50 protein-coding genes and 1 pseudogene (1 of these 51 running past the window's edge) are annotated in these 57,671 nt (G+C 72.4%); 13 read left to right on the forward strand and 38 right to left on the reverse strand.

The window, feature by feature from the left end:
• Positions 1–153 precede the first annotated feature (153 nt).
• The 3 genes from HHX33_RS26115 to HHX33_RS26125 all read right to left on the reverse strand — a co-directional run bounded on the left by HHX33_RS26115 (position 154) and on the right by HHX33_RS26125 (position 3,962).
• Positions 154–2,067: an acetoacetate--CoA ligase gene (locus HHX33_RS26115; RefSeq protein ID WP_182876924.1), complete on the reverse strand. Its 1,914-nt coding sequence runs from the start codon at positions 2,065–2,067 to the stop codon at positions 154–156.
• A gap of 63 nt (positions 2,068–2,130) precedes the next feature.
• Entirely contained in the window at positions 2,131–3,018 is an 888-nt protein-coding gene (locus HHX33_RS26120) for a serine hydrolase (RefSeq protein ID WP_310741537.1), read from the reverse strand.
• A complete protein-coding gene (locus HHX33_RS26125) occupies positions 3,015–3,962 on the reverse strand; it encodes a LysR family transcriptional regulator (protein WP_182876925.1) in 948 nt (315 codons plus the stop codon). The genes HHX33_RS26120 and HHX33_RS26125 overlap by 4 nt, the downstream gene beginning before the upstream one ends.
• Before the next feature lie 108 nt (positions 3,963–4,070).
• Here HHX33_RS26125 and HHX33_RS26130 point away from each other — a divergent pair, with 108 nt between their 5' ends.
• The gene (locus HHX33_RS26130) at positions 4,071–5,636 is read left to right on the forward strand and encodes a penicillin-binding transpeptidase domain-containing protein (RefSeq protein ID WP_182876926.1); all 1,566 of its coding nucleotides are present in this window, start codon (positions 4,071–4,073) and stop codon (positions 5,634–5,636) included.
• Between the two features lie 99 nt (positions 5,637–5,735).
• Here HHX33_RS26130 and HHX33_RS26135 read toward each other — a convergent pair whose 3' ends face one another.
• From HHX33_RS26135 to HHX33_RS26190, 12 genes are all read right to left on the reverse strand, one after another.
• Positions 5,736–8,654, reverse strand: coding sequence for a DUF11 domain-containing protein (locus tag HHX33_RS26135; RefSeq protein ID WP_182876927.1), 2,919 nt, complete (start codon positions 8,652–8,654; stop codon positions 5,736–5,738).
• A 145-nt stretch (positions 8,655–8,799) separates the two neighbouring features.
• Complete coding sequence (locus HHX33_RS26140; protein ID WP_310741538.1) at positions 8,800–9,570, reverse strand: HAD family hydrolase; 771 nt, start codon at positions 9,568–9,570, stop codon at positions 8,800–8,802.
• Between the two features lie 167 nt (positions 9,571–9,737).
• Entirely contained in the window at positions 9,738–10,370 is a 633-nt protein-coding gene (locus HHX33_RS26145; RefSeq protein WP_111699368.1) for an HAD family hydrolase, read from the reverse strand.
• 50 nt (positions 10,371–10,420) lie between these two features.
• Complete coding sequence (locus HHX33_RS26150) at positions 10,421–10,930, reverse strand: DUF6912 family protein (protein WP_182876928.1); 510 nt, start codon at positions 10,928–10,930, stop codon at positions 10,421–10,423.
• A 61-nt stretch (positions 10,931–10,991) separates the two neighbouring features.
• Positions 10,992–11,675 carry an HAD family hydrolase gene (locus HHX33_RS26155; RefSeq protein ID WP_182876929.1) on the reverse strand — a complete coding sequence of 228 codons (684 nt, stop codon included), beginning with the start codon at positions 11,673–11,675 and terminating at the stop codon, positions 10,992–10,994.
• 149 nt (positions 11,676–11,824) lie between these two features.
• Entirely contained in the window at positions 11,825–13,186 is a 1,362-nt protein-coding gene (locus HHX33_RS26160; RefSeq protein ID WP_310741539.1) for a glycoside hydrolase family 3 protein, read from the reverse strand.
• A gap of 97 nt (positions 13,187–13,283) precedes the next feature.
• The gene (gene ptsP / locus HHX33_RS26165) at positions 13,284–15,167 is read right to left on the reverse strand and encodes a phosphoenolpyruvate--protein phosphotransferase (protein ID WP_182876930.1); all 1,884 of its coding nucleotides are present in this window, start codon (positions 15,165–15,167) and stop codon (positions 13,284–13,286) included.
• Between the two features lie 16 nt (positions 15,168–15,183).
• On the reverse strand, positions 15,184–15,441 hold the full coding sequence (locus HHX33_RS26170; protein WP_117410359.1) for an HPr family phosphocarrier protein: 258 nt from the start codon (positions 15,439–15,441) through the stop codon (positions 15,184–15,186).
• Positions 15,442–15,467: 26 nt separating this feature from the next.
• The gene (locus HHX33_RS26175; RefSeq protein ID WP_182876931.1) at positions 15,468–16,103 is read right to left on the reverse strand and encodes an HAD family hydrolase; all 636 of its coding nucleotides are present in this window, start codon (positions 16,101–16,103) and stop codon (positions 15,468–15,470) included.
• Between the two features lie 7 nt (positions 16,104–16,110).
• A complete protein-coding gene (locus HHX33_RS26180; RefSeq protein ID WP_117410361.1) occupies positions 16,111–16,557 on the reverse strand; it encodes a PTS sugar transporter subunit IIA in 447 nt (148 codons plus the stop codon).
• Positions 16,558–16,660: 103 nt separating this feature from the next.
• Positions 16,661–16,897: a glucose PTS transporter subunit EIIB gene (locus tag HHX33_RS26185; protein WP_036329147.1), complete on the reverse strand. Its 237-nt coding sequence runs from the start codon at positions 16,895–16,897 to the stop codon at positions 16,661–16,663.
• Between the two features lie 33 nt (positions 16,898–16,930).
• Complete coding sequence (locus tag HHX33_RS26190; protein ID WP_182876932.1) at positions 16,931–17,965, reverse strand: SIS domain-containing protein; 1,035 nt, start codon at positions 17,963–17,965, stop codon at positions 16,931–16,933.
• A 153-nt stretch (positions 17,966–18,118) separates the two neighbouring features.
• Between HHX33_RS26190 and HHX33_RS26195 the strand changes: the two genes are divergently transcribed.
• The 3 genes from HHX33_RS26195 (at position 18,119) to HHX33_RS26205 (ending at position 21,114) form a co-directional block, all read left to right on the forward strand.
• Positions 18,119–18,859 (forward strand): GntR family transcriptional regulator, encoded by a 741-nt coding sequence (locus HHX33_RS26195; RefSeq protein ID WP_117410363.1) that lies wholly within the window; start codon positions 18,119–18,121, stop codon positions 18,857–18,859.
• Between the two features lie 186 nt (positions 18,860–19,045).
• Positions 19,046–20,380 carry a PTS transporter subunit EIIC gene (locus tag HHX33_RS26200; protein WP_182876933.1) on the forward strand — a complete coding sequence of 445 codons (1,335 nt, stop codon included), beginning with the start codon at positions 19,046–19,048 and terminating at the stop codon, positions 20,378–20,380.
• A 263-nt stretch (positions 20,381–20,643) separates the two neighbouring features.
• Positions 20,644–21,114 (forward strand): Rv3235 family protein, encoded by a 471-nt coding sequence (locus HHX33_RS26205; RefSeq protein WP_182876934.1) that lies wholly within the window; start codon positions 20,644–20,646, stop codon positions 21,112–21,114.
• An 86-nt stretch (positions 21,115–21,200) separates the two neighbouring features.
• On the opposite strand, the gene secA is transcribed toward HHX33_RS26205, so the two are convergent.
• Positions 21,201–24,002 (reverse strand): preprotein translocase subunit SecA, encoded by a 2,802-nt coding sequence (gene secA / locus HHX33_RS26210; RefSeq protein WP_182876935.1) that lies wholly within the window; start codon positions 24,000–24,002, stop codon positions 21,201–21,203.
• A 220-nt stretch (positions 24,003–24,222) separates the two neighbouring features.
• Here secA and HHX33_RS26215 point away from each other — a divergent pair, with 220 nt between their 5' ends.
• Both HHX33_RS26215 and HHX33_RS26220 read left to right on the forward strand, forming a co-directional pair.
• The gene (locus HHX33_RS26215) at positions 24,223–24,495 is read left to right on the forward strand and encodes an HGxxPAAW family protein (protein WP_117410367.1); all 273 of its coding nucleotides are present in this window, start codon (positions 24,223–24,225) and stop codon (positions 24,493–24,495) included.
• A 94-nt stretch (positions 24,496–24,589) separates the two neighbouring features.
• The gene (locus HHX33_RS26220; RefSeq protein WP_182876936.1) at positions 24,590–25,804 is read left to right on the forward strand and encodes a winged helix-turn-helix domain-containing protein; all 1,215 of its coding nucleotides are present in this window, start codon (positions 24,590–24,592) and stop codon (positions 25,802–25,804) included.
• A gap of 54 nt (positions 25,805–25,858) precedes the next feature.
• On the opposite strand, the gene HHX33_RS26225 is transcribed toward HHX33_RS26220, so the two are convergent.
• The 11 genes and pseudogenes from HHX33_RS26225 to mtrA form a co-directional block, all read right to left on the reverse strand.
• Positions 25,859–28,000 (reverse strand): peptidase domain-containing ABC transporter, encoded by a 2,142-nt coding sequence (locus HHX33_RS26225; RefSeq protein ID WP_182876937.1) that lies wholly within the window; start codon positions 27,998–28,000, stop codon positions 25,859–25,861.
• A gap of 75 nt (positions 28,001–28,075) precedes the next feature.
• On the reverse strand, positions 28,076–29,164 hold the full coding sequence (locus HHX33_RS26230) for a TIGR04500 family putative peptide maturation system protein (RefSeq protein WP_182876938.1): 1,089 nt from the start codon (positions 29,162–29,164) through the stop codon (positions 28,076–28,078).
• On the reverse strand, positions 29,154–30,176 hold the full coding sequence (locus tag HHX33_RS26235; RefSeq protein WP_182876939.1) for an MvdC/MvdD family ATP grasp protein: 1,023 nt from the start codon (positions 30,174–30,176) through the stop codon (positions 29,154–29,156). The genes HHX33_RS26230 and HHX33_RS26235 overlap by 11 nt, the downstream gene beginning before the upstream one ends.
• Positions 30,177–30,263: 87 nt before the next feature.
• Entirely contained in the window at positions 30,264–30,401 is a 138-nt protein-coding gene (locus tag HHX33_RS26240) for a hypothetical protein (protein ID WP_165900753.1), read from the reverse strand.
• A gap of 277 nt (positions 30,402–30,678) precedes the next feature.
• Positions 30,679–30,795, reverse strand: a pseudogene (locus HHX33_RS26245) (glutamine amidotransferase); the annotation flags it as partial.
• A 138-nt stretch (positions 30,796–30,933) separates the two neighbouring features.
• On the reverse strand, positions 30,934–31,638 hold the full coding sequence (locus tag HHX33_RS26250) for a response regulator (RefSeq protein ID WP_111701573.1): 705 nt from the start codon (positions 31,636–31,638) through the stop codon (positions 30,934–30,936).
• 189 nt (positions 31,639–31,827) lie between these two features.
• A complete protein-coding gene (gene hpf / locus HHX33_RS26255) occupies positions 31,828–32,514 on the reverse strand; it encodes a ribosome hibernation-promoting factor, HPF/YfiA family (protein ID WP_111701574.1) in 687 nt (228 codons plus the stop codon).
• 526 nt (positions 32,515–33,040) lie between these two features.
• The gene (locus tag HHX33_RS26260; protein WP_182876940.1) at positions 33,041–33,910 is read right to left on the reverse strand and encodes a ComF family protein; all 870 of its coding nucleotides are present in this window, start codon (positions 33,908–33,910) and stop codon (positions 33,041–33,043) included.
• A gap of 46 nt (positions 33,911–33,956) precedes the next feature.
• The gene (locus HHX33_RS26265) at positions 33,957–35,729 is read right to left on the reverse strand and encodes an LpqB family beta-propeller domain-containing protein (protein WP_182876941.1); all 1,773 of its coding nucleotides are present in this window, start codon (positions 35,727–35,729) and stop codon (positions 33,957–33,959) included.
• Positions 35,719–37,470: an MtrAB system histidine kinase MtrB gene (gene mtrB, locus HHX33_RS26270; RefSeq protein ID WP_117410295.1), complete on the reverse strand. Its 1,752-nt coding sequence runs from the start codon at positions 37,468–37,470 to the stop codon at positions 35,719–35,721. Before mtrB ends, HHX33_RS26265 begins: the two co-directional genes overlap by 11 nt.
• A 15-nt stretch (positions 37,471–37,485) precedes the next feature.
• Positions 37,486–38,163: an MtrAB system response regulator MtrA gene (mtrA, locus tag HHX33_RS26275; protein WP_117410294.1), complete on the reverse strand. Its 678-nt coding sequence runs from the start codon at positions 38,161–38,163 to the stop codon at positions 37,486–37,488.
• A gap of 371 nt (positions 38,164–38,534) precedes the next feature.
• On the opposite strand from mtrA, the gene HHX33_RS26280 reads away from it, so the two are divergent.
• The 5 genes from HHX33_RS26280 (at position 38,535) to HHX33_RS26300 (ending at position 44,424) form a co-directional block, all read left to right on the forward strand.
• On the forward strand, positions 38,535–40,046 hold the full coding sequence (locus HHX33_RS26280; protein ID WP_259402870.1) for a glycerophosphoryl diester phosphodiesterase membrane domain-containing protein: 1,512 nt from the start codon (positions 38,535–38,537) through the stop codon (positions 40,044–40,046).
• Positions 40,043–40,699, forward strand: coding sequence for a DUF4129 domain-containing protein (locus HHX33_RS26285; protein ID WP_310740352.1), 657 nt, complete (start codon positions 40,043–40,045; stop codon positions 40,697–40,699). The genes HHX33_RS26280 and HHX33_RS26285 overlap by 4 nt, the downstream gene beginning before the upstream one ends.
• Positions 40,696–41,883: a DUF4350 domain-containing protein gene (locus HHX33_RS26290; protein ID WP_182876942.1), complete on the forward strand. Its 1,188-nt coding sequence runs from the start codon at positions 40,696–40,698 to the stop codon at positions 41,881–41,883. The genes HHX33_RS26285 and HHX33_RS26290 overlap by 4 nt, the downstream gene beginning before the upstream one ends.
• 101 nt (positions 41,884–41,984) lie before the next feature.
• The gene (locus HHX33_RS26295; protein ID WP_182879961.1) at positions 41,985–42,947 is read left to right on the forward strand and encodes an AAA family ATPase; all 963 of its coding nucleotides are present in this window, start codon (positions 41,985–41,987) and stop codon (positions 42,945–42,947) included.
• A 7-nt stretch (positions 42,948–42,954) separates the two neighbouring features.
• Positions 42,955–44,424, forward strand: a complete 1,470-nt coding sequence (locus HHX33_RS26300) for a DUF58 domain-containing protein (protein WP_182876943.1) — start codon at positions 42,955–42,957, stop codon at positions 44,422–44,424.
• Positions 44,425–44,428: 4 nt separating this feature from the next.
• On the opposite strand, the gene HHX33_RS26305 is transcribed toward HHX33_RS26300, so the two are convergent.
• Complete coding sequence (locus tag HHX33_RS26305) at positions 44,429–45,421, reverse strand: stage II sporulation protein M (protein ID WP_111701793.1); 993 nt, start codon at positions 45,419–45,421, stop codon at positions 44,429–44,431.
• 41 nt (positions 45,422–45,462) lie between these two features.
• Between HHX33_RS26305 and HHX33_RS26310 the strand changes: the two genes are divergently transcribed.
• Positions 45,463–46,386, forward strand: a complete 924-nt coding sequence (locus HHX33_RS26310; RefSeq protein ID WP_182876944.1) for an RDD family protein — start codon at positions 45,463–45,465, stop codon at positions 46,384–46,386.
• 41 nt (positions 46,387–46,427) lie between these two features.
• On the opposite strand, the gene HHX33_RS26315 is transcribed toward HHX33_RS26310, so the two are convergent.
• The 4 genes from HHX33_RS26315 to ahcY form a co-directional block, all read right to left on the reverse strand.
• Positions 46,428–47,783 (reverse strand): pentapeptide repeat-containing protein, encoded by a 1,356-nt coding sequence (locus tag HHX33_RS26315; RefSeq protein WP_182876945.1) that lies wholly within the window; start codon positions 47,781–47,783, stop codon positions 46,428–46,430.
• 120 nt (positions 47,784–47,903) lie between these two features.
• Entirely contained in the window at positions 47,904–49,202 is a 1,299-nt protein-coding gene (locus HHX33_RS26320; RefSeq protein ID WP_182876946.1) for a TIGR04013 family B12-binding domain/radical SAM domain-containing protein, read from the reverse strand.
• 89 nt (positions 49,203–49,291) lie between these two features.
• Positions 49,292–50,521: an adenosylhomocysteinase gene (locus HHX33_RS26325; protein ID WP_182877003.1), complete on the reverse strand. Its 1,230-nt coding sequence runs from the start codon at positions 50,519–50,521 to the stop codon at positions 49,292–49,294.
• Positions 50,522–50,645: 124 nt separating this feature from the next.
• Positions 50,646–52,073 (reverse strand): adenosylhomocysteinase, encoded by a 1,428-nt coding sequence (gene ahcY, locus HHX33_RS26330; protein WP_182876947.1) that lies wholly within the window; start codon positions 52,071–52,073, stop codon positions 50,646–50,648.
• Positions 52,074–52,245: 172 nt separating this feature from the next.
• On the opposite strand from ahcY, the gene HHX33_RS26335 reads away from it, so the two are divergent.
• A complete protein-coding gene (locus HHX33_RS26335) occupies positions 52,246–52,578 on the forward strand; it encodes a MerR family transcriptional regulator (RefSeq protein WP_111701805.1) in 333 nt (110 codons plus the stop codon).
• Between the two features lie 45 nt (positions 52,579–52,623).
• On the opposite strand, the gene HHX33_RS26340 is transcribed toward HHX33_RS26335, so the two are convergent.
• From HHX33_RS26340 to HHX33_RS26365, 6 genes are all read right to left on the reverse strand, one after another.
• Positions 52,624–54,477, reverse strand: a complete 1,854-nt coding sequence (locus HHX33_RS26340; RefSeq protein WP_182876948.1) for a DUF6114 domain-containing protein — start codon at positions 54,475–54,477, stop codon at positions 52,624–52,626.
• Between the two features lie 34 nt (positions 54,478–54,511).
• Positions 54,512–55,108 carry a DUF6230 family protein gene (locus HHX33_RS26345; protein ID WP_182876949.1) on the reverse strand — a complete coding sequence of 199 codons (597 nt, stop codon included), beginning with the start codon at positions 55,106–55,108 and terminating at the stop codon, positions 54,512–54,514.
• Positions 55,109–55,241: 133 nt separating this feature from the next.
• Positions 55,242–56,183: a cation diffusion facilitator family transporter gene (locus HHX33_RS26350; RefSeq protein ID WP_182876950.1), complete on the reverse strand. Its 942-nt coding sequence runs from the start codon at positions 56,181–56,183 to the stop codon at positions 55,242–55,244.
• Positions 56,184–56,226: 43 nt separating this feature from the next.
• Complete coding sequence (locus tag HHX33_RS26355; protein ID WP_182876951.1) at positions 56,227–57,372, reverse strand: SIS domain-containing protein; 1,146 nt, start codon at positions 57,370–57,372, stop codon at positions 56,227–56,229.
• Entirely contained in the window at positions 57,369–57,542 is a 174-nt protein-coding gene (locus HHX33_RS26360) for a Trm112 family protein (protein WP_111701776.1), read from the reverse strand. Before HHX33_RS26360 ends, HHX33_RS26355 begins: the two co-directional genes overlap by 4 nt.
• A gap of 4 nt (positions 57,543–57,546) precedes the next feature.
• Positions 57,547–57,671 carry the 3' end of a phosphomannomutase/phosphoglucomutase gene (locus HHX33_RS26365; RefSeq protein WP_182876952.1) on the reverse strand. 1,231 nt of this gene lie beyond the right edge of the window, so 125 of the gene's 1,356 nt are visible here — the last part of the coding sequence; its start codon lies off the right edge, out of view; its stop codon occupies positions 57,547–57,549.

Raw genomic sequence — 57,671 nt, forward strand, 5'->3', positions numbered from 1 at the left:
CCCATTGGGCGTCGGTCAGATCGGAGGGGTAGCGACGCTCGCGGGGCACACAGTCATGATCGCGATCCGACGGTGGTCACAGCGGCGAGATGCGCAGACCGTTATCGACCCTTCTCAAACACGCTCTAAGAAGTGCACTTATACAGAGGGCCCTCACCGTTCGGGCGCGAAGTGGGAGAGGACCTCGGGGTTGGCCATGGCGTCGCGGTTGGCCGCCCGGTCGACGGGCGTGCCGAGCAGGATCTTCCGTACGGGGACCTCCAGCTTCTTGCCCGACAGCGTGCGGGGGATGCCGGGGACCTCGTGGATCTCGTCGGGCACGTGCCGGGGGGACAGTTCGGTGCGCAGGGCCGTACGCAGCCGGGAGATCAGGTCGTCGGACAGTGCGGTGCCGTCGGCGAGCGTGACGAAGAGCAGCAGCCTGCCCTCCTGGCCGAGTTGCCCGGTGTCGATGACCAGGCTGTCGGCGATCTCCTCGAACCGCTCGACGACCCGGTAGAACTCGCTGGTGCCCATGCGCACCCCGCCGCGGTTCAGGGTGGAGTCGGACCGGCCGTAGATGACGCAGCCGCCGTCGGGGAGGATCTTGATCCAGTCGCCGTGCCGCCAGACGCCCGGATAGTCGGCGAAGTACGACTCCCGGTACCGGTCGCCGGAGGGGTCGTTCCAGAACATGACCGGCATGGACGGCATGGGCCGGGTGATGACGAGTTCGCCCACCTCACCGACGATCGAGGCCCCGGAGGGGTCGAACGACTCGACGGACGCGCCGAGGCAGCGGCACGGGATGACGCCGGCCCGGATCGGCAGCAGTGGCACCGGGCCGACGAACCCGGTGCACACGTCGGTGCCGCCGGAGAACGAGCCGAGTTGCACGCCGGGCCCGACCTCGGAGTAGACCCAGGCGAACCCCTCCGGCGGCAGCGGCGAGCCGGTCGAGCCGATGCCGCGCAGCCGGTCGAGGCCCTCCGGCTTCAGCCCGGCCTTCATGGACGCGACGATGTACGGCGCGCCGGTGCCGAAGTAGGTCACGCCCTCCTCGGCGGCGAGCCGCCACAGGGCCTCGGTGCCGGGATGGGCCGCGCTGCCGTCGTACAGCAGGACGGTGGCGCCGGCCAGCAGGCCGCCGATGAGGTAGTTCCACATCATCCAGCCGGTGGTGGTGTACCAGAAGAACACGTCCCCCTCGCCGAGGTCCTGGTGGAAGGACAGCGACTTGAGGTGCTCCAGGACGATTCCGCCGTGGCCGTGGACGATCGGCTTGGGCAGGCCGGTGGTGCCCGAGGAGTAGAGCACCCACAGCGGATGACCGAACGGCACCCGCTCGAACTCCAGCGGCGCGAACTCGGCGCGCAGGTCGTCCCAGCTCGGCGCGCCGTCGGGCGCCTCCGCGCCGAGCCGCGGGATCCAGACGGTCGCCCGCAGCGTCGGCAGCTTCCCGGCGATCTCGCGCACCACCTCCGACCGGTCGTACGCCTTGCCGCCGTAGCGGTAACCGTCCACCGCGATCAGCACCTTCGGCTCGATCTGCGCGAAGCGGTCGGTCACGCTGGGCGCGCCGAAGTCCGGCGAGCAGGAGGACCAGATCGCCCCGAGCGAGGCGGTGGCGAGGAAGGCGATGAGCGCCTCGGGGATGTTCGGGACGTAGGCCGCGACCCGGTCACCGAGCCCGACGCCGAGCCGCACCAGCCCCGCCCGGACCCGGGCGACCTCCTCGCGGATCTCGCCCAGCGAGTACTGCCAGCGGCTGCCCGACTCGTCGCGGAAGACCACCGCCGTACGGCCGGGGTGGCCGCGCAGCGCGTTCTCGGCGTAGTTGAGGGCCGAGCCGGCGAACCATTCGGCGTCCGGCATCGTTCCACGGATGACGGGCCCGTCGCCACGCGTGCCGATCACGCCGAAGTAGTCCCAGATGGACGTCCAGAAGTCGGCCGGAGACTCGACCGACCACTTCCACACGTCCTCGTACGTACCGGTGTGGCCCAGCCGTTCCATGTACCGGGTGATCCGGGCGGCACGCACGACGTCGGGCGTGGGTTCCCAGAGCAGAGCGCCTTCCTCGACCATGCCCCCCATCTTCGCCATGCCCGGGCCAGGTGTCACCCTCGCGGCCCACACAGAACACCCCTGTCATATGTGGGTTCTGAGCTGGTCGATCGCGATGCGGGCGGCGGCCCCGATCGCGGCGTCGGCCCGCGGCTGGTTCTGCGCCGTGCTGAGCGACCGGGTGAAGACCGCCACGGCGTAGCGCCCGCCGTCGGGATACTCGACCACCCCGACCTCGTTGCGGAGCGTGGGCAGCGTGCCCGTCTTGCCGCTCACCGCGACGTCGTCGAACGGGAAGCCCGAGGCCAGCCGGTGCGGCCACACCTGCAGGGCCATGAGGCGGCGGACCGCCGCGCACGAGGCCGCGCCCGCCGCCTCGTCCCGCCAGATCATGGCCAGCAGCCGGGTCATCTCGCGTGGCGTGCTCCGGTTGCTCCGCTCCGGATGGAGCGCGCGCAGCCGTGCCACCACCTCGGGGTCGGCGCACGCCTGCATCAGGGCGGCCTGGTCCGCCACACCCGCGTCCTCCCACAGGCTGGTCAGCATGTCGCGGCAGTCGTGCACCACCCGCGTCTCCGTGAGCCCGAGACCGTCGAGCAGCGTGTTGACCGCCTCCCGGCCCACCCGGGCCAGCAGCACGTCGGCCGCGGCGTTGTCGCTCACCGTCATCATCAGGTACGCCAGGTCGCGCAGCGACAGCGTGGCGTCGTCGAGCATCGCCGCCAGCCCGGTGCCCCCGCGCGTACGGCCCTCCGCCGGCACGCGGACGAGCCCGGCGAGGTCGAGCAGCCCGCGCTCGGCCTGGCGGTGCAGTTCCACCAGCAGGGGCAATTTGAAGACCGACGCGAGCACCACCGGCTCGCCGGCCCGCAGGCCCACCTCGCGCCCGCCGTCGACGTCGACGACGTGCAGCCATCCGGTGACGCCGGCGTTGCGGAAGACGCGCTCCAGCGGATCCACGCCGGGGCTCACGCGAGGAACCCGGTCGCCGGGCGCGGCGCCACACGGGGCGTGGGCGGCGCTCCCTCGTCCACCATGCCCGCGCTCTCCTTCAGCACCCGTACGGCCACGGCCGTGAAGTCTCGCACGTACGGCCCCGGCTCGGCCCGCCAGGCCGGGAGGCAGCGCCAGGCCAGCGGCGTGCCCGCGAGTGGCCGCCACACCACCCCCGGCGTCTCCGCAGGGGCGCCGAACGCGACGGCCGTGCCGGACAGGACCAGGCCGAGGGCGAACTCCGCGCGTTCGGTGCAGGTGATCGCGGTGGGGACGAATCCGCCGCGGCGGCAGGAGGCCAGCGTGTCGTCGTACAGGCCGGGCTCGGCGTCCCGGGGGAACAGCACCAGCTCCCGCCCGGCCAGGTCACCGAGGTGCACGGTCGCCCAGGCGGTGAGCTCGTCGTCCTCGGCCAGCAGGACGCCCGGATGACGGACGAGCACGGGCCCGTAGGCGAGCCCGTCCGCGGCGACCGGATGCCGCAGCAGCCCGACGTCGAGCCTGCCCTCCAGCAACGCGGTGACCTGCGCGGCCGTGCCCATCTCGGCGGGCGACAGCCGTACGTCGGGGCGTCGGTCGCGGAACCCCGCGATGAGCGCGGCGAGCACGGGTGCGCCCAGGTCGGCGGGCACGCCCGCACGCACGACCGCCGCGTCGCCGCGCGCCAGGTCGGCCATGAGGTCGCGCATCCGCTCCACCCTGGCGACGATCTCACGGGCCTCGGGCACCAGCAGCCGGCCCGCCTCGGTCAGCGCGACCCGGCGGCTCGACCGCTCGAACAGGCGCATGCCCAGCTCCTCCTCCAGACGCCTGATGCGCTGGCTCAGCGGCGGCTGGGCCATGCCCAGCCGCGCGGCCGCGTTCCCGAAGTGCAGCTCTTCCGTCACGACGAGGAAGTAGCCGAGATGCCGGACAAGGTCCACGAGCTGGGAGCATATCCAAATCGCACATGAAGCGCGTTCATATCCATATTGGACATACTCCCTGCCGGTCTGCTGCCCTTGACGCGCACTCGACTCGAAGGGGGACGCATGAGAGAGCGAAGGCGGTGGCCGTACGTCACGGCGGGGGTGCTCGTTCCGGTGGTGGCCGCGGGGGCGACCATCTGGGCGCTGCGGACGAAGGGCTCACCCGAGGAGACCGCGCGGGACTTCCTCGCGGCCTGGTCACGCTCGGACTACACGGCGATGCGCGCACTCACCGCCGGCCCGCCGGCCTCTTTCGAGAGCACCTACCGCCGCTTCCACGACGACCTGAAGCTGACCGGGCAGCGATTCCAGGTGAGGGACGTCCAGGAGGAGACCGTGCGGTTCCGGGCCCAGCTCACCGGCCCGCTGCCCATCGCGTACGACGGCAGGCTGCGGCTGGTCGAGAGCGACCGCGCCTGGAAGGTGGCCTGGACCCCGGCGGCCGTCCACCCGCGGCTGACCGGCGGCGTGCGGGCCAGGCTCACCACGGTGCCCGCCGAGCGCGCCCCGACGACCGCCGCGGACGGCACCCGCATCGACACGCCGGACGCTCCGGGCTCCGTGCAGCAGCTCGTGGAGGCACTCCGCGCGCGGTACGGCTCCCGTCTGGACGGCACCGCGTCCGCGCGGGCCGACCTCGTCGACACGCGGACGGGCTCGAAGGTCGTCACCCTCGCCGAAGGCGGGGCGAAGCCCGGCGAGCCGCTGCGGACCACGCTCGACCTGCGGGTGCACCGGGCGGGGGCGCGGGCCCTGGACGGCGTGGACAAACCCGCCTCGCTCGTCGCGCTGCGCCCGTCCACGGGCGAGGTCCTGGCGGTGGTGAACAAGCCGGGCGGCTACAACCGCGCCCTGCTCGGCGCGTATCCGCCCGGCTCCACCTTCAAGGTGGTGACGGCCTCGGCCCTGGTCGCCGGTGGCGTCACGCCCGGCCAGACCGTCGAGTGCCCCGCCGAGAAGACGATCGGCGGCTTCCCGTTCCACAACGCCGAGCACCACGACTACGGCACGCTGCGCTTCGTCGACGCCTTCGCGCATTCGTGCAACACCACGTTCGGCGCCATGGCGGTGGACCGCCTCGGCGCGGACCGCCTGACCAAGGTGGCCGCCGACTTCGGGTTCGGCGCAACCATCAAGATCGGTGTGCCCGCCGTGGACGCCGCCTTCCCCGCGCCGCGCGACGAGACCGACCTCGCGTCCGCCGCCATCGGCCAGGGGCGCGTCCTGGCCAGCCCGCTGAACATGGCCGCGGTCGCGGGCGCCGTCGCCGCGGGCACCTGGCGCCAGCCCCGGCTGGTCCCGGCATCGCTCGTCCCGGACGCCACTCCTCCCCGCCGGCTGGAGCCGGCGGTCGTGTCCGCGCTGCGGAGGCTGATGCCCGCCGTGGTCAGCGAGGGCACGGCGAGCGGTGTCTCCTTCCCGCCGGGCGCCGCGGGCAAGACCGGCACGGCCGAGTACGGCTCGGGCGAGGCGGGGTCGGGCGAGGCTGGGTCGAGCGAAGAGCCGCCCACCCACTCGTGGTTCATCGGCTACAGGGGTGACCTGGCCTTCGCGGTGGTGGTCGAGGGCGGCGGCACCGGCGCGGAGGTCGCCGCCCCGGTCGCCGCCCGCTTCCTCAGGGCGCTCTGAGCGACGACCGTACGCTCGTCGACCTTCTCCGCAGCGGCCGAAAGGCCGGTTCCGATCGTCGGAACCGGCCTCTCGGCCCGGCAGGCGAGCCGGGGTGGTTCAGTACACCTCGCTCCTGTTGTTGTTGATCTCGTCCAGGATCCGGATCGCATCGCCGTAGCGGTCCCCGTTGCCCGCTACGGGAAGGGCGAGCGTTCCGGCGGCGAAGAGAGCCGCGTCACGGACGGTGTGGACGCCGTTCCGGAGGGCCGCCGCCGAGGAGACCGTCGTGTCGGCGTCGACGCGCCGGGTGGCCAGGTTGAAGTAACCGGCGAGAAGCTGGGTGCGCAGGATGTTCACCTGCGGGCCGCCCGCCGTCAGGACGGCCGTGACCTCGGCCGGCGACAGGGCGCCGTCTGCGGTCGAGCCGTCCGCCCTCTCGAAACGCTGGTCGGTCGCCTGGATGCGGGCGAGGATCTCATCCGTCCACTGCTGCGAATGGTTCTTCCAGTACCCCTGGCTCAGCGGGTCGCGCGTCGCGGGCACCTGGGTGATCCTCGTCGTGGCCGACGCGGTCACGGGCGCGTACGTGCAGCCGTTGGCGTTGGTGAACGTCACCCGGGCCGTGTTCGTGACCGTGCTTCCCGGCGCGGCGAGCAGGCTCGGCCGGGCCGTGTACTCGATAGTCCTGCGGCCCGAGGCGCCGGCGACGCCGCCGACGTGCCACACGAGGGTGCGGGTGCCGTCCCCGTTGAGGGTCACCTCAGGCGCGGGCCCGGCTCCCTTGTCCAGCGCCCTGCTGTAGTACACCCCGGCGGGGAGGACGTCGGTGACGACCACGTCGTCCGCGCCGCCGCTGCCCGTGTTCTCGTACGTGATCCGGTAGGTGATCGCCTCGCCCGCGTTGACCGACGGGGTGGCGGTCTTCGACACGGCGAGCACCGGCGCGTGCACGGTGGTCGTGACCGTGCCGGAGCCGGAGAAGGCGTTGCCGAGCATGTCCTTGGCCGTGGCGGAGGCCCTGTTCGTCAGGACCGTGCCGTCCTCGGCGGTGCACGGCACCTCCACGCTCACGTGGCGTGTCGCACCGGCTCCGACGGGGAGCAGGCCGATGTCGAAGACGGCGCGCGTACCGTCGGGTCGGACGTCGGTGAGTTCGGTGGAGAGCGCCGGGCCGCGACCCGTGTTGGCGACCTTCGCGTCGTAGCCGACGGTGTCACCGGGGTTGGCGCCTGCCGGGCCGGTGGTGTCCACGGCCGGTTCCGGCCGGACCAGCGGGGCGAGGAACGCGCGGTTGTCGCGGACGGCGTCGGGGTCGGGCTCGCCCTCGGTGGGCCTGCCGGCCGTCGGGAAACCGTCGATGGTCCGGAACCCGTAGAAGATCCTGTTCCAGTCCTCGGAGCCGTTCAGCGTTCCCAGGATGGCCGCCTCGCCGGGGTCCTGGGTGCCGTTGCCGTTCGCGTCGTTGAAGTCGCCGTTGATGTTCGCGGACACGTTGGCGGTCGGCAGCGGCGGCCCGCACGTCGCGCCGGACAGTCCGCCGCCGTCCCAGTCGTTGCCGCCCGCGCCGGCGACGCCGATTCCCGCGCACTCGTCCAGGCCGGGCGGCAGCACCTCGTTGAGCGGCGAAAGGGCGACGCGGGAGTAGTCGCAGCCTCCCGGGACCACTCCGGGGAACGCCGGGACGCTGCAGTCCTGGAAGGTGTAGTTCATGAGGCTCAGGTAGTTGGGCTTGTTGTTGACGCTGTCGCCGCCACCGTGCTGCAGGCCGAGGGTGTGGCCGAACTCGTGCATGAGCGTGCCCGCCTGCTCGTTCTGCGTGCCGACCGAACGGCCGCCGGCGTCGGTCCCCCAGCAGGCGCCGCCCCCCGCGTTCGTGCCGCCCAGGGCGACGATGAAGTTCACGCCGGGGATGCCCTTCGCCCAGCCGCTCGTGCAGTCGTTGGCCGCGGACCGGTAGTTGGTCTGGTGGACGAACAGCGCGTAGCGGAAGAGGAGGTCGCGGGCCTTGTTCATGTTCTTCAGGGTGAAGAAGTTCGTCGCCGGCCTGCCGGCGGCTCCGTCCCAGTCGACCACCGTGTTGCCGGCCTCCGCGATCCGGTCGCCGCCGCCTCCGTAGTTGCCGAAGGTCCCCACCGGTGCCGCCGCCCCTGCACGCGGCACTGTGGTGGCGGTTCCCGGGGCCTGGCGGAACATGTTGCCGACGTCGACGTGCAGTTGGAGCCCCTTGGTGCCGTCGGCGTTGTCCACGGGAGCGTCGGCGAACGCCTGGACGACCGATTGGACCGCCCCCTGAGCCGGGCAGTGGTCGTGGTCGGCGGCGGCCAGGCAGTCGACCTCCAGGAACAGGTCCTTCCGCAGCGGGTCGGCGCCCATGCCGGGGAGATCGACGTCCACGGTGCCGTCGCCGTCCGCGTTGTAGCCGTTGCGCTCCCATCCGTCGAGCAGGAAGTCGCCGTCGGAGTCGCCGCTGGTCGACTCGGTGCTGACGTCGAAGCACACCTTGACGCGGGGTTCGTCGTCGTCTCCGCCGTCCCCCGTCGAACACGACTGGGGCCAGTTGACCTGGTCCTCCTGGCCGGTGTGGTCGATCCACTTGCCGTTGTAGTAACTGACCCTGAAGTCGAGGTTGTTGTCGTCGTCGCGCGGGCTCGCGTCGCCGAGGTCGTCGCCGGAGCTGTCGTCCCTGTCCCAGATCTGGATGGTGACCGGCACGTTCACCACGCTGTCGGGAACCTGCGTCGACACCACCCAGAACGGGTCGATGCTCCCGTTGTTGTCGATGATGGGGGTAGACGGGTCGTCGTCGCTGCTACCCGGTGGCTGTTTTACGCCGTTTATCCACACTTTGGCGTAGAAATCGGCGTGGCCTTCCAGCGCGGCCTCCAGCCCCTCCTCGTCACAGTCGTCCACGCACTCCACATGGGTGATGGTGACGGAGAAGGGGCGCGTACCGGCGGCTCGGGCGGTTCCACCGGCAAGGTTCATCGCGAGCATCCCGAGGAGGAGCACCGCGACGGCTGAGATTCGACTGATCATCGCGAATCCTTGCGTAGGAGATTTGCGCTCAGGATCGATCGCGTGATCAGGCCTGCCAAGAGTATCCGTATACTCACCTAACTCCGCGGATCACCCACATTCCGCCGAGACAGGGTCGTGTCGGGGCACCGCACAGGTCGACGTCTCAGCGGCCCGTACGGCCGGCCGGGGAGGTCAGGCGGGCGACGGCCGCGACGACCTCGGAGGAGTTGGCGAGGTCGGGCAGCACGATGTCGGCGCCCGCCTCGTGCAGCTCGGCCGGGGTGGACCGGCCCGAGGCCACGGCGATCATCGCCGCGCCGCCGATCCGCGCCGCCTGGACGTCGCGGGCGGAGTCGCCGACGAGCACGGTGTTGCCCGCGGTGAAGGCGGCGCCGTGCCGCTCCCTGGCCCGCCCCTGGGCGACCTGCAGCAGGGTGGCCTTCGGATAGACCTCCTCGCCGTACCCGCCCACCTCGAAGTCGATCCACTTGTCCAGGCCGAAGGCCTTGAGCTTGTGGACGGCGTTGCTCTTGACGGTCCCGGTGAGCACCGACTGCACGACGCCGTCGAGACGGGAGACGGCCTTGAGCGCGTCCCGCGCCCCGGGCATCGCACGCCCCTCCCTGGTCAGCCGGTCGCGCCGTTCGGCGAAGCAGACGGCCAGCGCGTCGAGGAACCTCGGCAGGTGGTGGTCCTCGACGGCGATGCCGTTGACGGCGAGGGTCTCGAAGACGATCTCGGAGTCGGGGCGGCCCGCCGCCGGCGCGAGTTTCACCAGCGGCCGTCCCGTCACCATCCGGAAGGCGGCCGCGTAGGCGTCGCGGGTCACGATGGCGACGTCGACGAGCGTGAGGTCGACGTTCCAGAGAACGAGGCGGTTGATCGCGGCCTCCGTGGGGGGTGCGTCGGGGATCGTGCCCAGCGTACGGCCCACGGGCGGGGCAGACGATGCCGCAGGCCGTCACCGGCATACCGAATGTGCGATCCGGCGCCCGCGGGCACGCGACCCGGACCGGCACGACGCGAGGCGGGCCGGGCTTCGATGGCTCCTCGACGTGGAGGAAGGCCAGGCCCGCCGGGACGCGTGAGCCCGGGCGGCCGTCAGACGAAGTCGAGGGCGTCGGCCAGCGAGTCCACCACCGGGACGCCGACGCCCTCCAGGTCGGACCGCCGCGTCATGCCGCCCGTGTAGAGGACCGCGCGGGCGCCGACGTGCAGTGCGGCGTGGGCGTCGTCCACGCTGTCGCCGATGACGACGACCTTCGCCGAGTCGATGCCCAGCGCGCGCAGGTGCTCGACCATGTGCTCGGCCTTGTGGCCCCCGGACGCCGAGCGCAGCCCGTCGACCCGCCGGAAGTGACCGTCGATGCCGAACTCGCCGACCTTCCGGACCAGCCGCTCGTGGCCCCACATGGACAGCAGCGACTGCGTGCGGCCCGACTCGTCCCAGGCGCGCAGGCTCGACAGCGCGCCCTCGGCGAGATTGCAGACCTCCATCAGCCGGTGGTAGTGCTCGTGGAAACCCGTGTCGAGCAGCTCCCACTCGCCCTCGCGCAGCGGCCGGCCGAGCATCCGCTCGTACGCCACCCAGATCGGGCGGGTGTAGACCTCGCGGAAGCCCTCCACGTCGTACGGCCCGAGGCCGTACGACTGGAAGAGCTCGTTGGTCGCGCCGATGACGGCGTCGACGTCGTGGAAGAGCGTCCCGTTCCAGTCCCAAACAATGTGTGTCATCTCGTCTCAAGCTTAGACGGCGCCTGTGACGAAATCGTGAACGCCGCCGGTCAGCTCAGCAGATCGGGGATCTCCTGTGTGGCGTACCAGAGCAGTTCGTGGTCCTCCACGCCGTCCACGACGAACCGCGCGTCGTCGTCCCCGCCGTCGGCGGCGGGCAGCACCGCGATCGCCGCCTCGACGTCCGGCACGGCGGCCGGGTCGTCCACGTGCACCGCGGCGAGCAGCTTCAGCGGAACCGGCTCGACCACCCGGACGCGGGCGCGCTCCTCCAGGCCGCCCCCGGCCTTCACGGTCTCGTCCGGCACCTCGGCCGCGAGGACCACCCGCCGTGCGGCGCCCTCTCCGTCACCGGTCGCCGGGCCGGCGGCCAGCAGGCGCAGCGAGGCACGGGCGGCCTCGGTGAGCGCGACGTACTCCAGTTCCTCGGTGTCCCCCGAGGCGTACCACTCGATCAACGCGGGGGTGACCGCGAAACCGGTCAGCGGAGCCGGACCCAGCTCACCGGCGGCGACGACGCGCGCCAGCGCGGGCAGCGTGGACGGCAGATACACGCGCATGCGTTCCTCGACTCGATATCGGTGCGGCCGGGACACCCCCGGCCCGTCCCTGCGGCTGAATCTACAGACCGGGCGGCTGCTCCGCGGAGCGTGCCGCGCGCAGCGGCACGCCGAACAGGCGCTCCATCTCGGCGATGGTCGCCGTGGGATCGGTGTGGTGGACGCCGACCAGCCCGAGGGCCTGCGCCGCCGTGATGTTCGCCTCGATGTCGTCGACGAACACGCACTGCCCCGCCTCCAGCGCGAGCAGGCCGAGCGCGTGGTGGAAGATGCGCTCCTCCGGCTTGCGCATGCCGACCTCGCCGGAGATGACGACCGCGTCGAAGATGGCCTCCCAGCCCTCGCGCGTGTAGTGGTCGCCCCACGAGTTCGACACCAGGCAGGTGCTCAGCCCCGCGACGCGGGCCAGGCGCAGCATCTCGTTCATCTCCTCGACGGGCCGGAACCCGGCGAACATCCGGGTCAGCAGGCCGTCGGCCTCGGGCGGGCCGCCGTCGAGGGTGACCAGGCGGGCGGCCAGCTCGCGCTCGAACTCGAAGATGGGGATCTCGCCGCGCTCCAGCGCGTGGATCGGGTTCTCGCCGCCTGACTGGACACCGGCCTGGTAGGCCTGGGTGACCAGCGCGCGCATGACCTCCCGGTAGTGCCGGGGGTCGATCCGGTCGGCCTCGATCCACTCCACGATGGACTCGGTCAGGCTCGTCGTCAGAACCCCGCCCCAGTCGATCAGCACACCCTTGAGCACCGCGCCTCCCAGCCGACGTGCCTCTCAAATATAGGTCTCCCCCGGCGACCGCCCCGCCCAAGCCCTCGCGGAACCAGGCGGGCAGGGGATCAGGCGGGCAGGGCTCGCGCGGGCAGGGCTCAGGCGGGCAGGGCTGAGGCGGGCAGGGCTCAGCGGGACTGGGCGAAGACGCGCGCGGCGACCTTGAGGTGCTCGGGGGACCGCAACGCGCCGGGGTCGGTGCGGATCGGCCCGAAGAGGCCGCGCCTCTCCTTCAGCCGCAGGATCCGCAGCACCGACTCGTCGATCCTGCTTTCTGAGATCCGACCCGACCTGACCGCCTTGAGGATGGCGTCGTACGCCTTCGGGAGGTTCGGCGGCATGAGGAGCATGTCGGCCCCGGCGAGGACCGCCCGCACGACCACCTCGCTGTCGCCGTACTTCTTGCGCACCCCGGCCATGTCCAGCGCGTCCGTGCTGATCACGCCGCCGAAGCCGAGTTCGTCGCGGAGCAGGCCGGTGAGGATGCGGTGCGACAGCGTCGCCGGGTCGCCCGAGGGGTCCAGCTGCGGCATCACCACGTGCGCCGACATGACGACGTCCACGCCGTGGGCGATGGCCGTGCGGAACGGCGGCGCGTCCAGCGTCCGCCACTTGGACATCGAGTGCTTGATGACCGGGAGGCCGGTGTGGCTGTCGACGGAGGTGTCGCCGTGGCCGGGGAAGTGCTTGGCGACGGAGGCCACCTTCGCCGCGTGGAAGCCGTCGACGGCGGCGCCGACCATCGGCGCCACCTTCTTCGGGTCCGAGCCGTAGGCGCGCGGCCCGATGACCGGGTTGCGGGGGTTGACGTTGACGTCGGCGACCGGGGCGAAGTCGAGGGAGATGCCGAGGGCGCGGAGTTCCTCACCGGTGACCCGGGCGACGTCCCGCGCGTTGGCGGTCTGGCCGGTCGCGCCGATCTGCGCCGCGCCGGGAAGCTTGGTGACCAGGGCGCGGAGCCGGGAGACGATGCCGTTCTCCTGGTCCACGCCGATCATGAGCGGCGCGCCGCCGTCCTCGCGGGCCGCCTCGCGCAGGCCGGTCGTGAGCGCCGCCACCTGCCCGGCCCCCGACACGTTGCCCGCCCAGTCGAACAGGATCACCCCGCCGGGCCGGAACTTCTCCACGACCTCCGCCGGCGTCGCCACGCCGTACCGCGCCTGGTTCTCCTTGCTCGGCCCTCCGGCCTTCGCGCCCCAGACCACGACGGTGAACAACTGCGCGACCTTGTCCCGCAGGTTCATCGAGGCGAGCGTCCGCTCGGCCAACCCCTTCGACGCCCCCTCCGCCGACGCCTCCGACGACGACGCAGCCGACGACGACTCGGCCGGGGTGGCGGCGGTAGAGGAGGCGGAGGATGCCGCCGCGGACGCGGACACCGGCGTGGCCGCGCCCCGCGAGGCCTGCGCGCCCGCGGCGCCGGTTCCGGACGAGCATCCGGCCACGAGGAGGGCGGCGAGCATGACCCCGCCTTGTCTGAGTCCTGGCACGCCTTTTACCGTAACCGCACCTCCGGCCTGCTCACCCACCGGCTCGCGGACTGGCATGGGCGGCGGGACGAGGCGCCCGCCGCCCACGCCGTACGGATCAGAGCCCGAGGTCCTCCAGGCCGGGCAGCGCCGCACGCGCGGCGGCCTTGGCGTCCCGCGCGGAGGTGGCGGACCGGGCCGCGGCGGCGGCGGAACGGCACTCGCCGAGTGTGTGCCGGGCCAGTGCCGCACGCACCCACGGGAGCGCGGGAGCGCCCATCGACAGCGACGTCACCCCCATGCCGACGAGCACGCAGGCGAGCACCGGATCGGCCGCCGCCTCGCCGCAGACCCCGCACCCCTTGCCCGCCTCGGTGGCGGCCGAGGCGGCCATGGCGATCAGGTCGAGCACCGCCGGATGCCACGGGTCCTGCAGCCCGGCGACGGCGCTGACCTGGCGGTCGGCCGCGAGCGCGTACTGCGTGAGGTCGTTGGTGCCGATCGAGAAGAAGTCGGCGGCCCGGATGAGGTCCGCCGCGCGCAGCGCCGCCGACGGCACCTCGATCATGATTCCCGCGCTGTCCAGCCCCGCCGTACGGCAGGCCTCGGCGAACCACTCGGCCTCCTCGGCCGTGGCCACCATCGGCGCCATGACCTGGACCTTGGCGGACGTGCCCGCCGCGGCGGCGGCCAGCGCGCCGAGCTGAGCGGCCATGATCTCGGGGTAGCGGCGGAACATGCGCAGGCCGCGTTCCCCGAGCGCCGGGTTCGGCTCCTCCTCCGGCGGCGGCAGGAACGCGAGCGGCTTGTCGGCCCCGGAGTCGAGCGTGCGCACCACCACCCGGCCGCGGGGGAACGCCTCGAACACCGCGCGGTAGGCCTCCTCCTGCTCGTTCGCGGACGGCGCCGACGCGCGGTCGAGGAAGAGGAACTCGGTGCGGTAGAGACCGACGCCCTCGGCGCCGTGTTCGAGAGCGCCGGGCAGGTCGCGCGGGCCGCCGATGTTGGCGAGCAGCGGCACGGGGTGGCCGTCGGCGGTCGCGCCGGGGCCGTCGGCCGCCGACAGCGCCGCGCGCCGCGCCTCGACGGCCCGGCGGGCCGCCGCGACCCGGTCCGGGCCGGGGGCGAGCAGCACCTCACCCGAGCCGCCGTCCACCAGCACGGGGGTGCCGGGGGCGATCGCGGTGGCGCCCGCGCAGCCGACGACGGCGGGCACGCCCATCGCGCGGGCGAGGATCGCGGTGTGGCTGGTCGGCCCGCCCTGCTCGGTGACGAACGCGGCGACCACGTCCTTCGACAGCAGCGCGGTGTCGGCCGGGGCGAGGTCCCTGGCGACGAGCACGAACGGCTCGGCGGCGCTCGCCGGCACGCCGGGCATGGGCAGGCCGGTGAGCACGGCGATGGTCCGGTCGCGGATGTCGTCGAGGTCGGTCACCCGCTCGGCGAGGTAGCCTCCGGCCGCGGCGAGCAGGTCGCGGTATTTGCCGAAGGCGTCGAAGACGGCGCGCGGGGCGGCCACGCCCCGGTCGATCAGCGCGCCCACCTCCGCCGCCAGGCTGGGATCGCGGGCCATCAGCGCCTGCGCGCCGAGCACCTCCTGGGCCTCCCCGCCCGCCCTGGCGCCGCGCGCCTCGAGGTCGGCGGCCACCTCCTCGACCGCCCGCTCGGCGCGGGCCCGCTCGGCTGCGGCGTCGCCGCCGTGGCGCGACTCCTTGTCCGGCTCGGGGATCTCCCCCGCCAGCACGTGGGCCGGGCCGTATCCGGCGCCGGGGCTGACCGCCGTGCCGGTGAGCGACCCCGGGCCGGTAGGCGACCGCGGGGCGGTCGCCCTGTCACCCGCTTCTGAGCCGGGCGCCGTAAGGCCCGTCTTCCCGCCCCCCGTGAGGGCCCCGGGACCGGTCGCCCTGTCGCCCGCTCCCGAGCCGGTCGCCCTGTCGCCCGCTCCCGTGAGCGGCTCCGGGCCCGTCGCCTCGCCGCCCGACGGCGTCCGCCGTGTGCTCACCGCGCGTCCGCCGGCGTCAGGGGGCCGCGGCGATCTGGGCGAGTTCGTCGAGCAGCGCGTCGGCCCCCTCGCCCTCCGCGCTGATGACGATCGACTCCCCCTGCCGCACGTCGAGCGCCAGCACCGACAGGATGCTCTTCGCGCTCACCGGCGCGCCGCCCGCCTTGGCGATGGTGACGTCGAACGACGCCTTCGCCGCGGTCTGCACGAACGTCGCCGCCGGGCGGGCGTGCAGCCCGACCTCCGACGTGACACTGACTCTGCGCTCGGCCACGTTTTCTCCTCACTCCGCGCGGTGGTCTAGACCGCGGGTGGTTCCGTCAAAGGCCAGTCAATACCCGACATGTCAGGGATTACCAGATCAGCATGCGACAGTTCATCCGGGTGATGCGTGGTGGCCACCGCTACGCAGGTCATACCCGCCGCCTGGGCCGCCTCGATGCCCGCGAGCGAGTCCTCGAACACCACGCACGCGGCGGGGTCCACCCCGAGAAGGTCCGCGGCCAGGAGATAGCCGGACGGATCGGGCTTGCCCACGGTCACGTCCTCAGCGGACACGATGGTCCGGACCACCTCCAGGACCCCGATCTCGGTCAGCCTTTCCACCGCCCAGTCCCGATCCGCCGAGGTCACCAGCGCGAGCGGCGACCCGTGCCCGGCGACCCGCAGGACCAGGTCGGCCGCGCCCGGCACGGGCACGATGCCGGGCAGGTCCGGATGGCCGTAGTAGGAGGAGATCTCGTCCATCAGCGCCCGCGCGTCCATGTCGGGGAACACCTCGGGGATGACGTCGGAGCCGCGGCGGCCCATGAAGCGCCGCAGCAGCGTCTCGTCGTGGGCGATCCCGTGGCTGTCCAGGAGCATCCGCCACAGGGCCCGGCTGCGTATCTCCGTGTTGATCAAAGTGCCGTCGAGATCGAAGAGCGCGGCCTTCACGACGGCCTCACGCCCACTCGAACAGCGTGTCGCCCGCGTTCACGCTGCCCTCGGCGATCCCGCCGACCGCGTCCCGCACCGCGTCGAGCGCCACCACCGGGCAGACCGGTGACCGGCCGCCCGCCTCCACGACCGCGGGGTCCCAGGCCACCACCGGCTGACCGGCCCGTACGCGGTCGCCCTCGGCGGCGAGCAGGCGGAAGCCCTCCCCCTTGAGCTGGACGGTGTCGATGCCGAGATGCACCAGCACGCCCCTGCCGTCGTCGCCCACGACGACGTACGCGTGGGGGTGCAGTTTCACGATCGTGCCGTCGATCGGGGCCAGGGCCTCGACGGGCTCCCTGCGGGGGTCGATCGCGGTGCCGGGGCCGACCATCGCCTGGGAGAACACCGGATCGGGCACGGCGGACAGCCCGATGGCCGCCCCCGCGACAGGGGCGAGAACAGTCGTCAATGAAGCGCCCTTCCCTGAGGTTCCGGGCAGGCGTCACGCAGGGGCCGCCGGAGACCCGTGAGGGACGGGCGAGGGACCGGCGGGCCCGTCGTGACCTGCCGGTTCAGCCGATGATGTCCTCGATGTCGCTGGCGATGGTGTCGGCCTCGGGCCCCACCACGACCTGGACGACGTTGCCCGCGGCCATCACTCCGTGGGCGCCGGCCGCCTTGAGCGCGGCCTGGTTCACCTTCGACGCGTCGTGCACCTCGGTGCGCAGCCGCGTGATGCACGGCTCCACCTCGATGATGTTGTCGGCGCCACCGAGCCCGGCGATGATCGCCTCGGCGTCTGCAGCCATGGGGGTCCTCCTGGTATTCGGTCGGTCCGTCGTTCAGTCGGTCTGGGTGACCTTCTTCAGACCGCGGGGGGAATCAGGGTCGATACCGAGCCTGCGCGCGAGCGCCTCGGTGAGCAACTGCCCCGGGACGATGAGTCCCAACGGCGCCACCCACTCGGGCAGGTCCGGACCGTTCAGCGCGGCGGTCGAGGCCGCGGCGAGCCACTCGCCGCCCCCGACGCCGTACGCGGCGGCGCCCGCGCCGGTGACCCGCTCGGCCAGCGCGACGGTGCCCGCGAGTGTGGGGCCCTGTCCGGACGCGACCAGGATCGCCGGGGTGTCGGCGTCCACGACCGCGATCGGGCCGTGCAGCAGGTCGGCGTACGAGAGGCCCATCGCGTGCAGGTAGCACGCCTCCTTGAGCTTGAGCGCGAGCTCCAGGGCGGTCGAGAACGCCAGGCCGCGGCCGGAGACGACGACGCCGGGCTTGTCGGCCAGGCCCTCGACCACGGCGTCCAGGTCGCCGGGGTCGGAGACGAGCTTCTCCACGGCGTCCGGCACCCGGCGCAGGTCGTCGGGGTCGACGTCGGCGCCGAGGCCGATGGCGAGCACGGCCAGCGCGGCGAGCTGGGTCGTATAGGTCTTCGTGGCCGGGACGGCCTTCTCCTCGCCGGCGAGCGTGCACAGCGCGAGGTCGGCCGCCTGCGCCAGCGGCGAGTCCTCGCCGCCGTTGGTGACGGCGACGGTCCGCGCGCCGCAGTCCTTCGCCCACTGGAGGGTCTCGACGATCTCCTCCGTACGGCCGGACTGGGACAGGCCCACGGCCAGCACGCCGTCGAGGTCGAGTCTGCGGCGGTAGGTGGTGGCGATCGAGGGGGCGCCCAGCGCGGCCATCCGGCCCGTCCGCGCCTCGATCAGGTAGCGGCCGTACACCGCTGCGTTGTCCGAGGTGCCGCGGGCGACGAAGAGCAGGTGCCGGGTGCCGCGGGCGACGGCCTCGACCTCGCCGGTCCGCGGGAGCAGGGCGTCCAGCGTCGCCCGGATCGCCGCGGGCTGCTCGGCGATCTCACCGCGCATTCTGGTCGTCATCAGTGATCATCCCCCGCTTGGCGAGATTTGTCTGTTATGGATCCGTCGCCGGCCCATACATTGACACATATTTCCCGGCTGTGGTCTAGTCCGGACTAGACCAGTAAGAACCTTAACTTATCCACACGATCCGGAGCGAGAGGGGAGGGATCAGTGGCCCAGATCGATCCGGACAGCCCGGTGCCGAAGTATTTCCAGCTACGGGAGATCCTGCTCGACCTCATCGAGAACAACGAGCTGCCGATCGGCGCGGCGATCCCCTCCGAACGCGACCTGAGCCAGCGCTTCGACCTGTCTCGTATGACGGTACGGCAGGCCGTCGACCACCTGGTGTCCGAGGGGCGGCTGCACCGTGTGCCGGGCAAGGGCACGTTCGTGGCGCGGCCGAAGATCGAGCTGGCCCTCCAGCTCACCTCCTTCACCGACGACATGCGGGCGCGCGGCATGGAGCCGGGCTCCCGCGACCTGGACCGGCGGGTGGTCCGGGCCAGTGCCCACCTCGCGCGGCAGCTCGGCATCCAGCCGGGCGACGCCGTCCACTTCATCGAGCGGCTGCGTACGGCGGACGGGGAACCGCTGAGCATCGAACGGGCTCACATCCCGGTCAAGCTCGCGCCCGGCCTCGATGAGTTCGACCTGACCGGACGATCCCTGTACGCCCTGCTCGAGTCGCGCTACGCGCTCGTGATGGACGCCGGGGAGCTGACCATCGACGGCGGCGTCGCCGATCCGAGCGACGCCGACCTGCTCAAACTGCCCCGGGGCGGGGCCGTGCTGCTGCTGCAGCGCCGGTCCTTCGCCGGCGGGGTCTGCGCCGAACTCGGCGTCTCGACCTACCGGGCCGACCGCTATCAACTCCGGACGCTCCTCGGAGCCCCGGCCAGACGCCTCTAGTGCCGTGACCGCCAAGATTTGCCCGAAAGGAGCGGGGTCCAGAGTGGTGCATCGCAAGGCGGAGGAGGAGCTCGTAGCGGAGCTACGAGCGACGACGACAACGCAGCGAGGTGCCGCTCTGGGCGACGCGACGGGCAAAGATTGGCGGGAGGGGCACCAGCAACCCCCATCCTGGAGGAACAGCCCATGAGTTCCACCTCCGCCGACGCGGGCCTGCCGGCCGCACCCTCGGGCCAGAACGCGGTGATGACCGCACTCTCCCGCATCGGCCGCTCCCTGATGCTTCCGATCGCGGCGCTGCCCGCCGCGGCGCTCCTCCTCCGGATCGGCCAGGACGACCTGCTCGGCCGTACGGACAACGCGACCCTGGACAAGATCGCACAGGTCATCGGCGGCGCGGGCGGCGCCCTCTTCGACGCGCTGCCGCTGCTGTTCGCGGTGGGTGTCGCGGTCGGCTTCGCCCGGCGGGCCGACGGCTCGACGGCCCTGGCGGCCGTGGTCGGCTACCTCGTCTGGGACCGGGTCACCCACTTGATGTTCTTCGACGCCGCCGCGGACGCGGCGGTGCACAAGAAGGTGGCGCAGTCCGTCCTGGGGGCGGACGGCAAGCCTGCCGAGGCGCTCAACCTGGCGTCGGCCAACCCGACCGGAGTGCTCGGCGGCATCCTCATGGGCCTCGTCGCGGCCGTCCTGTGGCAGCGGTACTACCGCACGAAGCTGCCCGCCTACCTGGCCTTCTTCGGCGGGCGGCGCTTCGTGCCGATCCTCACGGCGCTGGCCGGGCTCGTCCTCGGCGTCGTCTTCGGCCTGATCTGGCCGCCGATCGGTGAGGGACTGACCAACTTCGGCGACTGGCTGGCGACCCACTCCACGCTCGGCGCGGGCATCTACGGGATCGTGAACCGGGGCCTCATCCCCTTCGGCCTGCACCACTTCGTCAACTCGATCGTCTGGTTCGCCGTGCCGGAGTGCACCGTCGGGGCCACCCACGCCGCGGGCGACCTGAACTGCTACTTCGCCGGGCAGGACGGCGCCGGTGCGTTCATGGCGGGCTTCTTCCCGGTCATGATGTTCGGCCTGCCGGCCGCCGCCATCGCGATGTGGCGGGCCGCCCCGCCGCACCGCCGCGCCACCGTCGGCGGCATCATGATCTCCTCGGCGCTGATCTCCTTCGTCACCGGCATCACCGAGCCGATCGAGTTCGCCTTCATCTTCGTGGCGCCGGTGCTGTTCGCGGTGCACGCGCTGCTCACCGGCGTCTCGATGGCCCTGGTCGCGTTCCTGGACGGACGCCTCGGCTTCGGGTTCTCCGCCGGTGCCATCGACGCGGGCCTGAACGCGACGAAGGACAACACGCACAACTTCTGGCTGATCATGCTGATCGGCGTCGTCTACTTCGTCCTCTACTACGTGATCTTCAGCTTCCTCATCAAGAAGCTGAACATCCTGACGCCCGGCCGGGAACCCGAGCCCGATGTGGACTCCGGGGAGAGCGCCGAGACGGCGCGCGCCCGCGCCTGACGCGTCACGTCCCCCTCGCGGGGAAGCAGGGGCGCCCGGTGATCCCGGGCGCCCCTGTCGCGTTCTCCACGGATTCCGGATGACCTCAATGTTCTTCGTCATGTTCCGGTAACAGGGGATGTTCCCCCAGCTCGGCCGGATCTTCCCGGACGAACGGCGGCACACGACCGCGATTCTCGGCAAAGTTGGCGACCCCGGTATCAGGCGGGATGACCGAAATCTCTATTAGGCGTCAGAACCCGGCGCGCGAGAGCGGAGTCCCGATGCCCAAGCCCGTCCCCCTGCCACGGCTCGCGTCCGTCCCCTCGGCCGATCCTCCGTACGACGAGCGGGACGACGGCCCGGTCACCTACGGCGCGCTCGCCCTCGCCCCGGCGACCCTCCCGGCGCCGCCCGTGTCCTACCCGTACGGGCGGCCGGGGGGCTCCCTCACCGACGAGCGCCGCCTGCGCGGGCTCGGCCAGGCGCTGGCGGAGATCCTGGCGGGCCGGAGGCCGCCGGAGACGGTGGCCGGCCGGCTCACCGAGCGGGCCTACCGCGAGCTGGTCCGGGCGGGAAAGATGATCGACACCGAGCGGCCGCCGCTGACCGGTCTCCCGCACGTGCAACGGCCTCTGGAGGGGGTCATCGAGATGTGCCTGCTGGTCAACTGCGGGCCGCGCAGCCGCGTGCTCGCCGTGCGGCTGGAGCGGCGGGGCATGCAGTGGCTGGTGACCGACTTCGAGACCGCCTGACCCCCCTGCCCCCGACGCCCGGTCATGAGAGGACCCCGCCGGACATGTCCGGCGGGGTCCTCCTCAGCTCAGGTCGCACCCGGCGGTCAGGCCTGCTGGTTGCGCGGGTCGCCGTGGCAGCGCTTGAACTTCTTGCCCGAGCCGCAGGGGCAGGGCGCGTTCCGCTCGACGTCGCCGTACGCGGCGCGCTGCTCGGGGGTCGACTTGACCCGGCTGACCTCCACGTCGCCGCTCTCGCCGGGCGCGGTGTAGACCATCTCGGTCGGCCGCGACGGCTGCCGCAGCGCCCTGGCGATGATCGACCCGGTCTCCGACAGCGCCGTGTCCTCCTCGGCGTTCTCCTCCACGATCGGGTTGGCCTGCACCTCGACCTCGAGGTTGAACAGGTAGCCGACCGACTCCTCCTTGATGCCGTCGAGCATCGCGGAGAACATCTCGAAGCCCTCGCGCTGGTACTCGATCAGCGGGTCCTTCTGGGCATAGGCACGCATGCCGATGCCCTCCTGGAGGTAGTCCATCTCGTAGAGGTGCTCGCGCCACTTGCGGTCGAGCACCGAGAGGATGACCCGGCGCTCCAGCTCGCGCATCGCCTCGGGGCCGAGCTGCTCCTCGCGGCGGTCGTACGCCTGGAGCGCGTCTTCCTTGATCTTGTCGGCGATGAACTTGGCGTCGAGGTCCTCCTTGCCGCCGCCGGCCTCCTCGACGAGCTGCTCGACCGTCACGGAGACGGGGTAGAGCTGCCCGAAGGCCTTCCACAGCTTGTCGAGGTCCCACTCCTCGGCGAAGCCCTCGCCGGTGGCGCCCTTGACGTAGTCGTCGACCACGTCGACGACGAAGGTCCGGACCTGCTCGTGCAGGTCGGCGCCTTCCAGCACCCGCCGCCGCTCGGCGTAGATGACCGTGCGCTGGCGGTTCATCACCTCGTCGTACTTCAGGACGTTCTTGCGGATCTCGAAGTTCTGCTGCTCGACCTGGTGCTGGGCCGACGCGATGGCCTTGGACACCATGCCCGACTCGATCGGCACGTCGTCCGGGATGTTCAGCCGCGTCATGATCATCTCGACCCGGGCGGCGTTGAACAGGCGCATCAGGTCGTCTTCGAGCGACAGGTAGAAGCGCGACTCACCGGGGTCGCCCTGACGGCCGGAACGGCCGCGGAGCTGGTTGTCGATGCGCCGCGACTCGTGCCGCTCGGTGCCCAGCACGTAGAGCCCGCCGGATTCGACGACCTGCTCGTGCTCGGCCTTGACGGCCTCCTTGGCCTTCTCCAGCGCCTCGGGCCAGGCCTTCTCGTACTCGTCCGGCGTCTCGGACGGCGACAGGCCGCGCTGCTGAAGCTCCAGGTCGGCGCGGAACTCGGGGTTGCCGCCGAGCATGATGTCGGTGCCTCGACCGGCCATGTTGGTGGCCACGGTGACCGCGCCCTTGCGGCCCGCCTCCGCGACGATGGCGGCCTCACGGGCGTGGTTCTTGGCGTTCAGCACCTCGTGCGGCACACCCTGGCGCTTGAGCATGCGCGACAGCTTCTCGGACTTCTCGACGCTCGTGGTGCCGACGAGAACCGGCTGGCCCTGCTCGTAGCGCGCCTTGATGTCGTCGACGCACGCCTGGAACTTGGCGTCCTCGGTCTTGTAGACGACGTCGGCCTGGTCCTGACGGATCATCGGCCGGTTGGTCGGGATGGGGACGACGCCCAGCTTGTACGTCTGGTGGAACTCGTTCGCCTCGGTCGCGGCCGTACCGGTCATGCCCGCGAGCTTCTCGTACAGGCGGAAGTAGTTCTGGAGGGTGATCGTGGCGAGAGTCTGGTTCTCGTCCTTGATCTTCACGCCTTCCTTGGCCTCGATGGCCTGGTGCATGCCCTCGTTGTAGCGGCGGCCGTGCAGCACGCGCCCGGTGAACTCGTCGACGATCAGGACCTCACCGTCGACGACGATGTAGTCCTTGTCCTTCTTGAACAGTTCCTTCGCCTTGAGCGCGTTGTTCAGGAACTGCACGAGGTGGGTGTGCTCGGGCTTGTAGAGGTTGTCGATGCCGAGCCAGTCCTCGACCCGCTCCACGCCCGCTTCCAGGATGCCGACCGTGCGCTTCTTCTCGTCGACGACGTAGTCGCCGGTGCTCTCCTCGCCGTCCTTGCCCTCGGTGCCGCGGCGGAGCCTCGGCACGATCTTGGCGAACTCCTGGTACCACTTGCCCGACTGCTCACCGGGGCCGGAGATGATGAGCGGGGTGCGGGCCTCGTCGATCAGGATCGAGTCGACCTCGTCGACGATGGCGTAGTTGTGGCCGCGCTGGACGCACTCCTCCATCGACCACGCCATGTTGTCACGGAGGTAGTCGAAGCCGAACTCGTTGTTCGTGCCGTACGTGATGTCGGCGTTGTACTGCCTGCGGCGCTCGTCCGGCGCCATGTTGGCCAGGATGACGCCGACCTCCAGGCCCAGGAAGCGGTGCACGCGGCCCATCGTCTCGGCGTCGCGCTTGGCCAGGTAGTCGTTGACCGTGACGACGTGGACGCCCTTGCCGGAGATCGCGTTGAGGTAGGCGGGGAGCGTACAGGTGAGCGTCTTGCCCTCACCGGTGCGCATCTCGGAGATGTTGCCCATGTGCAGGTTGGCGCCGCCCATGAGCTGCACGTCGAAGTGGCGCTGCCCGAGGACCCGGCGGGCGGCCTCGCGTACGGTCGCGAAGGCCTCCGGCATCAGGTCGTCGAGGGACTCGCCGTCGGCGTGCCGCTGCTTGTACTCGGCGGTCAGCGCGCGGAGCTCGGCGTCGGACAGGCTCTTGAAGTCCTCTTCGATGGAGTTGACCTGCTCGGCGATGCGCTTGAGCTTCCGCAGAGTCTTGCCTTCGCCGGCGCGAAGGATCTTGTCGAGAATGGCTGGCACTTTTAGTAAAGCTCCTCGCAGGTCTCACCCCGGTCGATCACCGGGGTGTGAGGACGAGACATACTTCCCCGCTAACCATCGTAGGCGGTTCCATCACCAGACACAGCCACCCTCAAACGACGGAGCGCCGCGCAACAATCCCCTATCTCATAAGGAGAAAACCGCCCAGAGGGTTCCCCCGATGTCCCGACCGCCCGGCCCATCAGGTAGAAAACGGGGTATGGCACAGAGCGGACACCAGGGCAGCCACGCGGGAAGCGCCAAATCATGGCTCGCCGTCAGCATCATCCTCATCGGCTTCACGATCGGGGGCGTGGCGCTGACCCTCGGCCCGAACTGGCTCTTCGTGTGGATCGGCGCGGGCGTCTGCGCCGTGGGCGGGCTGCTCGCCCTCGCGTTCGACATCTTCTCGGACGTGATCGTGGACGCGCCCCGGGAGATCAACGTGCAGGAGCACCACTCCCCGTTCGAGCACCGGTCCATCGGCTCCTGAAGCCGGCGATGAGGCCGCTGAAGCTTTCAGCGGCCCGCCCGGCCCCGAACCGCCGTAGGCGTTTTGTCGGTCACCGCGTCTACCATCTCCTCCTGTGACCGACCTGACCGCCGACGAGGCCCGCAGGATCATCCTCCGGGCCCAGGGCTTCCTCGGCGCCGCCGCGCGCGCCGGGGGGGTTCCCGCCATGCTGCGGCGCGTCGGCGCCGTCCAGCTCGACACCATCTCCGTCCTCGCCCGCTCCCACGAGCTCGTCGCGTACGCGAGGCTCGGCGCGGTCGGCCGGGACGCGGTCGAGCGCGCCTACTGGGACGCCCCCGCCCGTGCCTTCGAGTACTGGTGCCACGCCGCCTGCGTCCTGCCCATCGAGCAGTGGCCGCTGTACGACTTCCGCCGCCGCGCGTTCCGGGAGCGGCGGTTCCGGTGGCACGAGGTGCCGCCCGTGGTGGACAAGGTGCTGGAGCAGGTGCGCTCCGACGGCCCGCTGACCACCGCCGACATCGGCGGCGCCAAGAATGGTGGCCCCTGGTGGGACTGGTCGGACACCAAGATCGCCATTGAGTGGCTGCTCGACATCGGCGAGGTCGTCTGCACCCGCCGTGTGGGCTGGCGGCGGGTCTACGAGCTCGCCGAGCGCGCGGTCCCGGCGGAGCTGCTCGGCCGGGACCTGTCCGACGCCGAGTGCGTGACCCGGCTGACCGGCATCGCCGGGCGCGCGCTGGGCGTGGCCACCCGGGCCGACCTCGCTGACTTCACCCGCGTCAGGGGCGCGCACGCCGCCCTGCTCGACGAGGCCCTGCTCAGCGGGGCGGCCGGTCTCGTGCCCGTACGGGTGTCGGGATGGCCCGCCCGGCGCGGCGCGGGCGCGGGCGGGCCCAACGCCTGGGCCGACCCCGCGGCGCTTGACGGCGAGCCGCGCGGGCGGCACCGCACGACGCCGCTGTCGCCGTTCGACTCGCTGATCTGGGAGCGGGCGCGGGCCGAGCGCGTCTTCGGCCTCAACCACCGGCTGGAGGCCTACGTGCCGAGGGACAAGCGGGTCCACGGCTACTTCGCCATGCCCGTGCTCGCGGGCGGCCGGATCATCGGCCGGGTCGACCCGGCCCGCGAGGGCACCACCCTGGTCGCCCGCCAGGTCGGCTTCGAGCCGGGCGCACGGGCTCGCGACGCGGAGGCGATGAGCGACGCCCTGTGGGAGGCCGCGAGCTGGGTCGGCTGCACCGGCGTGCGGGTGGAGCGCGTCGGCACGCCCGAACTTGAGGCCCCGCTGCGCGCCGCCGTGGCCCGCGGATCCCAGGGGCGCCGATGATCGGCTGAACCACGGCACGTCAGCATGGCCGACGGGCAGCCGGACGGCCACCCGTCAACCGGGGTTGAGAACCGGCGCGGGGCCGGACGTCTGGTGCTGATGCCGCACCAGGTGGGCGTAGTGGCCGCCGTGGACCATCAGCTGGCGGTGGGTGCCGGCCTCGACGATCTGACCTCGGTGCAGCACGACGATCAGATCGGCGTCCTGGATCGTGGACAGCCGGTGGGCGATGACGATCTGGGTCTGGCCGAGCTTGAGCAGGTTGCGGCGGATGCGCTCCTCGGTGACCGCGTCCAGCGCGGCGGTGGGCTCGTCCAGCAGCAGGATGCGGGGGCGGTGGACCAGGGCGCGGGCCAGCGCCAGGCGCTGGCGCTGGCCGCCGGACAGGCGCGTGCCGCCCTCGCCGACGTGGGTGTCGTAACCCTGCGGGAGGCGCACGATCTCGTCGTGGAGTTCGGCCAGGCGGGCGGCGTGCTCGATCGCCTGGTGGTTCAGGTCGGTGAAGCCCGCGATGTTGGCGGCGATGGTGCCGGCGAACAGATGCGGCTGCTGGGTGACCACGCCCACCTGCCCGCGCAGCCACTGCCGGTCGAGCTCCTGCACGGGGATGTCGTCGAAGCGGATCTGCCCGGAGACCGGCTCAACCAGGCCGATGAGGGCGCGGCCGAGGGTGGTCTTGCCGGATCCCGACGCGCCGACGATGGCGACCCTCGCCCCGGGCGGGATGCGCAGGGAGAGGTCCCGGAGCACCGGCGTACGGGCGTCGTAGCCGACGTTGATCTTGGTGACGGTGACGCCACCGCGCAGCCCGCCGTCCGGGCGGACGCCGCCGGTGCGCTCCGGCGGTGTGCCCATGAGGTCGGCGATGCGGCCCAGGTGCGCGGCGGCCAGCTGCAGCTGGTAGACGATGCCCAGGAGCGACGCGAGGGGGGTGGTCGCGGCGACGGCGAGGGAGACCAGCGCGAGCCGGTCGCCCAGCGTCCCGCCGGTCGAGGCGAACACGGTCACCAGTAGACCCAGGTGGAGTGCGGTCTGGAGGGCGGTGGTGGCGGTCTGGACCGTGGCCACGTGCCGGTCCCGGGCCGCCCCCGTGGTCAGCTCCTCCTCGTGGTGGACGCGCCAGCGGGCCATGGCCGCCGCCTCTCCGCCCGATGCCTTGACCGCCTCGATGCCGGCCAGGCTGTCGACCATGGTGGCCTGGGTGGCGGCGGTGGTGTGCAGGGCGGCGAAGGCCAGGTGCATGCCGCGGCGGGCGGTGGCCAGCACCACACCCGCCTGCAGCGCCGCCGCCACCAGCGTCACCAGCCCGAGCCCGGGCGCGGCGACGACGAGCAGGGTCAGGTAAGACACTGCGGTGGCCAGGTCGAACAGGAAGGCCAGTGACTGTTCGGTGAGCAGATCGCGCAGCATGGCCACGCCGCTGAGCCGGTTCAGCAGGTCGCCGCTGGAGCGGCGCTGGAAGAAGCGATAGGGCAGCGCCAGAGTGTGGCCGACGAGCGCGCGCATCCCTTCGGCCGCGACCGAGGTCTGCAACCGGATCAGCGTCCGGGCGCGGATCCAGGACGTCAGCCCGAACACGAGCACGACGCACAGCGCGGCGGCCGCCAGCGTCGTGACGTCCATCGCCACCGGCCGGTCCACCACTAGTTTGGTGAACAGCGGCACCGCCAGCCCGAAGAGTTGCGCCGCCAGCGAGGCCAGAACCACCGCGGCGATCAGCCGCCGGTTGGCGAGCGCGGGTGCCAGCAGCGGGCGCAGCACGCGCCAGGGCCGGTGCCGGGCGGGGGGCGCGAGCCCGGAGGGGGCGTCGGCCAGCAGGACCTTGCCGGAGTATCCGGCCAGGAACTGCCGCTGCGACAGCCGTCGCCGGCCCCGCGCCGGATCGACCACGGTGGCGCCGCGCGGGCCGACGTGCTCGACGACGACGAAGTGGTTGTTCTCCCACATGGCGATGAACGGCGCGGGCAGCGCGCGCACGGTGTCGATCGGGGCGCGGCAGGCCCGCAGCCGCAATCCGAAGCGGGCTCCCGCCTGGATCATCTCCCGCAGGCTGACCCCGTCGACGCCCTCGGCCAGGTGCTCGCGCACTTCCGCCAGGCCGGTGCGGCGGCCCAGCGCGCTGAGCACCATGGCCAGGCACGCGGCGCCGCAGTCGCTGCGGGCCAGTTGCATCCGCAACGGCACGCGGCGTCTCACCGCCGCACCTCCCCGATCTGGGGCGCCAGCAGGAACCGTCTGATTTCCCTCACCGTCGCATCCGCCCGATCACGCTCAGAGCCAGAACCACCGGATCTCCGCCGTGCGCCGCCGCTCGTCCAGCCACGCCTGGAATGCCGCGTCCCGCGCCGCTTCCAGCACCTCCGGCGCGTCGGGGTCGGGCGCGACGACCTCGTGGACCACCCCGGCCAGGTAAGCGCCTTCATAGGGGACCGGCCCGATCGCCGTCTTCTGGGGCACCGTCCGCAACGGCTCGGGCAGCCGTGGGGTGAGTGCCGTCGTGGCGAGCAGCTGCGGCGTGTTCCCGGACGGCCCGGCCGGGAGTTCGAGGGCGGCCAGGCACCGGGCCGCGAAATCCTCCACCGGGCCCTCAAGCAGGGCGCTCAGGTCATCGGCGTGGCGGCCCGTCACCCACACCGCGCGCCGCACCGTGAAGTCCTCCGGGTGCTCGGCCAGATGGCGGCGGGCCGGCTCGCCGGCGAAACGATCCCGGACACGGGCGACGAGTGCCTGCGTACGGGCGTGGGTCTGGAACATCTCCGGCGACATGCCCGCCTCGGCCAGCCACTCCAGCGTCTGCGCCCGGCCGGTGAGCCCCCGGCGCCGGCGGAACTCGTCGGCGGCCGCCTGGATCTCGGCCGTGGTCGGCTGCTGCAGGGCGCCCTCCAGCTCGTTGAGCACGATGCGGTGGTCCACCAGCCGCTCGTGGAGCTGCCGGTCGCGCACACCCAGGGCGCGGATCGCGGACAGCGCCCCCGCGATCGACAGCCCGGCCCCGTCCACGCTGAGGATGTTGGCCGCCGCCCAGTGGGTGGAGTGGTCCACCAGCCACGGGATGCCGTCGTCCACCTCGGCCGACAGCGCGACGGTGCCGCCCTCCGGGTGGTCGAGGAGCAGGTCGTAACCGGCCCGGGTCGCCCCCGGCGGCTCGTCGACGGCCAGCTGAGCGCGCAGATGCGGCCGCGCGGCGGCCCAGTCGAGCACGCGCCGCCGTGCCTCGCCCACCGCGTCCCGCGCGACCGGCAACCCCCGCAGGAGCGCGACCGCCTCGGCGAGGTCGTCGGCGAAGGAGGCGGGGGCGGTGGGGGCGGCGGAGGGGTTGGTGGCGTTTGCCGGGCCCGATGTGCTCCGGTCAGTGGGCATCGGTGAGTCCTTCGGGTCGGGACGAGGAGCGGCCTCCCGGCTGGAGCCCGACGCCGGCGGCGAGCCAGTCGGCGATGGCGTCGCTGATGGGCATGCCGGTGCGGAGCTCGACGAAGGCCCATTGGCCGTTGACGTTGAGCTCGAGGAAGACGTACCGGCCGTCCGGGGTGACGATGAAGTCCAGCGCGCCGAAGCTCAGACCCAGCCCGGCCACCAGACGGACACAGCGGTCGGCGACGTCCCGCGGCAGGTCGTAGGCCGCGTAGCCCACGTTGGTGTCGTGGTAGTGCCGCCAGTCCACGGCGGTCGACCGTGAGGCCTGGGAGTCGATGCGGGCGGCGAACACCCGCTCGCCGACCACCGTGACCCGCAGCTCGTACGCCTTGGGCACGTTCGGCTGCAGCATCGCCGGGCCGTGCCGGAGCCGGTGCCGCCCGGTCAGCCGCCGCCGGGGCACCGTCGCGGTGAACAGGTGACCGGCCTCCCCGTCCAGCTCGAACGGGTGGAATCCGAGCGTCTTGGTGATCAGCCGCCCGCCGGCCCGGTTCCACAGCGGCACCAGGGCCTCCGGGTCGTTGGTCACCACCGTGTCGGCCACGGTCAACCCGAGCTCGGCGGCCCGGTAAAGATGCAGCAGCTTGTTGTCGACGGCCGCGGCGTGCTGCGGCGGCGCGGGCATCCACCGGGCCCCGACCATGAGGTCGTACGCGCCGGTTACGGCGATCCTGGCGGTGTGCTCGGCGAAGGCGCGCTGCGACGGCTCCGGCACCTCGGTCGCGGACGGCGGGTCGGGGCGCCGATCCCACACCGCGCTCACCTTCGACAGGTCGTAGGTCTCGCCCCGATAGGTCAGCACCTGGTGCCAGCGGCCGTCGAGACAGCTGGTGGTGAGGGTGGAGCCTCCGGGGTAGTCGGCCTCGTCCCACCACAGCAGCGGTACGCCCCGCTCCCGCAACTTGGGCAGCACGACGTGCACCGAGTCGTCGCGGTGGCTGCTGATGATCAATAACACGGTCGTACGGTCCTTCGCTGTCGCAACAGCGGGGAGCCGGCTGAAGGGCTCCCCGCTGTTCACCAGGCCGCGGTCATCGCGGTCGGATCACGTCTTCCAGCAGTCGCCCTTCTGGCTGGCGGTGCACACATAGGTGCTCCAGTCCGGCTCCATGCCTGCGATCAGCTCCAGCTCCTCGCCGTCGAGCTGGGAGACGCCGGCGGGGAGATCCTCGATGTTCAGCATGTCTTCACCCCCCTTCTGGTTTCGCGGGGCCGTGATCGACGGCCCTGTGAGGGGATGGTGGTGATCACGACTTGTGATCCACTGCAAGGGGGGCTGGAAGTGACTGCGGACCCAGGTCGGCGGCCCGCGTCAGCCCGCAGCGGGGGGTGGCAGGGGTGGCGGCACCGCCCGGCTGGGCGCATTCGTGCCAGGGTGAGTTCGTGCCAGGACGAGCCGGTCAGCCCGGCAACCACCCGTAACCGGCGTCGAAGGCTGAGGCGTCGGTCCTCGCCCGCGCCCGCTGGATCGCGGCGTGCAGACCGCCGTCGCGGCGCAGCCGCTCGGCCCCGAGGTTCTGCGGCCTGTCCTCGCCGCCGATCAGGTAGACGTCGCCCTGCTGCGGCACGAAGTCCGAGACCGCGAGACACCGCGGCCGTCCGCGCCGCGCGTCTACGCCGCGGGGCTACGCCGCGTCTAAGCCGTGGCCTGCCGCGACGACGGCGGCACGATCGCGATCACGGCGCCCGGCACTCGGCCCCTTCGGAGGGCTCGCTCAGGTGATCTCCAGCAGGCGCTCGCGTACGGCGTAGACCACGGCCTCCATGCGCGAGTGGAGCTGGAGCTTCTCCAGGATGTTGCGCACGTGGTTCTTCACGGTGTTCTCGGAGATGAACAGGTCCTTGGCGATCTCGCGGTTGTTCATGCCCTTCGCCACGAGGCGGAGGACCTCCATCTCGCGCTCGGTCAGGCGGGGGACGGGAAGCTGCGGGGGCCGCTCGGCCTCCTTGCGGCTCATGTTCGCGAACTCGGTGATCAGCTTGGCCGCCATGGCCGGGTTGATGAGCGACTGCCCCTCGTGCACCCCGCGCACCGCGTCGGGCACCTCGTCGATCTGGACGTCCTTGAGCAGATAGCCGGTCGCACCCGCCTTGATCGCTTCGAAGAGGTCCTCCTCCTCGTCGCTGACCGTCAGCATGATGATCCGGGTGCTCGGCACCGATTCCTTGATCTTCCGGGTCGCTCCGATGCCGTCCAGCTTCGGCATCCGGACGTCCATCAGCGCCACGTCCGGCATCAGCCGGTCGGCGAGCTCCACCGCCTCCTGGCCGTCGCTCGCCTCGCCCACCACCTCGATGTCCGCCTCCGCGGCCAGCGCGAGCTCCAGGCTGCGGCGGATCAGTGCGTGATCGTCGACGATCAGGACACGGATCGGCTCGCTTCTACCGGCTGCTCGAGCCGCCTCGTCGGGTCGGGACACGGAACCTCCTTGCGGGGGCCAAGGACGCTGGATCGCCATCATTACACGGGTTCCGGAGTGTTAGGGATCTTCGTCGCGCCGGCCCGGCCCTCGACAGGGGATCGCACGGCGCCCCGGCCCGCGTCCGTCCGGGCCGGGGCACCGCGGCCCCGCCGGCCGGAGCGGCCGGGGACCGCGCGACGACCTGTGTCAGGGCTCGACGAGCCTGAGGAGCCCGTAGTCGTAGCCGCGCCGCCGGTAGACGACGCTGGGCAGGCCCCCCTCCTTGTCACGGAAGAGGTAGAAGTCGTGACCCACCAGCTCCATTTCCAGGAGCGCCTGGTCGATCGTCATGGGGTCGGCCTTGTGGAACTTCTCGCGTACGATCAGCGGTCCGTCGCCGTCCATCTCGATGGGCACGATGGGCCCAGAATCCTCGACCCGCTCCGGCTCCGGCTCCCACTCGGCGACCGCCTGGACCGCCTGGACCTCCGCGACCGGCCCGGGCTCCTCCCGGGTGGTGCGGACCACCCCCTGCGCGTCCTCCATCACCGCCGTGAGCTCGGCCGTCGAGGGCGGGCAGTTCTTCCCGTGGTGGATCTTGCGGCGGTCGGCGAGCCGCCTCAGCCGCTCTTCGAGCTTGCCGATGGCGATGTCCAGCGCCGAGAAGCGGTCGTCCGCACACGCCTCGGCGCGGATGACGGGGCCACGTGAGTGGATGGTGAGCTCCACCCGTTCGCGTTGCCCGCTCTGCCGGTGGTTGGACTCCTTGGAGACCTCCACATCGGCCTGGATGAGCTTGTTGTCCAGTCGTTGGATTCTGGCCAGCTTGGACGTCACATGATCACGGAAACGGTCACTCACTGTGGTGTGCCGTCCCTTGACGATGATTTCCACGCAAAGCCTCCCTTCGCACATCGACTGCGGTGCACGGCTTACGGAGCACCCGTCCGGCCGACCTGGTCTTCGTCCCCACATCCGCCTGCTGAGGGGTTCGCGGCTCAGTCGCCACTACTGCCCTTCTCCTCTTGCGGGGGACATCTGGACCCCCGGGAGGGCAGGACTTACCTCTAAGCCGCACCGTGATCGGTCGACCAAGAGTCGCCTTACGTGGGCCGTTTCGCCTGCGGCTGGCATCGGCTTGCCAGGCCGGACCCCACGAGGGAGTCGGCCCGGCGCAACCACGGACCCGGACGGGTGCCATGTCTGAACGCTAGTCGCTGCCGACAGGAATGTCAGCCAAGAGGAGAGCCGGACGATCACTTTGCGTGATCCGGGTTGCCGTCTCACCCTTGTAAAACTCGCGGTCATATTCCTGGAATCCCCGCCGATCCGGGGTCCACACCTCTCTGGAGCAGGTGGGTCGCCGAATCCGCCGTCTCGTCCACCTACGCGGCGGCGAGGAGCGATCCTGCCTCAGGATTTACCATCCGTGATTATCGCGAATGTGGTGCTTCCGGCGTGTCGCGACGTACGGGACGCGCCTGGGGGTGGCCGCGATCGTCACCGCCGCGGACGGCGTGACGCCCGCCGCGCGCAGCGCCCGCGCCGCCTCCGCCAGCGTCGCCCCGGTCGTGACGACGTCGTCCACCAGGACGACCCGGAACCCCACAGCAGGCCCTGTGCCGCTGTGAGGCGGCCTCAGCGCCCCCAGGGCGCGATGCCCGACCTCGAAGGCTCCGGAGAGGTTGGCGGCCCGCTCCAGCGAGCCCAGGCCCGCCTGGTCGGCCACCCGTCTGCGCTGCCGCAGCAGCGGCGCGAGCACGGCGGCGCGGCCCAGCCCGCGCAGCTCGCGGACGGCGGCCGTCGCGACGGCGCGCACCGGGTCGTGACCCCGGCGGCGGACGGCGGCCCGGGCGCTCGGCACCGGCACCAGCCACGTCACGGCCGCCGCCCCCTCACCTGCCCGATCCCCGCCTGCCCCGTCCCCGCCCCGGCCACCACCGGACAGACCCGCGCCGGACAGACCCGCGCCTGCCGGGTGCGCCGCGCGCTCCCCCTCCGCCTCGGCTTCGGTCTGCCAGGCGGCGACGCAGGTCGCCACGCAGGCGGCCAGGGCCGGCACGAGAGCCGTACGGCCGCGTTCCTTGCAGGCGAGGATCATCCGGCGGGCCGCGCCCTCGTAGGCGGTGGCCGACCAGCAGTCCGGCAGCCCGGGAGGCGCCGGGTCCGGCGGCCGCGGAGCCGGCTCCCCGAGCAGCTTCACCAGGCAGGAAGGGCAGGCCACCGCGCCCCACACGCCGCATCCGGCGCAGCGGGGCGGGAGGATCAGATCGAGCAGCGCCGGCACCACGCGCCCAGCATCCCGCCCGCCACCGACATTCCGGCGGACGGGCCGGTCAGCCGAGGGGATAGACGGGAGTGGTGGCGCCGTCCTTGGCGAGCTGGTTCCAGGCCTGCTTGTCGGTGCTGTAACTGATCACCTGGCCCTCGTCGGCTCCGGCGATGACGTGGTCGGGGGCGGCGGCGATCGAGTCGATCTTCGAATCCAGCTTGATCGGCCCGGCGTCCGGGTCCGTCCTGCCCTCCATCACCGACCACGGCGTCAGCTCCTGGCCGCTCTTGACCTTGGACAGCACGAGCAGATCGGTGGCGTCCCGCCAGGCGATGTCCTCGATCTGCTGGTCGTCGCGGGAGTCGATGAGCGTCCGCACGTCGTCGATCCGCACCTGCTCGCCGAGACGGAGAATCGTGCCGATCCGCACGGAGGTGCCGAGCCCGTCGTCGAGGATGGCGGCGACCCTGGCCCCGTCGCGGGAGACCCGCAGCTTGATGATGCGCCCGTACGACAGTTCCTCGGAGATCTCCACCCTGCGGGGCTGGCCGGCGACCGCCGTCCAGACCCGGCTCTCGTGCGCGCTCACCTTCTCGGCCGACCAGACGGCGCCGTACCGGTCCCAGGAGGGCGGGCTCATGTTCTTGCCGGCGATCCACCGCTGCCACGCGCTGCCCGCGGTCATCGGCGCGACGTAGACGCCGTCACCGTTGACCAGGGCCGCCACCAGGACCGGATACTGGGTCAGGACGGCCGGCTCGGTGAACTTCCCGGGCTGCTCGCCCGCCGCGCCCGGCACGGGGGTGCCGGCGCCCTTCTCCTTGTACTGCAGCAGCCTGCCGCCCTGCATGTAGTAGGCCTGCGGCGAACCGGTCAGCACGTTCGGGTCGTAGGCGTCGTAGTCGGCGGGCCGGAACCGGACGCCGGAACCGCCGCCGTTGACGCGGATCTCCACCGTGCGGCCGGTGACCAGGTCGCCGAGCGTCCAGACGAGCTGCGCCTTCAGCGCGTCGAGGCGGTCGGACGGCACCGCGTCCACCTGCGAGGTGAAGTCGACCACGACGGTGTCGCCCTCGACGGAGATCCGGTTGAGATCGGTGCCGGCGGGGAAGGCGCTGCGCACCGCGCTCGCGATCGACGAGGTCGGTCCGGCGAGCAGCCGGCGGACCCGTGTCTCTGGCACCCCTCTGCTGGGCTCGATGGGCACCCACACCCGGTCGGCCACCAGCCCCGTCGCCGGGGTGGCCGGGGGGTAGTAGAGGTCCACCCGCCGGTAGGCCCGCCGCACGTCGTCGCTCGACAGCAGGCGGGCGTCCGGCGGGATGTCGATCCGCCACTCGGCGCCCACCTTGACCAGGGTGAAGGGCTCGACCAGAGCGCCGGTCGCGGGGGTGTACCTGCCCTCGGAGTCGATCGTGGCGACCTTCGTCCCCTTCAGCGTCACCGTCGTCCGGGTGGCGTGTTCGAGGTCCTGCGTACGGTCCGGCTCGATCTTGCCCTCGTAGACGCGGGTCTGCCGCCTCGGGTTCCAGCGCTGGGACGCGCCCGGGGTGAGGTACTGCTTGGCGACCCGCAACTCGGCGTCGTCGAAGGAGGCCATGGCGGCCTGGAAGCCCTTGACGATGTCGTCGGGCGGCGCGCCCGGCTTCGGCGGCTCCGCGATGATCCGCACGTACGGCTCGCTGAGCGTGTCCTTGCTCTTGTCCTCCTGGGCGACCCGGGGGCCTCCGCTCGTCGGCACGGTGGCGCAGGCCGTCCCGCCGCCGGCCAGCACGAGAACCACGCCCGCGAACGCCGCGAGGCGGCGGGTCACCGCGGCGCGCCGCTCAGTCCGCATCGAAACCGCCCGCCTCGGCGCTCTCCCGTACGCGGGGCCCGGCCTCGGAGATCGCCCCGACGGCGGGGGTGAGGACCGGCGTGGCGTGGCTGCGCCAGGTGCGCCGCATCTCCACCTCCGGCGGGACCAGCGGGAGCGGCGATCCGCGCAGCGGCGTCCCCGCGACGCGCGGCAGCGACAGGCGGAACTGGCTGCCCTCACCGGCCGCGCCCCACGCCTGGAGCCAGCCGCCGTGCAGCATCGCGTCCTCCCGCGAGATCGCCAGCCCGAGGCCCGTGCCGCCGATGGTGCGGGCACGTGAGGGATCGGCCCGCCAGAAGCGGTCGAAGACCAGGTTCTCCTCGCCCGGCTTCAGGCCGACCCCGTGGTCGCGTACGGCCACGGCCACGGCGTCGCGGTCGGCTCCGAGGGTGACGACGACGTCCCGGCCCTCGCCGTGCTCGATGGCGTTGAACAGCAGGTTGCGCAGGATGCGCTCGACCCTGCGGCTGTCCACCTCGGCCATGCACGGCTCGTTGGGCAGGCGCAGCTCGAACCGGGTGGCCTGCCGTTCGGCCAGCGTCTCGGAGTCGCCCACCGCGCGCAGCACCACGTCGCGCATGTCGACGGGGTCCAGGTCGAGGGTCGCGGCCCCCGCGTCGTAGCGGCTGATCTCCAGCAGGTCGGCGAGCATGGACTCGAACCGTTCGAGCTGGTTCTGCATCAGCTCGGCCGCCCGCGCCGACGAGGGGTCGAAGTCCTCGCGGCCCTCGTACAGCAGATCGGCGGCCATGCGGACGGTCGTCAGCGGCGTGCGCAGCTCGTGCGAGACGTCGGAGACGAACTGGCGCTGCACCTGGGAGAGCTCCTCCAGCTGGTGGATCTTGAGCGCCAGGTTGGAGGCCATCTCGTTGAACGAGGTGGCCAGCCGGGCGAGGTCGTCCTCACCGCGCACCTTGAGCCGCTCCTCCAGGCGGCCGGCCGCCAGCCGTTCCGCCGCCTGGCGCGCGAGCCGTACGGGGATGACCACCTGGCGGGTGACGAGCGAGGCGACGCCCGCGAGCAGCAGCACGAGCGCGGCGCCCGCGCCGATCAGCATCCGCTGGACCGCCTGGAGCGTCTTCTCCTCGTCGCCCAGCGGGAAGACGTGGTAGATCTCGTAGCTCCCGTTGACCATGGCGCCGACCACCAGCGCGGGCCCGGGCTGCTTCGCGCCGATGTAGCGCACCGTCACGGTCTGGTGCCACAGAGGGTGGTCCTCGTCGCTGTTCCTGACGTCCGCCCTGAGGGAGGCGGGGATGCTCGACGGGTCGATCTGGCTGGAGACCCTGCCCTGCCCGACCATGCTCGTGTTGTAGATCACGACGTCGTAGCGACCGCCGGAGCGGTCCGCCAGCGCCTGGGCCGCCGTGTCGACGGGATCGCCCACCGGGCCGGGCGCCGAACCGTCCTGCCCGCCGTCGCCGATGTCGGAGAGCCGGCTCAGGTAACCGCTCGCGGTGGCGTTGTTGGCCTGCGACTCCGCGACCGCGGACACCTCGCTGGCGTTGTGCACCGACGCGTAGATCGACTGCATCAGGAACACGCCGAGGACGACCACGACGGCCATCGACAGCACCAGCGTGCTGGTGACGACGCGGAGCTGGAGCGAGCGCCGCCAGACGCCCCGCAGCCGGCCCGCGAGACGGCGCGCGCGTCTGCGGACCCCACGGGCGATCTGGCCAGGGGTCCGGCGGCGGGACTTTCTCGCGGGTACCGGCATGGTCGGAGCGGGCGCCTACGCGGGGCCGGCCTTGTAACCCACCCCGCGCACCGTGACGACGATCTCCGGGCGCTCCGGGTCCTTCTCGATCTTCGCGCGGAGGCGCTGGACGTGCACGTTCACCAGGCGGGTGTCGGCGGCGTGCCGGTAGCCCCAGACCTGCTCCAGCAGCACCTCGCGGGTGAAGACCTGACGGGGCTTGCGCGCCAGCGCGACCAGCAGGTCGAACTCCAGCGGCGTGAGGTTGATGGTCTCCTCGCCACGCTTGACCGAGTGACCGGCCACGTCGATCGTGATGTCGCCGATCTGGAGGATCTCGGGGGTGGGCTCGTCGGTGCGGCGCAGGCGGGCGCGCACCCGGGCGACGAGTTCCTTGGGCTTGAACGGCTTGACGATGTAGTCGTCGGCGCCGGACTCCAGGCCGAGGACCACGTCGATGGTGTCGCTCTTGGCCGTCAGCATGACGATGGGGACCCCGGACTCGGCGCGGATGCGGCGGCAGACGTCGATGCCGTCGGCGCCGGGGAGCATCAGGTCGAGCAGGACGAGGTCCGGCCGGGTGTCCCGGAAGGCGTCGAGTGCCTTGTCGCCGTCGGACACGAACGACGGTTCGAAACCCTCCCCGCGCAAGACGATGCCGAGCATCTCGGCGAGAGCGGCGTCGTCGTCGACGACCAGCACGCGACCTTTCATGGCCCCTCATTCGTACGCGTTTGGGAGATTTGGGCGTTTGTCACAGGTACCCCCGCAGGCTACCGGTGGCCGCCACTCGGGTGTTACACGACCATGACAGAGGTTGGAGTTTAGGCGGGATGGAGTTTAGGCGCAGTACACCAAGCGCGCGATTATCTGACCAGATGCGGTCACACCGGGGGGAATCCCGTGGTGCGGTCACGTTCCAAGTGTGCTCCCGCACCCCGGTTTCGGCCATCCCCTGCCGGGGCTCGCTTCCGCCCGCGAGGGGACGCCGGTGCACCACCTGCCCGTCTCCGCCGGGCAACCCGGCGGTCGCGGCACTTGGTGATCGCGCGGCACACGCACGTACATCATGCCAGGATTGGGACATGACAGACGGCCCCGGCTCCTCCCCCGACGTGCCCTCCGGCTGGGCGGCCGAGCAACCTCCGCCGTACGGCGGAGCCGCCGGGACCGGCGGGACGGGCGAGTCCTGGGCCGCCCCCGGCGGCCGGGAAGGCCCGGCCGGCCCGCAACCCGGCCCGCAACCCGGCCCGTACGGCCAGCCCATGTCCCATGAGCAGTATGGCCAGCCCGGCTCTTCCGGCCCGTACGGCCAGCCCGGACAGTATGGTCAGCCCGGCTACGGCCAGTACGGACCGTACGGTCAGGGCCCGCAGGCGGGCGGGCCGCACTACGGGTCCGGTCCCTACGGCCAGGGCCCCTACGGCCAGGGCCCCTATGCGCAAGGTCCATATGCGCAAGGTCCATATGGACACCGGCCGCCCGACGCGCCGCGGCCGGGGATCATCCCGCTGCGCCCGCTGACGCTCGGCGACATCTTCGACGGCACGATCAAGCTGATCCGCTCGAACCCGAAGGCCACGCTCGGCCTGTCGGCGATCGTCGCGGCCGTCACCGCGATCCCCGGCGCGCTCGGCCAGGCGGTCGGCCTCGGCATGTTCGGGACGGCGCTGGACGGCTACGGCTCCGGCTCCTACGAGACGGCCGCCTCGCCCGCGCTCCCGGTCGTCGGCCTGGCCGCGCAGTACATCGGCGCGATCATCACCTATGTCATGACGTTCCTGGGCACCACGATCCTCACGGGCATCCTCACCCGGGTGCTCGGCCGCGCCGTCTTCGGCGGCCGGATCACGGTGGGCGAGGCGTGGCAGCTCGCGCGGTCGCGGGTGCTCGCCCTGCTGGGGCTGGCGCTGCTACAGGCTCTCATCCTCATGGCGCCGGTGCTCGTACTCGCCGCACTGCTCGTGGCTTTGGGGCTGGGCGACGCGACGGCGGGCGCCTTCGTGGCCGTCAGCCTGCTGTTCGTCCTGGCCTACATCCCGTACGCCGCCTTCTTCTACACCCGCTTCTCGCTGGCTGCCCCCGCGGTCGTGCTGGAGGGCCGCGGGGTCACCGACGCGATGGCCCGATCGTGGCGGCTGGTGAGGGGCGGCAGCTGGCGGGTGTTCGGCATCCTGGTGCTCACGGCCGTGCTCGTGGGCATCGCCTCCAGCGTGCTGGGAGTCCCGTTCACGATCGGCGGTTCCCTGCTCGGGATGTTCGGCGGCGGCACGGTCGCCGCCACGGTGCTCACCACGATCCTCCTGGCCGCGGGCAGCGTCGTCGCCTCCATGATCACCTATCCCTTCCAGGCGGGCGTGGCGGGGCTCCTCTACGCGGACAGGCGGATGCGGGCCGAGGCGTTCGACCTCGTGCTGCAGACGGCGGCCGCGCAGAACCAGTCGCAGGGCTGGGTCCACACCGGCGTCGACGACCTGTGGCACCCGAGTCACGCGGCCGCGACGGGACCGGCTCCCGGCCCCGGCTCTCCGCCTTACGGGACCCCGCCCGGAGCCTCGCCCTACTACGGAACCCCGCCGTACGGACCCCAGGCGTGACGGCGGTACTGCTCGCGCCGCTCGCGTCGTCGCTCGCCTCCTTCTCGTCGCCCGTCGACATCGGCCGCGACCAGGCCGCGGACGAGGCGGCACGCGAGCTGTCGAGGGCGGGCTACCAGCACGAGCCGCTGTTCGACCGGTTGCGGCGGGAGTTCTCCCAGTTCATCGGTGACCTGATGAGCGGCGACGGCACGGGCACGGGCGGCGCGCTGTCGCTCGTCGTGATCGTCGTCGTCCTGGTCGTCCTCGCCGTGCTGCTCCTGTGGGCCCTGCGCCGCTTCTCCGGCTCCGCGAGGACGGAGCCGGGAGCCGTGTTCGGGCGGAGCGAGCGGACGGCCGCCGAGCACAGGTCGGAGGCCGAACGCCTGGCGGCGGCGGAGGACTGGGCCGGGGCCATCCGGGAGCGGTTACGCGCCGTCGCCCGCGACCTGGAGGAACGCGCCGTCGTCGCCCCCCTGCCGGGCCGTACGGCGATGGAGCTCGCCGAGGCCGCCGGGCAGGCGCTGCCGTCCCACGCGGCGGACCTGCGGGCGGCGGCACGCCTGTTCGACGACGTCACGTACGGCGAGGCAGACGGCACCCGTGAGGGGTACCTGACGCTCGCCGCCCTGGACGAACGCCTGCGCTCGGCCCGCACGGGCGTGACGGCATGACCGCGCCCACAACCGGGACCACGACCGGGGCGCGGCGGGGCCGGGGGCGGGAGGCGGCCTGGATCTCGCTGGTGGTGCTGCTCGTGCTGGGCGCGGCGGCTCTGCCCGCGTTGCTCGCGCCTGACCGGCCCCCCGGGCGGCTCCTGGACCCGGCCGACACCTCGCTCGGCGGGAGCGCCGCCCTCGCCCGGCTGCTGGAGGCGCACGGGGTGGAGGTCGTCCGGGTGGAGACGCCGGGCGCGGCGGTGGCCGCCGCGGGGCCGGAAACCCTGCTGCTGGTCACCGAGGCGAGCATGCTCGGCGACCACGACGACGCCGTCCGGCTGGCCGAGGCGCCCGGCGACCGGCTCATCGCCGGGCACGCGTCCTACCTCGACGTGCTCGCCGCGGGCCTGCACAGGAAGGGCGTCGAGCGCACCCGCTCCCGGCCGCCCCGGTGCGCGCTGCGGGAGGCCGTGCGGGCCGGCGACGTCTACACCGGCGGACTCTCCTTCTCCGGCCCGTCCGGGTCCACGGGCTGCTATCCGGCGGGCGACGGCCACACGCTGGTCCGTTACACCGAGGACGGCCACACCGTGACCGCGCTGGGCGACGCGTCGTTCCTGACCAACCTGCGGCTCGCGGACGACGGCAACGCGGCGCTCGCGCTGAACCTGGCCGGCGCGCGGCCGAAGCTCGTCTGGCTCACCTGGCCCGACGATCCCGCCGACGCCGCCGACGGCGGAGACGGCGCCACAGGGGCGGACGGCGAACCGGCCAGGTCGCTCGGCGATCTCATCCCAGGCGGCGTCAACTGGGCGGTCTTCCAGCTCGTCGTCGCGGTGGCCGTGACCGCCCTGTGGCGGGGGCGCCGCCTCGGCCCGGTCGTGACCGAGCGCCTCCCCGTGGTCGTACGGGCCTCGGAGACCGTGGAGGGGCGGGGCCTGCTCTACCGGTCGCGCCGGGCCAGGGACCGCGCCGCCCTCGCCCTGCGGGCCGCCACCGCCGACCGGCTCGCTCCTCTCCTGGGCGTGCCGCGTACGGCGACGGCCGAGGAGGTCGCCGACGCCGCGGCGGCGCGTACCGGGCAGGACCCGGGACCGGTACGGGCGCTGCTGTGCGGCCCCGAACCGGCCGACGACGCCGCGCTGGTGGCCCTCGCCGCCCATCTGGACACACTGGAAAGGCAGGTTCGAGACTCGTGACCACCCCCGGACCGGGCGCCGCCCCCTCGGCGTCGTCCCCCGTACCCCCGGCCACCTCGCCGCCGCCCCTGTCAGCCCCGTCGGCCCCGTCGCTTCCGCCGCTGCCGACACCTCCCGGGGCCGACGCCGCGCGGGAGGCGCTGGCGGCGCTGCGCGCGGAGGTCGGCAAGGCGGTCGTGGGCCAGGACCCGGTCGTCACCGGCCTGGTCATCGCGCTGCTCTGCCGGGGTCACGTGCTGCTCGAAGGCGTGCCCGGAGTGGCCAAGACCCTGCTCGTCCGCACGCTGTCGGCCACGCTCTCGCTCGACTTCAAGCGCGTGCAGTTCACCCCCGACCTGATGCCGGGCGACGTGACGGGATCACTGGTCTACGACGCGCGGACGGCGGAGTTCGAGTTCCGCGAGGGGCCGATCTTCACCAACCTCCTGCTCGCCGACGAGATCAACCGTACGCCGCCGAAGACCCAGGCCGCCCTGCTGGAGGCGATGGAGGAACGGCAGGTGAGCGTCGAGGGAGCGGCCCGCGCGCTGCCCGATCCGTTCATCGTCGTGGCGACGCAGAACCCCGTCGAGTACGAGGGCACCTACCAGCTTCCCGAGGCGCAGCTCGACCGGTTCCTGCTCAAGCTCACCGTGCCGCTGCCGCCGCGCGAGCAGGAGATCGCCGTCCTCGAACGGCACGCGCTCGGCTTCGATCCGCGCGACCTGTCGGAGCTCAGGGCGGTGGCGTCCGCGGCCGACCTCGCGGCGGGACGGCGGGCGGTCGCCCAGGTCCACGTGGGCCCGGAGGTGCTCGGCTACATCGTGGACCTCGCCCGGGCCACCCGGCAGTCGCCCTCGCTCCAGCTCGGCGTCTCGCCGCGCGGGGCCACCGCGCTGCTCGCCGCCGCGCGGGCCTGGGCCTGGCTGTCGGGCCGGTCGTACGTGACCCCCGACGACGTGAAGGCCCTCGCGCGGCCCGCCCTGCGGCACCGCGTGGGGCTGCGCCCGGAGGCCGAACTGGAGGGCGCCACCCCGGACGGCATCCTGGAGGGCATCCTGTCGGCCGTACCGGTGCCCCGGTGAGGGCCGCGTGGCGCTGACCGGGCGCGCGGGACTGCTCGCCGCCCTCGCCGCGATCGTGGTGCTCCTCGCCCCCGAGCCCGGCCTGGTCGTGCTGGCCGCCGCGCTGGTGCTGGCCGCGCTCGTGACGGCCGACCTGCTGCTCGCGGGCGGCGTGCGCGGGCTGCGGTTCCACCGGGACGGCGACCGGCGCGTACGGCTCGGCCAGTCGCTCGTGATCGGGCTGGTCGTGGACAACCCCGGCCCGCGCCGGCTGCGGGGCGTGCTGCGCGACGCCTGGCAGCCCTCGGCCGGGGCCACCCCGCGGCGGCAGGCGCTCGACGTGCCGCCCGGCGAGCGCCGGCGGCTGGTCACGACGCTCACGCCCGTACGCAGGGGTGACCGGGAGGCGGTGGCCGTGACGGTGCGCTCGGTCGGGCCCCTGGGTCTGGCGGCGCGGCAGCGGACGTTCGAGGCGCCGTGGACCGTGCGGGTGCTGCCGCCGTTCCTCAGCCGCAGGCATCTGCCGGCGCGGCTGGCCCGCCTGCGGGAGCTGGACGGACGGCACCCCGCGCTGGTGCGCGGCCAGGGCACCGAGTTCGACTCGTTGCGCGAGTACGTGGTCGGCGACGACGTCCGCTCCATCGACTGGCGGGCGAGCGCCCGGCGCAGCGACGTCGTCGTGCGCACCTGGCGGCCGGAACGCGACCGCCGCGTGCTGATCGTGCTCGACACCGGCCGCACCTCGGCCGGCCGGATCGGGACGGCGCCACCGGGCTTCGGGCCGGGCTTCGCGCCGGAATCCGGGGCGCCAGGCTCGGGGGCGGACGCGCGGCCGGGCCCGGGACGAGGTCCGGAAGCCGGTTCGGGGCCCGGTCCGGCACGAGGTCCGGGGGCCGGTTCGGGTGCCGGTTCGGGGGCAGGTTCGGGGGCCGCCGGATGGCCGCGGCTGGACTGGTCGATGGACGCCGCGCTGCTCCTCGCCGCCCTCGCCGCGCGGGCCGGCGACCGGGTGGACTTCCTCGCCTACGACCGGGCCGTACGGGCGCAGGTGTCCGGCGCGTCACGCACCGAACTGCTGTCGTCGATGGTGAACGCGATGGCGCCGATCGAGGCGGAGCTGGTCGAGTCCGACGCGGCCGGGATGGCGGCGGCCGTGCTGTCCCGGGCCCGGCGCCGCTGCCTGGTGGTGCTGCTGACCGACCTGAACACGGCGGCCATGGAAGAAGGGCTGCTGCCCGTGCTGCCACGGTTGTCGGCGCGTCACCTGGTCCTGGTCGCCGCGGTGGCCGATCCGCGGGTGGCCGAGATGGCGGCGGGCCGGGGCACCGCCGAGGCGGTGTACGACGCCGCGGCGGCGGAGCGGCTGCGCGGCGAGCGGCGCGAGGTCACGGCGACGCTGCGCCGCCAGGGTGTGGAGGTCGTCGACGCACTGCCCGAGGACATCGCCCCCGCGCTCGCCGACGCCTACCTCGCGCTCAAGGCCGCCGGCCGGCTGTGACCCGTCAGGCCGTGGGGGCCAGGTCGGGGGCGCGTTCGATGTCCCCCGTCTCGTTCCGGCGCTCCGCCCGGCGGCCGAAGACGACGACGTACGTGAGGAACAGCGCCTCCGCGAGCGCGCCGATGGCGATGCGCGCCCAGGTCGGCAGGCCCGAAGGGGTGACCCCCGCCTCGATGAGCCCGGAGACGAACAGCACCACGACCAGGCCGAGCGCGACGCTCATCACGGCCCTGCCCTGCTCGGCCAGCGCCTCCGCCCGCCGCCTCGGGCCGGGGTCGACGACCGTCCAGCCGAGCCGCATGCCCGCTCCCGCCGCCAGGAACACCGCGGTGAGTTCCAGCATGCCGTGCGGCAGGATCAGCCCCCAGAACACGTCGGCCCTGTCGTGGGCGTGCATCAGGCCGCCGAGCACCCCGACGTTGGCCGAGTTCTGCCACAGGATCCACGGGATGGGCAGGCCGAGCAGGATCGCCGACACCACCACCTGCATGGACAGCCAGGCGTTGTTGAGCCACACGTGGCCGGCGAAGGACGCCGCCGGGTTCTCGGAGTAGTAGTCGGCGAAGTCGTGCTCGACGATCTGCCGGATCTCCTCCGGAGTGCCGACGACGCCCTGCACCGCCGGGTCGGTCGCCACCCACACGCCCATGACGTACGCCACGACGAGAGAGGCGACCGTGGCGCCGATCCACCAGCGCCGGGCCCGGTAGGCGACGACCGGGAACGACACGGTGAAGAAGCGGACCACCTCCCGCCAGGCCGGGCTGTGGGCGCCGGTGACGGCCGAGCGGGCCCGTGCGACCAGCGACGACAGGCGACCGGCGAGCAGCGCGTCGGTCGACGCCGACCGGACGATGGACAGGTGCGTGGCCGCCTGCTGGTAGAGCTCCACCAGTTCGTCGATCTCCGCGCCGCGCAGCGTGCGCCGCCGCCGTACGAGGTCGTCCAGCCGGTCCCAGGACGGCTTGCTCGCGGCGACGAACGCATCGATGTCCACGGATCGGACCCTATCGACCACGGCGCAGTAGGGTGCGCAGTGTGTCCGAAGTCGTGACCGGTGAGGCCGTCGTCGTCGAGGTCCGCGTGGCCCAGCTGCCCAGCCGCGCCCTGGCCTTCCTGATCGACTTCGTCGTGCAGTGGACCGTGATCATCGTGGCGTCCGTGCTGGTCTCCCACGCCTCGTCGCTGACCGACGACTCGCTGTCCGTCGCGTTGCTCATCCTGTTCACGGTGCTCGTCACGGTGGGCTACCCGGTCGCGTCCGAGACGCTCACCCGGGGCCGCTCACTGGGCAAGCTCGCGCTGGGCCTGCGGGTGGTGAGCGACGACGGCGGGCCGGAACGCTTCCGGCAGGCGCTGTTCCGCGGGCTCGCCGGGTTCCTGGAGTTCTGGACGCCGTTGTTCGGCGCCCCGGCGCTCATCACCTCGCTGCTGAACCCGCGCGGCAAACGCCTGGGCGACGTGTTCGCCGGGACGATCGTCATCGGTGAGCGCGGGCCGGGCGAGACCCCGCCCCCCGAGATGCCGCCGGCGCTGGCGTCCTGGGCGGCCACGCTGGAGCTTTCCGGCCTGTCCGGCGAACTCGCCGCCACCGCCCGGCAGTACCTCGTGCGGTGGCACCAGCTCAGCCCGCCGATGCGGGAGGAGATGGGGTTGCGGGTGGCCGGTCAGGTGAGCGCCCGCATCGCGCCGCCGCCCCCGCCCGGCGTCCCGCCGTACGCCTATCTGGCCGCCGTGCTGGCCGAGCGCAGGCGCCGCGAGGAGGCGCGGCTCGCCGCGATTCGCGAGAACCGCGCGCGGTACGGCGCGCAGAGGTACGGCCCGCGCGTGTACGGCACGCACGCGGAATCTCCCCTGGTCAGCCAGGGTGCGGGAGTGCGGCCGCCCGCGCCTCCCGCCCCTCGGGGAGAGGCGCCGGAAGGGTCTGCGACGACATCCGGCGGATTTGTTCCGCCGATTTAGGTGTAGACCCGCGATTGGGGGGCACCTGTGGCAATTGCAGGTCATGGGGCATCCTGCAGTGGGGTTGAGGCGGGCGCCGCCGGTGTGTTGAGGGAGAGGTCACACCGACGGTGCCCGCCTCCGTGCTGTCCCGGCCGGCCACGGTCGCGGCGCCGGGCTGGTTCGGTGTTGTCGGCGATCAGGTATTCCCGCTCGGTTCTCCAGCCGCGCTGTCGGCGATCAGAAAGCCGGTGCCGTCGAGGCCCACTTCCAGATGCCACCCGTCCGGCCACACGTGGTCGCGCGTAGGCGTGGCCCTCGCACCGGTGAATGTGGCCTCGGAGAAGGCTTCGCCGCTCTGCCAGGTCGTGAAGAAGGTCTGATCGTCGGCCGTGGCGCCCCGGGAGAACGTCACCCCGCCGAACCTGGCGTCCCCGGAGAAGATCGCCCGAGCGAAATCGGCATCCCCCGGTGAAGGTCACCCTGTCGAATCCGGCGTCCCCGGAGAAGGTGACGAAATCGAATCCGGCCCTTCCGGAGAAGGTCACTCCGTCGAAGCTGCCGGTGAAACGGGCACGGGTGAGCTCGAAATCGATCAGGGTGGCCCCGGTCAGGTCGAGTCGCATGCCCTCCCAGTACCGAGGGCTGGGCGGGGACTCGTCCCAGGTGCTGAGAGGGCGGTCGTCACGCAGGTGCTCGGCGAGGACGCGCTGAGCGGTGAGGCGGACCTGCAGTTCGCCTTCCCGGTCGGTCTCCTGCCGGGGTGCGTGATCAGGAACGGCGAGGGCGCCGAGACGGGCGGCCCGGTAGCGGCGTCGGGCCGCCAGCAACGCCGCCCTGCGTTCGTTCTCGCGAGCCGAGGCCGATTCCGGCGCGGCGTAGGGCATGCGTAGATAGGCGCAGATGACATTGACGATGGTCTGCCGGTGGAGTGGGTTGTCCTGCGCGAGACGCTCAAGGGCGTACAGGCCGGCCAGACGTACGGCGGCTCTGTCGTGACCGAGTTGTTCGGCGGCCTTGGTGTACAGGTCGGTGACCCGGCGTTCGGCGGCGTCGTGCTCGGTGGCGGCGGCCACCCGCTCGGCGTGCCGGGCGGTGATGAAGCTGTGCAGCTCCTGATGGTTCTGGCGCCGGAAGGCCAGCGCGAGGGTGATGGCGGCGCCGACTCCGGCGCCGGCGGCCAGCGCGGTACGCAGTATCTCCCCCCGTGCGCTACCGGCCCCGGGAACGGGTTGCCCGGCGGACTGGTGGGCCAGGTCGGCCAGCAGCCACCACAAGGTGCCGCCGGCGGCGGCACCGACCAGGAGGACGGCCAGCACGATCCACCAGGCAGCAGCCCGCGGAGGACGCAACGCCGGAGGAACCGGCACGGGGTCGTCCGGCGGACGGGCTGCGCGGCGGTGCGGCAGTAACGGCATACCTCCCATTGCAGCCGCACCGGGCCCGCCCCTGCCTCATGCAACGCCTGATCGTTACCGGCGCGGCCCCTGACCGGTCCCGGCCGTCCGGAACAGTCGTCCCGGCCGCGCGTCAGTACGTCACTGGTCGGTGGTGCGCCGGCGCCGGGTGCGGCGCGGATAGGCCTTGGCCGTCTCGGCGAGCCGTGCGGCGTGCTCGGCCTGCTTGCGCCAGTGCCCGTAGGCGTCGCCGCGCTGCGCGAGCCGGTCCAGTTCGCGCATGGTGGCCAGCGGGATGAACGCGGGTTCGGCATCCCGCCACGGCGTGCCGGGCAGCGGCATGAACGTGTGGGTGTGGATGCGCGCCCCGAGGTCGGCGAGGTCGGCGGCCAGCCGCAGAGACGCCTCCTGGTCCTCGGCCGACTCGCCGGGCAGCCCGAAGATGAAGTCGACGTTCGGCCGGAAGCCGAACTCGGCGGTGATGCGGACGGCGTCGCGGACCGGTTCTGCGCCGTGACCGCGACCGGCGGCGGCCAGCACCCGGTCGGAGCCCGACTGCGCCCCGATGATGATGTTGTCGTTCGCCACGTACCGCTTCAGCAGCCGCATCGCCTCCGGCGTGACGTGCTCGGGCCGGATCTCGGAGGGGAAGCTGCCGAAGAACACCCGGCCGCCGGCGGGCAGTTCCTCCTTCACGCCCGCCAGCAGCTCCTCGACGGCGTCGAGCGCCGGGTCCGGCCCCTGCGTGCCGTACGAGAGCGAGGTGGGGGTGATGAACCGGACGTCGCGCAGGCCGTGCGCGGCCATCCGCCGGACGTGCTCCCGCACGCTCGCCACGCCGCGGTGCCGGAACCTGCCCCCGAACATGAAGGGCGTCTGGCAGAAGCGGCAGGTGTACGCGCAGCCACGGGTGATCTCTATGGGCCCGAAGGCGCGGCGCCGGTCGGGGAAGGACGGGAAGGCGTCCAGCGGCAACTGCGGCGCCGGCGGCGTGCGCAGCGCCATGCCGTCCGCGTCGCGCACCGCCAGGCCGGGCACGGTGGTGAGCGGCGCGTCCGCGCGCAGCGCCTCGACCAGGGCGACGATCGTCGTCTCACCCTCGCCGATCGCGGCGAGGTCCCAGCCTGCGTCGATGACCTGCTGGGGTTCCGCGGTCGCGTGGACGCCACCCGCGATGTGCAGGACGCGCGGGTCGTCGGCGAGAGCGCGTACGGCGGCCAGTTCGGCGGCCATCGCCTCGGCGTCCGGGGAGTAGAACGACCACAGCACCAGGACACGATCGGCGGTGCTCGCCGCGATGTGCTCGGCGGTCTCCTCGACCGTGACGCCGAACCGCAGATCGCATTCCGCCCTGGCGGTCTCCAGCGCGCCGAGCAGCGCGTGTACGCCGTACGTGACGGCCTTGCGATAACGGACGACCACCGACACATCCACACTCACCCTGGCAGGGTAGTGCCGGCGCGCCCTGCGAGGGGCCCGGGAGACCCGCCTTCGGCGGCGCGGGCGGCGCGTGGCGGTCCGGGAGCGGGTCAGGACCCGAGCCGCCAGGAGTGGAGATACTCCTCCTGCTCGGCGGTGAGCGCGTCGATCGAGATCCCGGCGGCGGCGAGCTTCAGGCGGGCCACCTCCACGTCGATGCCGGCCGGGACGTCGTGGACGCCGGGCGGCAGCCGGGACGGCTCCTCGACCAGCCATGCGACGGTGAGGGCCTGGGCGGAGAACGACATGTCCATCACCGCGGCCGGGTGGCCCTCGGCGGCGGTCAGGTTCACCAGGCGGCCCTCGGCGAGCAGCAGCAGCCTGCGGCCGTCCTCCAGGACGTACTCGTCGGTGTTGGGCCTGATGCCGAAGCGCACCTCCCGGGCCATCCCCTCCAGCGCCCGCACGTCGATCTCGACGTCGAAGTGGCCCGCGTTCGCGAGGATGGCGCCGTCCTTCATGGCGGCCAGGTGCTCGGCGCGGATGACGTCGCGGTTGCCGGTGACGGTCACGAACACGTCGCCGATCTCGGCGGCCAGGCTCATCGGCCGTACGTCGTAGCCCTGCAGGGCGGCGTCGAGGGCCTTGACCGGGTCGATCTCGGTGACGACGACCCGCGCGCCGAGGCCCTTGGCCCGCTCCGCGACTCCCCTGCCGCAGAAGCCGAAGCCCGCGACGACGACGGTGCGGCCCGCGAGCAGCACGTTGGTCGCCCGCATGATGCCGTCGAGCGTCGACTGGCCGGTGCCGTAGCGGTTGTCGAACATCCGCTTCGTCCGGGTGTCGTTGACCGCGACGACCGGGAAGCGCAGCGCGCCCTCCGAGGCCATCTGGCGCAGCCGGATGATCCCGGTGGTGGTCTCCTCGCAGCCGCCCATCACGCCGTCGAGAAGCCCGACCCGCTCGGTGTGCAGGATGTTGACGAGGTCGCAGCCGTCGTCGAGGACGACGTGCGGCTCGATGTCCAGCGCCTGGTTGATGTGCCGGTAGTAGGCCGCCCTGTCCACCCCGGCGCGGGCGTGCACGGCGATGCCGTACTCCCCCAGCGCCGCGGCGACGTCGTCCTGCGTGGACAGGGGGTTCGAGGCGGCCAGGGCGATCTCGGCGCCGCCCTGCCGCAGCGCGCCCATGAGCACGGCCGTCTCGGCCGTCACGTGCAGGCAGGCGGCGATGCGCAGGCCGTCGAGCGGCCGGTCGGCGCCGAACCCGGCGCCGATGGCCTGGAGAACCGGCATCGACCGGGCCGCCCACTCGATGCGCCGCTCCCCGGCCTCGGCCATGTCCGGCTGGATCACGCCGGCCCTCCGTCTTTCGTGCAAGCTCTCGTGCAGGCTTTCGTGCGAGCCTTCGTGCGGGCTTTCGTACGGGCCGCGGGGGCGCGGCGCCCCCACGGCCGTCCCGCCGTCAGTAGCGGTAGTGGTCCGGCTTGTACGGGCCCTCGACGTCGACGCCGATGTACTCCGCCTGCTTCTTGCTCAGCGTGGTCAGCTTCACGCCGAGCGCGTCGAGGTGGAGGCGGGCGACCTTCTCGTCGAGGTGCTTGGGCAGCACGTACACGCCGGTCGGGTACTCGTCGGTCTTCGTGAACAGCTCGATCTGCGCGATGACCTGGTTGGTGAACGAGTTCGACATGACGAACGAGGGGTGGCCGGTGGCGCAGCCGAGGTTCATCAGCCTGCCCTCGGCGAGCACGATGATCGAGTGCCCGTCGGGGAACACCCACTCGTCGACCTGCGGCTTGATGTTAATCCTCTTGATGCCGTCGATGCGGCCCAGGCCGGCCATGTCGATCTCGTTGTCGAAGTGGCCGATGTTGGACACGATCGCCTGGTGCTTCATCCGCGACATGTGCTCGGCGGTGATGATGCCGTAGTTGCCGGTGCAGGTGACGAAGATGTCCGCGATGCCGACGACCTCCTCCAGGGTGGTGACCTGGAAGCCGTCCATCGCCGCCTGGAGCGCGCAGATCGGGTCGATCTCGGTGACGATGACCCGGGCGCCCTGGCCGCGCAGCGCGTCGGCGCAGCCCTTGCCCACGTCGCCGTACCCGCAGACCACGGCGACCTTGCCGCCGATCAGCACGTCGGTGGCGCGGTTGAGACCGTCGATCACCGAGTGGCGGCAGCCGTACTTGTTGTCGAACTTCGACTTGGTCACCGAGTCGTTGACGTTGATGGCCGGGAAGAGGAGATTGCCGGTCTTGTGCATCTCGTACAGGCGGTGCACGCCGGTCGTGGTCTCCTCGGTGACGCCCTTGATGTCCTCGGCGACGCGGGTCCACCAGTTGTCCCCGGAGACCGTGCGGCGGAGGGTGTCGAGGATGACCGCCCACTCCTCGGGGTCGTCCTCACCGGCGACCGGGACCGCGCCGGCCTTCTCGAACTCCACGCCCTTGTGCACCAGCAGCGTGGCGTCGCCGCCGTCGTCGAGGATCATGTTGGGGCCGGAGCCGTCGGGCCAGCGGAGCGCCTGCTCGGTGCACCACCAGTACTCCTCCAGCGTCTCGCCCTTCCAGGCGAAGACCGGGACGCCGGAGGGGTTGTCGGCCGTGCCGTCCGGGCCGACGACCACCGCGGCGGCGGCGTGGTCCTGGGTGGAGAAGATGTTGCAGCTCACCCAGCGGACGTCGGCGCCCAGCGCGACCAGCGTCTCGATCAGCACGGCGGTCTGGATCGTCATGTGCAGCGAGCCCATGATCTTCGCACCCCGCAGCGGCTGCGCCGCGGCGTACTCCTCCCGGGTCGCCATGAGGCCCGGCATCTCGTGCTCCGCGAGGCGGATCTCTTTGCGGCCGAACTCCGCGAGCGCAAGGTCGGCGACCTTGAAGTCCATGAGTGTGTCCCTCTCCGTTGTCTGTCGGTGCGAGTTTAGGCGTCGCGGGACTCGGGACGCATACGCGAGAGCGCGAACCTGACACAAGAATGTGAGATTCGGTCGTCCGCGGGTGCCGGAAGGCTCCGAACCTGTCTAGCGTGGGAGACCGGGCACGTGGACCGGAGGCATGATGCGCATCACCGAGGCGGCACGGCGGCTCGGCATGTCCCCCCGCATGCTGCGCTACCGGGAGGCGCTCGGCCTGCTGCCGCCCGTACGCGACAGGGGCGCCCACCGGCGCTTCGGCCCGGACGAGATCGAGGCGGTGCGGCAGGCGGTGGACCTGGAACGCCGCTTCGACGTCTCGCCGGCGGAACTGGCCTTCGCGCTCCGGGCGCTGTCCGAGCCCGCGGTGGCCCAGGCCGTACGGGACCTCGGCGTGCGCATCGGCCGCATCCAGGCGCCGCGCCGAGCGCTGGACTTCGAGAAGGAGAAGGCCCTGCGGCTGCTGCGGCACCGCTGACTCCGGCACCGGCGGTCCCGGTGGCAGCGGCTCAGTATCGGCGGCTCAGGCGCCGACCACCAGGTGCAGATCGTCCGCGCGCAGGGAGTCGGCCGTGACGTACGGCTGCTCGCTGACGACGTCGGTCATGGTCAGCGGGACGTTCAGGGACGGCACCAGCTTGAGCGCCCGGACCAGGATGTTCGGGTGCTCGGCGGTGAACCGCTGGGGCACGCCGAGGAGCTTCGCGGTCATCTTCGTCGTGCAGATCACGACGTCGCCCTCGAAGGTGAAGGTGCTGCCCACCAGGGTTGTCGAGCCCATGGTCTGCACGGGCCGCTCCAGCACGGCCTTGTGCATGGTGAAGCGGAGCATCTTGACCGTGCCGGTCGCGGTGGGCATCTCCACGACCCCGGTGAACTTCATGCCGGTCATGGTGAGGGAGGGGGCGCGGACGGCGGCGGGCTCGACCGCCACCCTCGCCTGACCGCCCGCGGATCCGGAGGGCGGGCCCTGGCCCTCCTGGTCGTCCTCGCCCGGGGACGGCGACGCGCCGGGCGAGCGGGACCGCCCGCCGGTGAGGGGGGCCAGCGGATTCGCCGACCCCAGGGCTCCCGGCAGGTCGGTGGGCACGACCGTGGGCACGACGTCCGGGACGACGTCCGGGACGACGTCGGAGACGGCGCTGGGCACGGCACCGGGAAGCAGGCTCGGCACCGCACGAGCGACCGCGTCGGACCCGCCCCGGTGTCCGGCATCGGGCACCGCGCCCTGAACGGCCGCGGGAACGGCGCGGGATACGGCGTTCTGTACGCCTCGGGGGCCGACTGCGGGCACCACGCCCTGAACTGCAGCGGGAACAGCGCCGTAAGCGGTGGCGGGAACGGTGTGGGAGACGGCTCCGCGCTGGGCGGACACACCGGGGTCCGCATGTGGCACACCCGTCCCCGTCACCAGGAGGACGGGCAGCATCGCGATGGCCAGCGCCCTGCCCGCCGGACCCGGACCCTGCCCCGCATCCGGACCCCCGCTCCCCTCGTCACCCACCCGCGCACCCCCGTCACCCCCGTCGCCGCTGTCGCCGTCCGAGGCACTGTCGCCTGGACCGCCGTCCGGGCCCGCGTGCTCGGGGCCGGAGCGGGCCCTGGTCCCCTCCGCCCGCCCGTCATCGGCGGGAACAGCGGCGGGAGAGGAGGAACCCGCGGAGGGCCCGCTGCCCGCACCGGCCTCCGGGCCGGAGGCGGGGCGGACCCGGCCGACGAGGACCTGAGGGCCGTCTCCGGCAGGCGGCCCAGTGGGCGACGCGGCGGGCAGCCCCGGCCGGGCCGACGTGTCGGTTCGCGGGCCGGGCTCGGGGTCGGGCGGCTGAGGCTCGGTCCTCGTTTCGGCCTGAGCGCCGGTTCGCGGGCCGGGCTCGGCGACGGGCGGCTGGGGCTGGGTCCGCGGGGTCTGGACGTCGGCCGGCCGCAGGTGCTCGTCGCGGCCGACCACCCGGCGGGCGGTGAAGGTGATTCCTCCGCCGGCGGACGCGGGCGGGGCGGCCGCGCCGGAGGGCTCGGCGTCGGTTCCGGAGACGCGGGGGGCCGTCTCCCCCGGAGCCCAGGCGACCGCGAGCGCGCCTCCCACGAGGCCGAGCAGCATGCCGATCAGGAAGCCGCCCAGGTTGGCGTAGACGAACGACGCGATCGAGACCAGCACGGCGACCACGCCGAGGAAGGCCCGCTGGCCGGGCTGGAGCCAGATCATCAGGCCCAGGATGACCAGCACGAGCGCGACGAGGTAGGTGGCCCCGACCGTGCCCGACTGGATGACGAGCGGCAGGGCCTTCGTCACGAACGGGATGCTCAGCAGTTCCAGGCCCGCGGCCAGCACCAGCAGGCCGCCCCAGAACGGCCTGGACCGCCGCCAGGATCCGTTCATCGCCGCCCGCCGGGGAGTTCGACCGGCCTCCGCATCAGAAGCACTCGTGCTCGCCGGGTTCGACGGTCAGCTTCAGCCCCGGCAGCTTGAAGGTCGCCGCGTTGACCGACCAGGAGACCTGCCGGAAGTTCTCGATGGAGACCGCGCTCGCCTGCTGGCCGAACATGCCCGCGGCGCCCCGCGCCTCCGGCACCTGGTCGAGCGTGCTGGCGTCACGACCGGCTTCGATCTCGGTGAAGACCGCGTTGCCCTGGATCTGCGAGGCGTCGACGATCATGTTCTCGGCGGTCACCGGGTCCTTGCCCGTCCCTGCGGTGATCCGGAGCGTCACGGCGCCGACCGGCGACTTCATCAAGACGGTCTGGCACATGTTCGTCAGGGTGGCCTTCCGGATGCCGGAGACCGCGACGGGGATCTTCTGGCCCTTCTTGTTCTCGGTGACGCTGCCGTACTGCACGAAGCCCTGGCCCTGCAGCTTGTCGGCGGAGACCTTGAACGTGTCGCCCGAGACCACGAACGACGCCCCGATGGCGCCCTCGGCGGTCGCGCCGACGAGCACGGAGGCGACCGCGAGCGCGGGTACGAAGACGAGCGCGAACCGTTTCCAGCGCACGCGTCCCTGCTGAATCATGAGTCACCTCCGGAGGGGGGAACCGGTCGGATACCCAAGTAAAGTTACCGATCGGTACCACAGAGGTTGAAGTGACTCAGGATCACATTTCAATCACGGTGCGCAGTGGGAAAGTGACCGGGCGAAAAGACGATCACGCGCCGGCGGGCTGCGCCGAGGCGGCGTCGGCCCGGTAGAGGTCCGGCTCCAGGTAGATCACGCGGGCCATCGGCACGGCCTCGCGGATGCGCCGTTCGGCCTCGTCGATGCCCCGGGCCACCTCGCTCGCGGTGTCGTCGTGCTCGACCGCGATCTTGGCGGCGACCAGCAGCTCCTCCGGGCCGAGGTGCAGGGTGCGCAGGTGGATCACCCGGCTGACCTCGGGAGCCGACTCGAGCGCCGCGCAGATCTTCTTCTCCACCTCGGGAGTCGCGCTCTCGCCGATCAGCAGCGACTTGGTCTCGACGGCCAGGATCACCGCGATCACCGCGAGCAGCAGGCCGATCACGAGGCTGCCCACGCCGTCCCACATGCCGTTGCCGGTGATCGCCGCCATCGCGACGCCGAACAGCGCGAAGACCAGGCCGAGCAGCGCGCCGAAGTCCTCCAGCAGCACGACGGGCAGCTCGGGCGCCTTGGCCCGCCGGATGAAGGACACCCAGGACTCCTTGCCCTTGTGCTCCCTCGACTCCCTGATCGCCGTACGGAACGAGAACCCCTCGGCGACGATCGCGAAGATCAGCACGCCGAACGCCCACTGCGGCGACTCCACCGGATGCGGGTCGGCGATCTTGTGCCAGCCCTCGTACAGCGAGAACAGCGCACCGATCGTGAACAGCACCACCGCCACGACGAAGGCGTAGAAGTACCGCTCGCGCCCGTAGCCGAACGGGTGCTTGCGGGTGCTCCGCTTGGCGGCCCGCTTGCCGCCCACTATCAGCAGCGCCTGGTTGCCGGAGTCGGCCACGGAGTGGACCGACTCGGCGAGCATGGACGACGACCCGGTGAAGAGGAACGCCACGAACTTCGCCACCGCGATCGCCAGATTGGCGCCGAGCGCCGCGAGGATCGCCTTGGTACCGCCACCCGCACTCACGTTGAACTCCTCATATCTACCGGCCGAAGCGATCCTAGTGCCCCTATTGGGAAATCCGGGCCCGGAGTTCCGTGGATACGGCCACCGACGCCGGGTCGATCCCGTACCCGAGAGCAAGGTAGACAGTCGCGTAGTCGACCAACCCGGCCAGGGCGGCGAGCCGCTCCAGCGGGCGCACGCCGTCGGCCGTGATCTCCGACACCGGAACCCCGCGGTCCTCGGCCATCCGTACGGCGGCGGTGCGGGACCTGGTCACCTGCGGGTGTTCCTCCACGTCACGCAGCAGGAACAGGCGGAGCCGCGGGCCGCCTCCCGGCTCGTCGGGATGAGGGTCGGCGAAGATGTCACGCCCGGCGAGGGGGCCGTCGAACGTCCCGATCTGGTTGTGCGCCGCCTCGGGCAGCTCACCCCAGATCGCGGGGTATCCCGCGTACGCGCCGAGCCGGGCGGCCAGGAGGTGGGCCGCCACCGCGGCCACCGGGGAGGTGCCCCAGACGACCGGGACCGTGCCGGCCAGTTCCATGGCCAGCGTCTTGCCGGGGTTGATGAACGACTCGCTCGACGGGCGGCAGCGGTGCGCGAGGTCCTCCAGCCGCCTCGCGACCGCCTCGAACTCGTCCTCGGCCACCGAGACCAGCCCGAACGCCGCCGCCGCGAGGATCGGCGGCACCATCAGCGACCACAGGGTCGCCTCGGGCTGCCCGGCCACCCCGCCGACCGGCACGTACGGCCCGCCGGCCCGCGCGACCAGGGCCGCCAGCGGCGTGTCGGGCGCGCCCACGCCGACGACCCCGCAGCCGCGCCGTACGGCCTCGGCGGTCACGGCGACGGTCTCCTCGGTCGTCCCCGAGCGGGAGACGGCCACGACGAGGTCGGCGGCGCCGACCCAGCCGGGCAGCCGGTAGCCGCGCACCGTCACGACCGGACTCGGGGCTCCGTACCGGCACAGCGCTTCGAGCACCTCGCCGGCGAGCCCGCTCGCGCCCATGCCCGCCACCACGATCGCCCGCGGACGTCCGTCGCGGCCGATCCGCGCGAGGCCGCTCTCCACGGCCGCCCGGTACGCCGTGCGCACCTCGGCGGCCGAGGAGGCCACCGTGCGGAGCATTCCGGAGGGGTCGCCCTCCACCAGGTACGCCTGGTCGTCGAGCCGGTCGGGCTCGAACCGGGCCCCACCGGCGCCGGTCATGCCCGGCGGGCCTCGTCGACGAGGAGGACCGGGATGTCGTCACGCACCGGATAGACCAGGCCGCACGACTCGGAGGAGCACGCCAGCTCGTCCGCCTCCGGCACCGCGCGGAGGGGGGACTTGCACGCCGGGCACGCGAGGATGTCCAGCAGCCAGTCGTCGATCTTCAACTCGTCAGCTCCTTACGACGGCGAGCACTTCGTCGCGGACGGCGGCGACCTTCTCCTCGTCCGAGGCCTCCGCGTTGAGCCGCAGCAGCGGCTCGGTGTTCGACGGACGCAGGTTGAACCACCAGTCCG

Source organism: Microbispora sp. H10670, from assembly GCF_014161385.1.
Taxonomy (GTDB): domain Bacteria; phylum Actinomycetota; class Actinomycetes; order Streptosporangiales; family Streptosporangiaceae; genus Microbispora; species Microbispora triticiradicis.

Excerpts from the sequence above, each read along its gene's own strand:
- HHX33_RS26185 (WP_036329147.1), bottom strand. The coding sequence starts at position 16,897 with ATGGCTGCAGACGCCGAGGCGATCATCGCCGGGCTCGGTGGCGCCGAC.
- HHX33_RS26115 (WP_182876924.1), bottom strand. The coding sequence starts at position 2,067 with ATGGTCGAGGAAGGCGCTCTGCTCTGGGAACCCACGCCCGACGTCGTG.
- HHX33_RS26335 (WP_111701805.1), top strand. The coding sequence starts at position 52,246 with ATGCGCATCACCGAGGCGGCACGGCGGCTCGGCATGTCCCCCCGCATG.
- HHX33_RS26290 (WP_182876942.1), top strand. The coding sequence starts at position 40,696 with ATGACCGCGCCCACAACCGGGACCACGACCGGGGCGCGGCGGGGCCGG.
- HHX33_RS26145 (WP_111699368.1), bottom strand. The coding sequence starts at position 10,370 with ATGACACACATTGTTTGGGACTGGAACGGGACGCTCTTCCACGACGTC.
- HHX33_RS26345 (WP_182876949.1), bottom strand. The coding sequence starts at position 55,108 with ATGATTCAGCAGGGACGCGTGCGCTGGAAACGGTTCGCGCTCGTCTTC.
- HHX33_RS26230 (WP_182876938.1), bottom strand. The coding sequence starts at position 29,164 with ATGCCCACTGACCGGAGCACATCGGGCCCGGCAAACGCCACCAACCCC.
- HHX33_RS26355 (WP_182876951.1), bottom strand. The coding sequence starts at position 57,372 with ATGACCGGCGCCGGTGGGGCCCGGTTCGAGCCCGACCGGCTCGACGAC.
- HHX33_RS26240 (WP_165900753.1), bottom strand. The coding sequence starts at position 30,401 with ATGCTGAACATCGAGGATCTCCCCGCCGGCGTCTCCCAGCTCGACGGC.
- HHX33_RS26280 (WP_259402870.1), top strand. The coding sequence starts at position 38,535 with ATGACAGACGGCCCCGGCTCCTCCCCCGACGTGCCCTCCGGCTGGGCG.
- HHX33_RS26200 (WP_182876933.1), top strand. The coding sequence starts at position 19,046 with ATGAGTTCCACCTCCGCCGACGCGGGCCTGCCGGCCGCACCCTCGGGC.
- HHX33_RS26265 (WP_182876941.1), bottom strand. The coding sequence starts at position 35,729 with ATGCGGACTGAGCGGCGCGCCGCGGTGACCCGCCGCCTCGCGGCGTTC.
- mtrB (WP_117410295.1), bottom strand. The coding sequence starts at position 37,470 with ATGCCGGTACCCGCGAGAAAGTCCCGCCGCCGGACCCCTGGCCAGATC.
- HHX33_RS26325 (WP_182877003.1), bottom strand. The coding sequence starts at position 50,521 with ATGGCCGAGGCCGGGGAGCGGCGCATCGAGTGGGCGGCCCGGTCGATG.
- HHX33_RS26190 (WP_182876932.1), bottom strand. The coding sequence starts at position 17,965 with ATGACGACCAGAATGCGCGGTGAGATCGCCGAGCAGCCCGCGGCGATC.
- HHX33_RS26205 (WP_182876934.1), top strand. The coding sequence starts at position 20,644 with ATGCCCAAGCCCGTCCCCCTGCCACGGCTCGCGTCCGTCCCCTCGGCC.
- HHX33_RS26215 (WP_117410367.1), top strand. The coding sequence starts at position 24,223 with ATGGCACAGAGCGGACACCAGGGCAGCCACGCGGGAAGCGCCAAATCA.
- HHX33_RS26135 (WP_182876927.1), bottom strand. The coding sequence starts at position 8,654 with ATGATCAGTCGAATCTCAGCCGTCGCGGTGCTCCTCCTCGGGATGCTC.
- HHX33_RS26340 (WP_182876948.1), bottom strand. The coding sequence starts at position 54,477 with ATGAACGGATCCTGGCGGCGGTCCAGGCCGTTCTGGGGCGGCCTGCTG.
- HHX33_RS26130 (WP_182876926.1), top strand. The coding sequence starts at position 4,071 with ATGAGAGAGCGAAGGCGGTGGCCGTACGTCACGGCGGGGGTGCTCGTT.
- HHX33_RS26315 (WP_182876945.1), bottom strand. The coding sequence starts at position 47,783 with ATGCCGTTACTGCCGCACCGCCGCGCAGCCCGTCCGCCGGACGACCCC.
- HHX33_RS26150 (WP_182876928.1), bottom strand. The coding sequence starts at position 10,930 with ATGCGCGTGTATCTGCCGTCCACGCTGCCCGCGCTGGCGCGCGTCGTC.
- ahcY (WP_182876947.1), bottom strand. The coding sequence starts at position 52,073 with ATGGACTTCAAGGTCGCCGACCTTGCGCTCGCGGAGTTCGGCCGCAAA.
- mtrA (WP_117410294.1), bottom strand. The coding sequence starts at position 38,163 with ATGAAAGGTCGCGTGCTGGTCGTCGACGACGACGCCGCTCTCGCCGAG.